We start from the raw sequence: 57,671 nt of genomic DNA, 5'->3' as shown, positions 1-57,671 counted from the left end.
TGCCCGATCCAGTTGGCCCGCATACCAAAACAAAACCACTGTTAAGCCTCAATGTTCTTCTTATAATCTCTTCTTCCTCAAAGGAGATACCCAGGTCTTTGAGATTAACCGGAACGTTGTCCGGATTGAGGATTCTAACAGATATTTTTTCATTTTCAATTGTATTTACAATCGAGACTCTCATATCAATTTCCTGATTTAAAAGAGTATATTTAAATCTTGCATCTTTTGGTGAACGTATCCTTGAAATTTCAATATTGGAACTGACCTTTATTATTCTTATGAGACTTTCTCCCAGATCTTTATCAAGTATTGTTAAGGTCTTTAGTTTGCCCCTTATTCTAAGTCTTATTATAAAATATTCATTTTCGTATAGTATATGTATATCACTTGCACTTAATAAATTTGATTTTTTAATTATATAATCATACAATCCCTCAATGTCACGCAGCTTTTTGAATGAATTTATCTGGGCTCCTACTTGGGGGTTATCAAGTTCTATAGAATAATATGTATTTATGAGTCTTTCAATTTCATTATCGCTTAAATATACATATCCTTTATCAACAAAACCAAGTTCGTTAAAAATTTCATTAATGCGGGTAAAAATATCCATAGCAACACCTTCTGATATTGCTATGGATATTTTCCCTCTATTTATTGAGATTGGTATACACCTGTATTCACGTGCTTTTTTTTCACACAAGATTTTGCTTATCCCATATTCAAAATTAATACTCATAAGGTCACCTTCTTCACTCTATACTTGATATTTTGAGTAAATCTATAAGCCCTGGTCTGGTTTCGTCCTCTTTGAGATATACGTAGAGTTTCTCAGTCGCTCTTGATGTCGCTGTATAAATAATATTTATCATTTTTTTTGCATTAATTTTATTTTCAATGTTAAAGCTATTATAGAGTACGTCTATATGACAGAAAAATACTATCTTATACTCCAGATTTGTTACATTATATATGTTCGAAAGTGTAATCCCAGTTCCCTTGTATATATTATTTGTTTCATCGTCTGCGAAACTAAATATGATTTCATGTTCTTCAAGGTAGGTCTTTACCATGTGTTTACTGTAAACATGCTTATTGCCTTTTAGTACCTTTTGGTTAAATGGATATACGATGCACATATCTGAGTAGCTGTATCCTTGTCCGACAAGTTTTCTGATATTGTCGACTATGCTCTCCATCATCTCTGATGTTGCCTTATATTCAATTACTTCAGCTTCTCCTACTGTCTTGGTCTCAATCTGGAACGGAATGAAATAATCTTTTGCATCTCCAATTTCTAATAGATTGAATTTTTCCATATTGTTTTGAAAAGCGGTATTAAAGTTTCCAATTTGAATTGAGTTTCTGTAATTGTTTCCAAAAGTTATTATGTTCTCAAAAGGATATTCTTCTGCAGAAATAATTTTTTCTTCAAGATGAGACATCTGCTTGGCTTTGTCATATGACGCATACAGGAAATTTCTTGTACTATAACTGATGTTTCTTAAAAATTCAAGGTCTTTTAATTGAAAATTTTCCGCTTCATCAATAAAAACTCCTTTGAAATATTTTTTATCTTTGTATATCTGCGCTACTTTTATGAATATCTTTTCAAATTCTTTGTTAAAGCTCTGTTTACTCTTATTATTAAGTCTCAGATTATATTTTCTGCCCAGAAGCAGGATAAACTGGTGATAATTTATAACTCTTATATTTTTCAAATCTGGGTGCAGGGTCCTTATCTGAGACCCTATATCGTTTGAAAGTTGCTTGTCAAAGGTGATGTATATGAAGCTGTCTTTAGGGTAAAGTCTTGCAATTTTTATAATTTTTGCAACCATAGCTTTGGTTTTACCTGTACCTGAAGATCCAATCATCATTGTTGACCCATATCTGAAACTGTTTATATTTTCAATTTGTGAATCATCCATGGAAGTAGCGGTAAGTTCCAGATTTTTGTATTTTATCGTTTTTTGAACAAGAGGATTATCCATCAGCTTATTTGGATTACCTTTGACCACAAAATACTCTTTTGCAAGGTTGTACAGTATTTCATCTGTATCAAAATCTTTGTTTAAAGACAAATAATTATTTAAATGTCCGTCTGAGTTTATAAGTTCCTCAAATTTGGCATTATCTATTATAAAATCCCTGTCCATATTTTTTTCTCTTAGATTTACATATGGCATTACAAAGTTGTAACTCACAGCTGATCCAGGCATTAAATTTTCAATTTTTTTCTTGACTTCATGATATTCTTCTTCCATTACCTCAAGTATTTCTTCATCCAGAATAGAAAAGGTATCTTCTGTAGTATCCATGAATTTGAACAAACCTGCCATAGTATCTTGTACATAAAGAAGATCAAAATAAATACCACTAAATGGCACTATTTTAGTAAAGCCCTTTCCATTAAGCGATTTTTCCATATGTTTATAGAATTCTCTCTCAGATGACTTTTTCCTGATTGATTCAACATTTGAGTTCACTTTTGTAGAAAAAATTTTCATATTATTCTCCTTTATCACATGTAAGCGGCAATATGACTTTAACTGTCGTTCCTCTTCCCAGTTTGCTCTGAATGCTTATTTCTCCTCCTGCTGATTTTACAAGGTGTTTTACAATTGAAAGGCCAAGTCCGGTTCCTTTTTCTTTTCTGGTCCTGGATTTATCTGCTCTATAGAATCTTTCAAAAACTCTGGGAAGATCTTCTTCTGAGATGCCTCTCCCGCAATCTATGACACTTACTCTTATATTATCCTCACAAGGCTCAAGTTTTATTTTCACTTTCTGGCCTTCGTATGAATAGTTTATACTGTTATCTATTATATTTATAAATATCCTTGTAAGGCAATATTTGCTTGAGTTTATGAATATATTATTATTTTTTGTAATAAGTTCTAATTTTATATTTTTTAGTTTGGCTATGTTTTCAAGATTGAAGATTATATCTTCTATCAGCTTTACCAGATTTATTCTCTCGATTTCTATTTCACGATTTTGTTCAATAAATGAAAGAGTTAGTATATCTTCTATCAGCTCATTTAGCCTGTTTGTTTCTGCTTCAATTATATCAAGAAATTTTTGCTGAGTTTCTCTTGGTATATCTTCATTTGATTTCAAGGTTTCTACGAATCCGCTTATTGAAGTCAGAGGGGTTTTTAACTCATGTGTCACATTGCTTACAAAATCACGCCTTAAATTTTCCGTATCTATTATTTTGGTGAGATCACTTATATTAATAAGTTTACCAATTATGGTTTCCCCTGATAAACCCATTATATTTTCCATATTAAATTCATAATGTTTTTTTGAATCAGCATATCTTATTGGTTCTTTATAATTATACATCAGTGATTTTATTATTCCTAATATTTCAGTATTTTTTAAGTAACTGACAAGTTTTTTCCCTTGAGGGTTCCCTGATATGGAACATATTTTTATTGCTCTTTCGTTTATGAAGATTACATTTTCCTGGGTGTCTAAAGCAATTAGTCCATTGGGCACAGTTGATAGTACAGCTTCAATATTTGATGTATTTTCATTGTTTTTTAATATTTCTACTTGCAACATTTTTACAAGTTCTACCATAACCTCACCTATAAGTGAATATTTTCCACTTTCAGGTTTTTCCAACCTTATGTTGAAATTACTATTTTTTATTTTTTTTGCAATATTCATGAGCTGTTTAATATATTTGTCTGTGTAATTTATATACCTGACAAGAAGGACAATAACTATAAGAGCAGTTATATAAATATAGTAATCCATGATATCTCCCGATTTTTAAAATTAATTATAATTTAATTTTTATTGAATTTATAACCAATCCCTCTCACAGTTTCGATTATGCCTTGATTCTCATCACCGATTTTTTTGCGAATATTCCTTATATGGACATCCAAGGTTCTGCTTTCTCCAAAAAAGTCATATCCCCACACTTTATCAAGAATATCATCTCTTGTAAGAACCATATCTGCATTCTCTGCAAGATATTTTATAAGTTCATATTCTTTCAATGTTAATTCCAGTTTTTTTTGATTTTTCAGAATTTGATAATTGGAAAAATCTATTGTCAGATTATTTATTTCAATTATTTCTTTTTTTCCCATCCCTGATGTCGAATTTGAAACAGATCTTTTGAGAACTGCCTTGATTCTGTATACCAGTTCTTTTACTATAAAAGGTTTGGTAACATAATCATCTGCTCCGCTTTCAAATCCTATGAATTTATCTGAGTCCTGTGACTTTGCAGTCATCATTATTATTGGTATATGTTTTAATTTTTCATCCGACCTTACTAGCTGAATTATAGTTATTCCATCTATTCCTGGAAGCATGATGTCAAGAAGCACCAGATCAGGGTTCCATGTTTTGATTTTTGAAATACCAGTTTTACCGTCATATGCACACTGAGTCTGATATCCATTTAATTCTAAATTGAATTTTATCAGTTCTACAATGTTTTCTTCATCATCGATTATAAGTATTTTCTCGTTCATATTTTCCCTATTTTTCTGACATTATCTGTTTGAGTTCATTCATAAAACTTTCAAGGTCTTTGAATTCTCTGTAAACTGAAGCAAATCTTACATAACTGACTTCGTCAAGATTTTTAAGATATTTCATAACAAGTTCACCTATCTCAATACTGGTAATTTCTCTCTTCATAGAGTTTAAAATATCTTTTTCTATTGAATCTACTACATTTTCCATCTGAGAAAGAGATATTTCTCTTTTTTCACATGATCTCAATATCCCTTTTAATATTTTTTCTCTATCAAAATATTCTCTAGTTTTATCTTTTTTTATTACCATTATATTTATTCGTTCTATACGCTCATATGTGGTAAATCTTTTTTTGCAATTTTCACACTCACGTCTTCGTCTTATACTATTTCCCTCTTCAGCGAGCCTTGAGTCGACTACTTTTGATGACATTTCTCCACAATACTGACACTTCATAATTATCTATTCCCTTCTATTTACAAAAAAAGAGAATATATATTCTCTTTTATTTTTTCTTCTCTAACCATTTTGGAATAACGAAAAACGGTTCATTTTCTTCATCCACATTTTCTTCTATTACATGAATTTTTTCCTGGCTGTTTTTTTCAATTTTTTCGATTTTTTCTATCTTTTCTTCTTTTTTTACAACAGGAGTTTTTGCTGGTGCTTCTTCTGAAAAACCAGTTGCAATAACAGTTATGCTCAAAATGTCCCCAAGGTCGTCGTTGAGTGATGTTCCTATTATAACTTCAGATTCTTCGCTGTTAACACTTTCGTTAACAAATCTTGAAACTTCATTAAATTCGCTGATGGTAAACGATTCTCTTGATGCTGATATATTTATAAGTACGGCAGATGCTCCTTCTACGGTAGTTTCCAAAAGAGGACTCATTATCGCTTCTTCTGCTGCCACCAAAGCTCTATTTTCTCCCTGCGCATTTCCTATTCCCATATGTGCTATGCCTTTATTTGACATAGTTGTTCTTACGTCAGCAAAGTCCACGTTTATCATACCTGGAACTTTTATTATATCTGTTATTCCTTTTACTCCTTGTTTAAGAACCTGGTTTGCCATTTCAAATGCATCATCAAGTCTGGTATTCTTGTCTGTTATTTCAAGAATCTTCTCATTTGGTATTATAATAAGTGTGTCCACATACTTTTGCATTTCTGCTATTCCCGCTTCAGCTTTTTTTGCTTTCATTTTACCTTCATAAAAAAATGGTTTTGTTACAATTCCTACAGTGAGTATATTCATAGATTTCGCTATTCTTGACACTATAGGCGCTGCTCCAGTACCCGTTCCACCGCCCATTCCGGCAGTAATAAATATCATATCGCTTCCCTCTATGCATTTTTTTATGTCTTCTTCACTTTCTTCTGCAGACTTTGCGCCTACCTCTGGGTTGGCCCCTGCACCAAGTCCTCTGGTCGTCTTTTCCCCAAGTTGTATCTTTATAGGTGCCTCTGACTGTCTAAGTGCCTGAGCGTCAGTATTCATCACTATGTACTCAACCCCTGCAATTCCGGCTTGAATCATTCTATTTACTGCGTTTCCCCCGCCGCCCCCTACTCCTATTACTTTTATTACTTCTCTGCTGAGCAGACTGTCATTCATATCTATATCGAACATTGATCCTTACCTCCGCCACTTTCTACTAGACTTTTTCTTATTTCTCGGTATACAATACGTTTACTTTATCACGCATTGTATAATTATAGTTACAGTTTATCCAATAACATGCACTGATGTCAAGTAATTTCACAATTTTATTTCAGTAATGTTTAATAATTATTACTGAAATAAAATTTAAAAAATCTATTTAAAAATATGTCTTCTTATAATTGCAAGATTATCAAAAAGTCTTCCACCAAAAACAATTATTGGTGCATAATAAAATGGCACCCCAAGTTTGTCTCCTATATAAGAAATCATGGCGGCAAGTATTGCGTTGGTAAAGAAACCACTTATAAAAAGAGTATTGTCGTATTTATTTTCCATACTTGCTCTTATTGCCCCACATACAGAGTCAAATGCGGCAAGCAAAGCTATCGATATATAAAGAGAATAACTAGATGGATATGTGAATGGTACATATCCGCCTACTATAACTCCCAGACTTAAACCCAAAATAGCCCAAATCATTCAGTATCCTCCACAAATTTTTCAAGATAATTATATTGTTTGATTGTCCCATACCTTTTAATTAATACTTCTTCAGAAGTACTGACTTTTATCTTTATTCCATATATGCTGTTGAGCATGTAGCTGTAAGAATCGATGGATTTTATTGCAGCCTCAAGATTAACAGTATCTCCTATAGCTTTTATAACAAAGGGTTGGCCATAAGTCTTTCCATTTATTGTAACTGTTGGCCCGCTGCATTTTATTTCTGAAAAGCTCATGTATCTCTGTCCGTTTATGGATATAGCCTCGGCCCCCGAAATTTTTATATCATTTATTATTCTTAATAAATCTTGGTCATGGACAAGAAAATCATTTGGATTTTCACCCGGCTTAACTATCTTATCACTGTCTCTTATCTCTATTATTACACCACTTCCAAGAAGATCATTTTCCGCATTGACCCCTTTGTAGTATGATATCTTCGATTCCATTACAGAAGTCAAGTCTGGCGAGTCTGTTATTTCACTATAATCTTCAAGTTCACTTGTCTTTCTGCTTAGATATTCTTCAAGTTTGCTTATTTCTGCATTTTCAATTTTCAGTTGCATCTCCATTTCATTTACACCTTCTACATTAATAAGTGAGGTTTTATCTGAGAGATTTTTAATCTGCATTGAAAGCGCTATACCAAATACAAATGTAACCAAAAGTAAAATGTTTATTCGCTTGCTTATTTCAGGTTTCATTTTTCTCCTAATCTTCTACCACTTCTGCAAATTTGTATACTATCTCTTTTACATACATGGGAAGTACAACTGTTTTCTTTTTTTCTATTCTGCTGTTTATACCAAAATTGTGTTTCAATTCCCATAATATACCATATCTTATATTAAGTGACGCCTCAAGAGTATCCGGATTACCGATTGCTCTGAAAACAAATGGCGACTTTATGGGATTGGAATTTACATGAAGAGTTCCTTCTTCATATCTGAAGTCTGTAGCCGTAACAATCCTTTCGTCATTTATAGCAATCCCTTCTGCTCCTGCTGCATTGAGCTTGTTGACTATAGATAGTATAAGATCATAGTTATTGATGAGTACATCATAATTTTCTATATCCTGGAGTAGGAGTTCGAGCTCAATCCCTTCTCCCTGCGCTTTCTTATAACCAATTTGAAGTTCATATTTTTCCATTTCACTTTTAAGGGTCTCTTGAAGCGTATCACTTTCAAGCTCTGAGTTGTTTATTTCGGATATCTTTGATTCTACTTCTTTTATTTCTTTTTCCAATTTTTCCTTACGTTCTTTAATTCCTGTAAGCTCAAGCTGAAGGTGGGCAGCCTTATCATATATGCTTTGTCCATTATTCATTGTTTCTACAAGTTTGAACTGCATCACAAGAGTTACCCCTATTATAAAACTGAAAAAAAAGAATAATATTTTAGCCATTTTGTTCTTCAAAATTGGTTTCATTTTGTTCTCCTGTATACTGGATATCCTTCATATCTCATATCAATGTAGCCACTGTATATTTTCTTTTCATGAAGATCTATAAGTATCTGATTTAATATAAGCATTTTGTTATTTAGATTTTCACCCTCACCTAAGAGTACATTTACTCCCTGGGGAGTTATCATGACTATTTCAGATTCTTTGCTTATTTCTATCTGAGATATATTATTCAAGAGTTTTGCACTTCTTACATTTGTTATTATATTGTGTATAAGATTGAATGTATCTTCGTTTTCAATATCAAGTTTATCCCCAAGTCTGACCTGTGTAACTTCAATTCCACTTATGAGGGGTTTTACTATTTTTGACAGCTCCTGTGTAGATTCAAGTACCGCTGCGTTTTCGTCTATTACCAGAAAACCTCCTGAAAATTTCACAGTTGCTACAGCCTGCCTCTTTTTTATATTAAATATCAAAGTGGATGGAAACTTGCTCTTGATTTCTATAGATTCTATATATGGATCACTTGTATAGATTTCTTTGATCTTTTTTTTATCCGTCAAAAATGTATTTTCCTCAAGAAGTACATTAAGTTTTGATTCAATTTCTTCTGTAGTTATTTTAGAATTCCCAAGAATTATTATACTGTTCACGTGAAAATAAGGTGATGTAAAGTAAATTCCAAGTAACAGAAGTATTCCAGAAACTACTGAAATCAATATTATTTTTTTATTCATTAAAAATCTCCTGCAATGATCATTGTACTATAAGTTGCGAAAGTTCTTTTACTATGGCTTCGCAAGGATCAATAGAGTTAAGTTCTCTGCTGTTTTTTTCCATAAATATACGTTTCTCGGAATTCTCTATTATATCCATTATTTTTTCAAATAGATTATCTTCATCAAGTTCTTTTTCCAAAATATATTCGCCAGCTTCTTTTGATTTTATATATTTTGCATTGTATTCCTGATGATTTTCCGATGTATAAGCTTTTGGGATTACTATAGAGGCTCTACCTACTGCATTTATTTCTGCAAGTGTTGTAGCTCCGGCGCTCACTACACATAAATCACTTGCTGAAAGATAGTCTGGCATGTTGTCAATATATTCAAATACCCTGAAATTACAGCTAAATTCTTTATCCTTTAGGATTTTCATAACAGCCTCATAATAATATTTACCCGTAGAGAAGGCAAATTCAACATTTCTTTCTATAAGTTTTGGAATTATTTTAATGAACGCATTATTTATAGCTCCAAATCCTCCCGATCCTCCAGTAACCAAAATAAATGCAGTCTCATTTGAAAGGCCAAGTTTTTTTCTGGCTTCAGACTTGTCAAGAGGATTTCTGATGTCTTTCCTGACTGGATTCCCCACAATTAGGGGTTCATGCTTGCACTTCATCCTGTCTTTTGCTGCTTCAAAACCCAAAAACACCTTGTCCACTTTTTTTGCAAGTATTTTATTTGTAATTCCCGGGAACGCATTTTGTTCATGAATCGCCGTAACAGCTTTGGTTTTTGATGCAGCCATCACTACAGGACCACAAACATACCCTCCGGTTCCTATTACTATATCTGGTTTAAATTCGCCAATTATATATGCTGCTTCTTTTACAGCCTTTGCTGCAAGTATTGCACGCTTTATATTTTCAATACTTATTTTTCTTTGAAAGCCTTTAACTTTAAGCCCTTTAAAATCATACCCATACTGCGATGCAAGTCTTGACTCGAGCCCACCTTCAACGCCCACATAAAGAATTTCTGAATCTGGGTAGTCTTCTTTAAACCTGTCTGCTATAGCAATGGCTGGATAAATATGGCCTCCGGTTCCTCCTCCTGTCACGATTATTCTCATATATTCCTTCTCCTGCTCTCAATTTTATGATATTTTTTCTTTATTACTTTATCTTTGTCCTTTTGTATATATCTTCTGTCATACTTGGATATATTAAGTATGATTCCCATGGCAAAAAGATTTAAAACCAGTGATGTTCCACCATAACTAATCAGTGGCAGTGGTATCCCAGTACTTGGAAGAAGAGACACTGCAACAAACATATTTACAAGCGACTGAAGCGCCATCTGTATAGTTATTCCAGAAACTATAAATGTAGCATATCTGTCCGGTGCATTTGCTGCAATCATAAAACATCTAGATATTAGCGCTACAAACAAAAATATAATTGAAAGTGATCCTATAAATCCAAGTTCTTCACTTATAATTGCAAAAATATAGTCATTTTGAGGCTCTGGCAGATAGAGGAGTTTCTGCCTGCTTGCTCCAAGCCCAACTCCCTTTATACCTCCTGAAGCAATCGCGTACAGGGATTGAAGCACTTGATACCCTGCTCCTTGAGGATCATAAAAGGGGTCTAACAGAGTCTTTACCCTTAGTATCCTGAATGGCTCTATTGCTATAAGGCCTGCAATTCCAAGTATTCCTATGCCAAAAAGAAAAAATATCCAAGTTTTTCTTATACCGCCTATGTAGTAGAGGTAAAAGGTTATACAAAAAAGTATGAATGCGGTCGATAAATCCGGCTGCATTGCAACCATTGCAATAAAAAACCCTGGGGCAAGCCAGAATTTTCCAGCGTCACCAAGCCTCCTGCAGTCAATATCTTTTTTAGTCAGCGCTTCTGACATAAGAAATATACATGTATATTTCGCAAGCTCTGATGGCATAAATGTTGTAAATCCAAGATTGATCCACCTTAATCCTCCGTTAAGATCCAGACCCATAGGTGTCAGAAGTAACAAAAAAGTTATGAATGTTATCCATGCAAGAAGTCTTGTGAGCGTTCCCCTGTATATTCTATAGGGGATTTTCATTCCTAAAAACATCAATGCCATTCCAATTATTGCAAATATTATTTCTTTATATATTATCTTGTTGGGATTTTCATATCTAAAGCCTGAGTTTACATAACTTGCACTGTAGACCATTATTATTCCGATGACAGTTATTGTAACTGTAAGTATCAGGACCATATAGTCTATTTTTCCCTCACCACGATTTCTGCCTTTATTTTCCACTTATACATGACCTCTTACATTATTTTTAAAATCTTCGCCACGTTCCTCGAAGTTGTTATACATTCCCCATGATGCACATGCCGGAGAAAGAAGTACTGTGTCTCCAGGTTTTGCTATTTTTTTTGCTGTTTCAACGGCTTCCTTCATATTTTGCGCAAATGTAAATTCATTGTATCCATTTTCAATACATGCATCTGCAAGTTTTTGTCTTGTTTGTCCCATAAATATTGCATGCTTTACTCTTGCACTGAACATCTTTACAAAATCTACAAACTCAGCTTTTTTGTCATAACCTCCCGCAATGAGTATCACATCGTGATCATACGCTTCTAGCGCCTTTATAGAAGAATCTACATTGGTCCCTTTTGAATCATTTATATATTCAATACCACCTGTGTTTTCAACTAATTCAAGCCTGTGTTCTACACCTTTAAATTCTCTCAGGACTTTTTTCATTACTTCAATATCTACATCGTTTGCAATGCCCAAGCCGATTGCTGACATGACATTCTCCAGATTATGGTTTCCTTTAAGGAAGACTTCATCTCTTTTTATTATTTCTTTTATGTCTGAATTCTTGGCATATTTTATAATTCCATTTTCTATATATATTCCATTTTTCAATTTGCTTTCTTTACTGAAAAAAATCAATCTCGATTTTAGTTTTTCCGCCATTTTTCTGACTGAAGGATCGTCATAATTTATAATCGAATAATCATCATTTTTCTGATTTTCAAATATCCTGGATTTTACGGCTGCATAATTTTCTACTGTAAGGTGTCTGTCCAGGTGATCAGGCGTAACGTTTATTACTACAGCTGCTTTACTGTTGAATTTTTTTATCGTCTCAAGCTGAAAACTTGATAATTCTGCCACAAAAATAGTATCTTCTGTAGATGTTTCTACTTCAGATATAACTGGATTTCCAATGTTTCCAACAACTCTTGTATCAAATCCGGCTGCTTTAAATATTTCTCCTGTCAGAGCCGTTGTCGTTGTTTTGCCATTCGTTCCGCTTATACTGACGAATCTTCCTTTTGCAAAATTGTATGCAAATTCGACTTCACCTGCAATTTCTATGTTTCTATCTGTAAATTTTTTCATAAATTCAAGATTCATGGATATCCCTGGAGAAACTATAACAAGATCACAGATTTCATCACCGTTTGGGTTTTGGCCAAGCTTGAAATTTATATTAGCTGAAAATTTTTCAGACAGCGATTTGTCTGTAGTATTGTTGCTGTCATAAGCCGTAGTTTGTACATGTTTTTTATCTAAAAACTCAAGGAGTTTAACTCCACTCTTGCCCAGTCCGATAACTATTACTTTCTTATCTTTTAACTGCATCATCTAAATCCCTCCAATATAGACTGAAAGTATTCCAATCAGACCCATTATAACCGTAATAACAATAAATCCCTTTACAACTTTAGTCTCATGCCATCCGCATAGCTCAAAATGATGGTGTAAAGGAGCCATCTTGAATATCCTTTTTTTTGTTTTTTTATAATAACCCACCTGCAGTATAACAGATAAGCTTTCCATGAAATATACAATGCAAATAAGGGGCACCAGCAGTTCCAGGTTAAGTATTACTGCAGCTGCAGCCACTGCTCCTCCAAGTGCCATGGATCCTGTATCTCCCATGAATACTTTTGCAGGATATCTGTTCACTCTCAAAAATCCAATACAAGCTCCCGCAACTGAGCACATAAAATATATCACGGCTTTATTTCCTGTCATTGCTGCAATGACTGCAAAGCATAATGAAACTACAACTGTTACAGTACTTGCAAGTCCATCAAGCCCATCTGTTAAATTAACACTGTTCACTATTGCGATTATAACAAACATTAGAAATGGCACATACATTATGCCTAAGTCTAATGTCAGGTTAGTAAAGGGAACTAAAATACTGGTTCCAAGAGGCGAAATCTTAAGCTGAAAAACAGCTAGTATTGCCGCAAATACAACCTGCATAGATATTTTTTGCCTGGCTTTAAGTCCAAGGGACCTTTTTTTCACGACTTTTATATAGTCATCTACAAACCCCACAAATCCAAAAAGAATCATAAATAAGAGTGAAATGACTATCTCTGTTGTAAATTCACGTCTTAGTGAAATTACAATCAGCGATGTAATTATTATCGAAATAATAAATATAAAACCACCCATAGTAGGCGTTCCGTTTTTTTGAAGATGTGACTGTGGTCCATCATCTCTCACAGTCTGTCCAAATTTAAGCTTTCTGAGCACAGGAAGCAGTCTCGGCCCCGCAAAATAAGCGATTGCCCACGATGTCATCAATACAATTATCTCCATTATTTTGTTAGCAGATCGATTCTGCAACCTCCTCCAGTTTCATTCCTCTTGACCCTTTTATGAGTATCACATCTCCTGGTCTCAATATTGAATTTATTTTTGATAAAGCTTCTTGGTTATTTTTAAAAAAGTATATATTGTTTTTTTGGAAATCCTTCTCAAGAGCTCCTTTTTCAATGTGTTTCGCATCTTTTCCTATGCATATTATCACATCAAATATCTCCGATGCCTGGGCTCCAGCATCCATATGGGCATGCTTTGACATTTCACCTAATTCGAGCATATCAGCCAATATAGCAACTTTTCTCTCTCCTTGCATTTGACCAAATGTTTCTATGGAAGCCTTTACCGAGTCAGGGTTTGCATTGTAATAGTCTTCTACTATTGTCTTGCCTGCTATTTTCTTGATTTCCATTCTGTACTTGGAGGGCTGGTATTTACTGATTCCTTGAGCTGATTTTATCATATCAAGTCCCATGAGTTTGCATAGGCCCATCACACTAAGCGAATTATAAATATTATGAACACCCACTGTAGGAATCTCATATTCTATTTGTTCTCCTAGTATTTCTGCTTTTATAAGCATCTTATTGTTGCTCGATTCATATGAAACAAGCCTTATATCATTATGGTCTTCAATTCCAAATGTGAAAACAGAGGGAATAAGAGACTTTTTATCTATAGTCTTTAGCATATCATTGTCGCCATTTATCAGTAGAAAATCATTTTCATCCATATAATTTGCAATTTCCATCTTTGCTTTAAGTATGTTTTCTCTAGAGCCCGCACTTTGTATGTGAGCCACTCCAACATTTGTAATTATTGCAAAATCAGGTTTTACAATTTCTGCCAGGTAATCTATTTCACCAAGAACATACATTCCCATCTCAAGTATAGCACATTCATGAGAACTATCCAGATTGTATACTGTCATAGGCAGTCCTATTTCAGAATTAAGGTTTCCTATGTTTCTAAGTGTATTGAGGCTCTGTGATATAGCAAAGTACAGCATGTCTTTTGTAGTTGTCTTCCCGCTGCTTCCCGTGACAGACACAAATGGAATATCAAACATTTTTCGGTATCCCATTGCTATTTTTTTTAATGCAAGGCGAGTATCTTCAACTAATATGTCTTTTTCTGTTGATTTTTTTTCGACTATTACAGCCAATGCCCCGTTTTTCAAGGCAGTTTCTGCAAACTGGTGGCCATCTAGCCTTTCTCCTACTATGGCTGCATATATATCATTTGCTTCTATTTCTCTACTGTCATGGCTTATCTTATTTACTTTTATATTTTTATCAATATCAAAGTTGGTTTTACCACCTGTCATCTCTAATATATGGCCCACGGTCATATTTTGCATTGTTTTGCCTCCAATTTATTCATTAGTCTCTTCAGTCTCTGCTTCTGTGTCTTTCATGTCAAGGCTGACCACGGTCCCCTGGCTTAGTTTTGTTCCTGCTGCAGGAGCCTGAGAATGAACTTTCCCTGTACCCGAGTAGGATGGGTTTAATCCCAATCCTGCGAGTATCTTACCCGATTCTTCCATAGTTTTACCTTTTAAGTCCGGCATTTTAATTTCAGAATTCTTCTGCTGTACATATAGTATTACATCCGAACCCTTTGCCAGTTTTTCGCCCGGTTTTGGGAAACAGTCAATAACTATTGTATCCGGACTCACTTCTTCTTTAATTGACAATCTGTATTTTAATCCCGATTTTGAAAGTTTTTCTTTCGCCTGCGAAATTTTCATATTTCTTATCTCAGGAATTACAACTTTTGGAGAAACATTTGAGGTGTTTGTGTTATCTGGATTAACTCCAAGATATCTCAGTGAATAACTCATAATATCTCTTACTACTGGGGCTGCTACAACGCCCCCATAATACGAGCCTTTTCTTGGTTCATCAATTATTGTGAGCACTACAAGCTGAGGGTCTTCAACTGGAGCCACTGCAACATATGACCCTATATATGCGCCTGATTGGTAGCCTCCCTTTGAAGCTTTTTGAGCGGTACCGCTCTTTCCGGCAAGCCTGTAACCTTCTATTTCAGCATTTTCTCCCCCTGATTTTACAACAGATTCCATAAGCTCCATTACTTTTGATGCCGTCGCGGGGGATACAGCTGCTTTTATTTCTTCTTTTTCATGTCTGTGTATTATGTTACCTTTGTAGTCCCATATCTCTTTTATAAGAGTTGGTTTAAGGAGTTTTCCCTCATTTGCTATTGCTGCTACGGAATTTATCATCTGAAGCGGAGTCACCGATATACTTTGTCCAAATGACATGGTTGCCAGTTCAACCTCTCCAGTTTTATTTAGAGGGTATATTATGCCTTCAGCTTCTCCTGGAATTTCTATACCCGATTTACTTCCATAGCCAAATGCTTCAATATAATTTCTGAAGGTTTGTGCACCCAGCCTGTTTGCTACCTGAACGAATACTGTATTTACAGATTCTTCTACTGCTTTTCGAAATGTCAGACTTCCATATGGCCTTGATGTCCAGTTTTTTATAATCCGGTCTTTTACCTTTACATATCCCTTGTCATAAAATACTTCTTCTGAAAAGACTTTGCCTTCTTCAAGCCCCGCAGCAGATGTTATAAGTTTAAATGGCGATCCTGGTTCGTATATGTCATTTACAGCCGGATTTCGCCACATTTTGCTTATTATAGCAGACCTTGAGTCTACATCGACTGCCTTCTCAAGTTGTTTGGCATAGGTTTCAAATTTAGCCTCTCTTGGCATATTTGGATCATAGTCTGGTTTTGATGACATGGCCAGGATTTCTCCATTTTTAGGATTCATCACAATAGAAGTTACACAAACTGCATTGCTGTCTATATAGGCTTGGTTTGTAACTTTTTCTACATGATGCTGAAGCACTTCATCTATTGTAAGTACAAGCGTATTACCATTTTTTGTTTCATTGTACCTTATTTCCGAATTTGGAACTTCACGATTTTCTGCATCTTTTATGACAATTCTCCTGCCTGGTATTCCCTTTAGTTCCGTATTCATATACGACTCTATACCGGCTATACCTTCATTATCATAAGAAACATGGCCTATTACAAATGATGCAAACTGTCCATAAGGATACTTACGCTGTGAATTTTCTTCAAATTTCAGTCCCGTTGCTTGTGTTGACTTGATTTCTTCTATAAGTTCTAATGGTATATTCTTTCTCAGTATGAAACGTTTTGTATCGTCATTGTACTTTTCTTTAAATTCTTCTACAGTCACATCCTCAAGAATTTTAGAAAGTGCGTCTGCTGTTTTTTGAACATCTTTTACATATATTTTTTCCACAAGTATGTCATAAGTAACTATACTCACCGCAAGCTCTTTGCCATTTCGATCAAGTATACTTCCTCTCAGCGGCTGAATTATTTCGTCTTTCTGCTGCTGAACTATGGCTCTGTCTGTATATTTTTCCGGATTAACTATCTGAATGTATCCAAGCCTCATAATTAAAATCGAAATCAGGAAATAGTATACTCCCATACTGAAGCTCAGTCGCCTTGATATTAATCCTTTGTATTTGCTGTTACTTCTCATTTTAGCCTCTTTTGTTAACTAATCTTTATATAAACAGTTTGTTCTTTGGATGGATATACCATATTCAGTCTGTACTTTGCATAATTTTCTATGGTTTCACTTTTGAAAGTACTTTCTCTTTCAGCCTCAAGTTCATTTTTATAGTTCATTTCTTTTTCAATTTCTTTTTTTATTTCGTTAACATTATATTGCATCTGCGCTATCTTTGAGTTATTATACAGTATTCCCATGGAAATACCAATATAAAACACAACAAAGCAGGCAATCAGGAGCGGTTTTGTGTTGCTTTTGATTGCTTGCCTTCTTTGTTCGCTTTTTTCTTTTTTCTCAAACTGCTTGATTTTTTTCAAATCTTTTTTGTTTTGTGCAGCTATTATTTTCTTCTCTGCTGACAATTTTTTTTCATATTCTAATCTTCTTTTGTTTTTCTTTTTTGGTCTGTCTTTGACAAGTGCTTCCGCCCTTGATTTTGTTTTTGGCCTGGATTTTCCTGCTGGTCTGGATTTTCCTGCTGGTCTGGATTTTCCCCCGCCTTCACTTTTGTAATCTTTGTACGACTGATAGTTATTCATAATATTTCCCCTATAATCTTATTGCACATCTCAGTTTCGCACTTCTCGCTCTTGGATTTTCTTCAAGTTCTTCTTTAGATGATATCACAGGTTTTTTTGTAAGAAGCTTTAGTTTTGGAACAGTCTTACATATACATACAGGAAACCCCGGCGGACATGTACAACCATTACTGAGATTTTTAAATACAGTTTTTACTATTCTGTCTTCAAGTGAATGGAATGTAATTATTGCAATTATCCCACCTGGGTTCATTTTTTCTGTTGCTTCATTTATTACTTTTTCTATAACATCAAGTTCTCTGTTTACAGCTATTCTTATTGCCTGAAAGGTCCTTTTGGCAGGATGCAGATTCTCATCTCTTGCTTTTTTGGGAACCGCTGACCTTATTATATCTACAAGTTCCAAAGTTGTTTCTACAGGTTTTTCCTGCCTTTTTTCAACTATAAATTTTGCTATCCTTGCATGCCAGTTTTCTTCACCGTAATTTCTAATTATATCCGAAATCTCAGACTCTGAATAAAGGTTTATTATATCCCAAGCACTTTCTTTAATACTCTTGTCCATCCTCATATCAAGAGGAGCATCGTGCATATATGAAAATCCTCGTTCTGGTGTATCCAGCTGATAAGATGATACTCCCAGGTCAAGCAACAGCCCGTCTATATTTCCTATATTGTATTCTTCGAGTTTTTCTCCAAGATTTTCAAAGTTGGAATGTATCAAAACGACTTTATCCATATATGGCGCAAGTTTTATTTTTGCATTTTCTATAGCATCTATATCTTGATCAAATGCTACCAATTTGCCTTTATCTAATTGTTTTACAATTTCAATCGAATGCCCAGCCCCTCCGAGTGTACCATCAACATAAATACCGTCCGGTTTTATATTAAGGCTTTCCAGACATTCATCTAGAAGGACTGATTTGTGTACAAATTCCATTTTATTATCTCCTACTTCTTCAAGTCTTTTATAATATCTGATTACTCAGTATAAGCGGCACTAATTCCTTTATTTTTTCTATATTTCATAATTGATGCTCCAAGCAATATAAGAAGTACACTTATGACTTGAGCAGTTCTAAGCGGGCCTACCATAAGTGAATCCGTCCTCATACCCTCTATGAAAAATCTTCCAAGAGAGTAAAGAATTAGATACATCGCTGCCATCTGTCCATCATATTTCTTGTTCTTGTATATTTTCTTGAGTACAAAAAATATCATAACATTCCAGATTGATTCATAAAAAAATGTAGGGTGTACCTTAACTCCATCTACCATTATTCCCCATGGCAGATCTGTTGGTCCCCCATGAGCTTCCTGATTGATGTAATTTCCCCATCTTCCTATAGCCTGACCAAGTATAAGATAAGGTGAAATAACGTCTGCAACCTTGAATATATTGAACTTTTTTTTAATTGATACAATATATCCTCCTAAAAAACCACCTATGAGTCCTCCGTGTATTGCAAGCCCTCCCTGCCTTATATTGAATATGTTTATTATATTATCTCTATATATTTCAAAATTAAAAATCACATAATAGGCTCTTGCCCCTATTATTGCCAGCGGAAGAGCAACAAGCATAAGATCCAGTAAGTGGTCACCTACAAAACCTTGTTTTTCTCCATCTTTTATGCTGAATAATACTCCTATTATCATAGCAGATGTTATTATAACTGCATACCACTGTATGTCTATTCCAAATATTGTAAATGCTGTTGGATTCATATCTACCTCTTATTCATTCTCTTTTGGCTTTATTGTCGAGATTACACTCATTTCTTCAACAAAATGTTCTCTCAGTCTTTTATTGACATCTTCTAAAGTTATTGTTTCAAGAGAACTCAGGATATCAAAATAATTTATCCCTTCAAAGAAAGCTCCGATGAAGGAATTTGCTATACCTTCTATGGAATCAAAGTATCTTATGAAACTTCCTATTTTGGTCTTTTTTATCCTCTTGAAATCAGCTTCATCCAGACCATCTTTTTTTAGTCTTTCAAGTTCTGACTTTATAGCTTCTATTGTTTTGTCTATATGACGTGTCTCTCCTGAAATAATAGTATAACCATAATCTTTGTGCGATGAATAGTCATATGAAAGCGGTTCGTAAGTGAGCTGCTCCATATAAAGGTACTCATCCAGATTGCTGCCTTTTTTAAATATACAATCTAAAATTATATCAGTAGTCTGGCTTTTATGAAGTAACTCTTTACCTTGTATTTCACCCTTCATAAAGTCTTTATATCCAAGTGAAAACATGGGTATGGAAACTTCCATTATTTGTGATATTTCTTTTTTATTTATATTATTTGGCTCCTTAGGATTTATTCTCTCTATCTCGCCCTCAAAGCTGTTATCGTCTTTTACGTGTTCCTTAACCGTCTTGATTGTATCTTCCCACTCCAGGTCGCCTATGACAAAAAGCGCCATGTTTGAAGGTGAATAAAAGGAATTGTAACATGTATAGAGTTCATCCCTGCTTATCTTGTAGATACTTTCAACAGTTCCTGCAATGTCTATATTGTTGTGATGATTGACATACATAGCCCTTAGTGTATTAAAAAAAAGCTGCCAGTCCACATTATCTTCATACATTTTTATTTCCTGAGCTATTATTCCTTTTTCTTTCTCTACATTTTCATCTGTAAAGTAAGGGGTCTGAACATAATCCAAAAGATGTGTCAATGATTCATAAAAATTATCAGTTGCAGAGAACATATATCCTGTCATATTGAAATTTGTGAACGCATTTGCATTAGCTCCAAACTCCGAAAATTTTGAAAATGCATCTACCCCATCTGGCTGTTCAAACATCTTATGCTCTAGAAAATGAGCTATGCCTTCATTGAGTTTTATGTGAGATCCATCAAAGGGAGATATAAACTCAAGATCGTTTGAACCGTAATTGCTTGCCAGTATGGCATATTTTTTTGTAAAGCCTTTTTTAGGAATAAAAAACACATTTAAATTATTATCCAGCTTCTCGTGATATAAAGATTCGTTTAAATTATCATTTTTAATTATTTTCATGTCTACTCCCCTTTTTTTGTAAGAAAGTAAATAGTGTCAAGTTTAATATTAGATGATACTTTTTTAATGTCCTCTATTGAAACTTTTTCGATTTTATCTAAAAATTCTTCAACACTTTCATTTCTTCCCTGGTTATTTAAATTGTAATAATAGTCAGAAAGTGACCATATACTGTCTTTTAATGACTGAAAGTTGTTTCTTACGAATTTCTTAGCAAAGTCCAATTCATTATCAGAAATAATACCCTCAGCCATATCATCTACTTCTTTTTTTATAAGTTCTACCGTCTTTTCAAAATTTTCAGTGTCTATCCCGGCCGTTATAAACATTATTCCTTTGAGCTTTTCAAGAAAAGAATTGATCGAGTAACAAAGAGAATGTTTTTCTCGGATATTCATAAATAGTTTCGAGTGAGCTCCACTTCCAAGTATCATTGAATATAGGAACATCGGTATATATTCATCGCTTCTTACATCAACGTTAGTCCTGTAGCCCATAACTATTTTCCCCTGCGAAACATCCATAGCTTCTGTAATATGGTTAACTTCATCTATTTCATGATGTATGTTTTCTCTTGCAATAGTGATAATTTCCCTATTTCTGAAACTAAACTTGTCTTTTATGACTTTTTCTATTTCTAAAACTACATCTTCGTCCACATCTCCTGTTATGGCAACGTCTATTTCTGATTCTGACAAGATCTTCTTATAGTGTTGATAAAGTGACTGGGGTGTTATTTTATCAAGATCTTCTATTTTTCCATCTTCATTTATACTGTAAGGTTCTCCCTTACACATTTCTTCTATGCATCTTTCATGAGCATATGCTCCTTTGTTGTTGATTCTTGAAAGCAGGGATTCTTTGAGTACAGATTTTTCTATGTCTACATGTTTGCTCACAAATCCGCCGTCTTCTATGAGTGGATTTAAAATTACATCCATCATAACCGAAAATGCTTCTGCTGAAACCTTTTCACTAAGATATTTATCATTTGCAAGCACAAGTTTAAAGTTAAGAATCTGCTTTTCTCCAAGTTTTCCAACTCCAACCCCAAGAACACTGCCATAAAGCTCCTGCAATTTTTTGGATATATGTGCCTGAGTAGGGTAGTTCTTGCTTCCCATCTTTAATATTGAGGGTATAAGCGAATTTAGTGTGGCTTCATGTTCATTTAAAGGTCTTTTTATATATAATGATATCAGACTGGTCTTAAACTGCTTGCTCTTTATATTAAGCAAGTTAATATTTCCTGCTATTGGCCTGTTTTGTATTGCTTTCAATTTCAAGATCTCCTCTCTAATCAACATATGTTATTTCTATATTTTCCAGTTGTTTTCTAAAATTGCTTTTAAATTCACTTAGATATTCTTTTCTTAATTTTTGTTGCTCTTCTTTTTCTCCCACAGTAAGACCTTGTGTCTTTGATTTTTGGGAAAGTTGATTTATTCTATCTATTAGTTTCTTATCCATTTTCATTCTCCTGAAGTGTTTTTTATAAAAACGTGTACCTTTATATTTTATCATAAAAAAATAGTCTAGTGTATGGTTTCACTAAACTATTTTATGGATTTATGCTATTTTTTATTAACATAGAAGTTATCTCTATCCTTCCTGTGACTGCGAATCTTCATATAAATCACAAGCATCTGATGTACAAGTTTCATTTACACAGTTTATGCAAGTTATAACTCCGCAAAACATCATTGTTTCTTTATTTTTGCTTATTGCCTGAGTTGAGTTTTTGTTAGTTTCCATTAAAATCCTCCTTATTAATGCAATGTTTTTTATAAACATTTCATTTTCTTTGCTTTTGATAGTGTTCCTGTATATAAAATACCATATTCTGCAAGAATCGTCAATGCAAAATTCATTTTTTTATTTTTATTTTTATTTTTTTTAAAAAAAAAGCAAAAAAAACACCCAAGATGCCGTCTAGTCCAGAAAATTCACCCCCGAGCTTCCTCAGGTGGGTTTCTTGATCTTTATTTCTGATATCCTCGCAAGGAGGCCCGTCATCCATAAAAATACTATCAGAATCCCTTATAATATATGTCGGTTGAATTTAATAAAACTATAACGCACATCCCAGGTGCCTTTATATAATTATACTACAATATCGTTAATTGTTAAAGGCTTTTTTTAAATTGCCTTAGTTTTCTTCCAATTATATAGAACTTTGCCTCTCTATTATCTTGTGAGGGAGAGTTATGTTCTTTTCTTTCATTTCAAATCCTTCTACCTTTTTTATGAGTATTCGTATGGATATTGCACCTATATCATAGAGGGGTTGCTCAACCGTTGTAAGTGTAGGCCTTATTATGTTAGCTATTCTTGTGTTGTCGTATCCAACAACAGAAACTGTTTTGGGAACATCAATGTTATTGTCACAAAGTGCGTTTATTACCCCCGCCGCCATGTCATCGTTGGTTGCAAAAAAAGCATCGGGAAGCTCTTGTCCTGATTTTATATAATCCATAATGAATTCATATGCTGATATTGTATCTGCTTTTATATACTTCAGTTTGTTTTCTTCAAAGACTCTGCCAGATTCTTTGAATGCTCTTCTTACCCCGTCAATTATAAGGGAATTTATGGTTTGCGAAGTATGGTCAGGACTCATGAATATTATATCTTCGTTTTTTTTGCTTATAAGATAGTTTCCTACATCATAGCCTGCCCTTTCGTGGTCGATCCCTACAGAAAACACATCAAAATCCTTTGCATTTTTACTTACATAAACTGAAGGTATATTACTTTTTGTTATTATATCCACTGCTTCTTGTTTGAGATTCCAACTCACAAAAAGTATTCCTGCAACTTGCTTGTTTATGAGCAGGTTTATATATTTAATTTCATCTTTTAGTTCACCATAGGAGTTACATAAAAGAATATCATAATCATACATCTTTCCAATCTCTTCTATGCCATTCAAGATTTCTCCTATTTTGTAATTTGAGATATCTGGAACTATAACCCCTATAAAATTACTTTTTTTCAGTACCAGGCTTCTGGCTATAGGATTTGGAACATAATTTGTAGCCTCTATTATTTCTGTTACTCTTACTCTTATGTCATTTGAAACCGGCTTTGAGTTATTTATTACCCTTGATACTGTAGAAATTGAAACTCCAGCCATTTTGGCTACATCTTTTATTGTAACTGACATATTATTCACTCCCCGAATTATAATTATAATTTGAATACTTATCTATCTTTGCTTTTACTCTATAAATACTTCTACCCATTTTTACAAACTTACTTTCATACTCTGTACTTATTAATCTTTCATCTTTATGGTCCATATCCTGATTATGCAGATCTATATTAATTTCTTCTATCAGAAAGCCCATCATGCTGATTTCACATACAGAAAACTCAAACAAGGATCTGTTATCAGTCTTAAATTCAATATATGAATCCTCTTTCAGGATACTTTGATACCTCTTGAGCATATTGTGATGTGTAAGCCTTCTGTTAGCATTTCTTTTTTTAGGCCATGGGTCCGAAAAATTTAAATATATCCTGGATATTTCTGATTCTTCAAAATAATCTTCTATAAAATTTGCATTGGCTCCTATCAGTTTTACGTTTTCAAGTTCAAGATCTTGTATTTTTTTTGAAGTTCCAAGAAGTAATGGTTCGATTTTTTCAACTCCTACGTAGTTTATATGAGGATTTTTTAATGCATGTTCTATTAAAAAATTACCCTTTCCCATACCTATTTCGATGTATATGGGATTGTCATTTCCAAAGCAGATTTTCCAAAATCCTTTTTGATTTTCTGGGGCTTCAATAACAACGTCTCCATAACACTCAGCAATTTTATCTTTGTAATTTTTGGGTTTTCTGTATCTCATTTATAGCTCCTGTAATTTTATTTTAAAAAAATATTGATTTAATCTTCTTATTGTATTATACTTCTTACGAGGTCATCGTGTTATATTTTATACAATAGGAGGAATTTATGATATTAAAAACGATAAAGAAAATCATAAGCGAGCAGTTAGGAATAGACGAAAAAATTATAAGCCTGACTTCTAACCTGACCACTGATTTAGACGCAGATTCACTTGACGCTGTAGAAATAATTATGGCTATCGAAGACGAGTATTCAATCGAAATACCTGATGAAAGAATCGAGGATCTACTTACTATCCGCGATCTTGTTGAGTACATCGAATCAGCAACTCAGGCCTAGCTTTGACATTAGCTCCGTGATATCATCATGGAGCTTTGTTTTTACCCTTATTTCCTTATCTAGTCTTGGGGAATAAAACCCAAGCTCAATGCAATGAAGTGCCTGTCTGTTTATAAACGCCGTGTTTCCTCCATATAAGTCATCTCCATATAGCGGATGTCCAAGCGCTGACATATGAACTCTTATCTGATGAGTTCTCCCTGTTTCAAGCTCAAGTTCAATAAGAGAAGCTTTTTCATTTCGACTAATCGTTTTGTAGTGGGTGACAGAGTTTTGTCCTTTTTCATCTACAATTCTTCTTATACCATCTTCAGATTTCATTATTGGAAGATTTATGGTCCCGTTTTCATTCGTTGCCCCTTCAACTACCGCAATATATTTTTTATACATATCCCACATAGATGTATCTTTTGTAAGCACGCTGTGGGCATAAGCATTTTTAGCAACTATAAGAATTCCACTTGTATCTCTGTCCAGACGATTTACAAATCTGATTTTTGATTTTATTCCATTTTCTTCAAAATAATTCTTGATACCATTGAGCATAGTATTTTCCTGATAATTTCTCGTAGGATGTACAACCATGCCAAAGGGTTTTTCAACAACAATCAAGTCCCAGTCCTCGTACAAAACCTCTATTTCCATCTTCTGTGACTGATAATCATTGCTTTCCTCTGGAAGCTTTACTTTTATTGTGTCCCCCTTATAGACTTCAGTATGCATTGGAACATATTTTCCATTTAGAGTAACTGTTTTTGCTTTTTTAAGATTGCATAGCATCCTGACTGATATATTCATATTATCAAGCATTTCTGCTTTTAAGGTGTTGTTTTCTTCACAACACCATATTAATTCATTATATTTTTGTAATTCTTTTTTCCACATAAGTTTCTCCATTAATTGTTTTAAGTTTTATATCCCTTTACATCTACTTATAATATCACTAAATTACATGCATTTCAATTTATTTAATTGACTGTTTTCAGCCTCTTTTTGGATTTATTTTATATCTTTAATGTGATATAATTACTTTGGAAAGGCGGAATTCATTATGATCAGAAAAATTGTTGTCACTTCAAATCCTACCGAGAAATCTCAGGAGGTATTTTATGAAATTTCAAACAAGTTAGAAGTACACGGATTTTCTGTGTATAATACTTTTGTCCCCGACGCTGAACTTATTATAATAATAGGTGGCGACGGCTGGTTTATAAAAACTATCCATGACTTTGAGTACCCGGATATACCAATCGTTGGAATAAATACCGGTCATCTTGGATTTTTGCAAGATATCAATCCCAAAGATATAGACTTACTTATAGAAAATTATCTTCAAAACAATTATTCTATAAGAGAAATTGCCCCTGTTACAGTAGATATATATATGAATGAAGTCAAAAAAAACATACTTGCAATAAATGAAGTGGTCATAAGGGGAACAAAAAGCCGGATGATACATCTCAAGCTGAAAATAAACAGTTCATTTATAGAATGTTTCAGTGGTGACGGGCTGATTGTTTCTTCTCCAACAGGATCTACTGCATACAATTACTCTGCTGGAGGCTCTATAATAGACCCTTCTCTTGAAAGTTTGCAAATAACCCCACTTTCTCCCACTAACACCAACGCATACAGATCTTTCACATCAAGCATAATTACAGCCCCTGACTCACGCATTGAAATTGATCCTGAGTACAGATTCGAAAGTTCTCTACTTATAATAAATGATGGGATCGAGAATAAATATAATCATATTTCAAAGGTAATAATAACTACTTGCGATAAGAAAATCAAAATTTTGAGATTACATACTTATGATTTTTGGGCTAAGGTTACCGATAGATTTTTATAGGAGGAATTTATGAAACTTGGAATAATAAGCGACACTCATGGAAGTCTTTATTTTTTTAAAAAAGCTATGGATATACTGAAAGACTGTGATCGTATAATTCATGCAGGCGATGTTTTGTACCATGGTCCAAGAAACGAAATTCCCGGGGGTTATGACCCAAAGGGCCTTTCTGAAAGTATTAATCAACTGGAAAATTTTTATATAGCAAAGGGTAACTGCGACAGCCCTGTTGATGAAATGGTAATAAAACATCCATTTCAGGACCCTTGTTTAATTCTTGAATTTAATAATAAAAAAATATTTGTCAGTCACGGATACACTGAGAGCAAACTCGCAATGATATACAGAGCAAAAGAATCTGGTGCTGATATACTGATATATGGTCATACTCATATAAAAGAACTTACAGCAGGTGATGATATAGTAGTATTAAATCCTGGTAGTACTTCTATACCAAAAGACGGCATCAGGTCATGCGCAATTATTGATGAGGACTCCATAGAGCTTTGGGATATTGAAAACAAAATTATGATTGATAATATGAAATTATAAAAAAATCACAGGCATGAGCATGTCTAATTGCTCATCTGCCTGTGATTTATATGTACGCGGTTTTTTCCATTTTTTTTCGCTATATACATAGCCTGATCCGCTTTAATAACCCCGCTTTCAAAATCCTGAGTATCTTCATCAAACTGAAAAATCCCAAAACTTGCTGTGATTCTGAGAATTTTACCATCATCTAGTATTATCCTGCTTTTTTCAAGTTTTAATCTTATTCTTTCAGCAATTTTTGAGGCAACATCCCAACTTGTATCAGAGAGGATGATCATAAACTCTTCGCCACCATGTCTTCCTGCATAATCAACATTTCTTATATTTGCACATATGACCTCACTTATTTTTACGATAACCAAGTCCCCTGCCATATGTCCATATTTATCATTTATATTTTTGAACCCATCAGCATCTATAATTATGACCGAAATGTTTCTGCCTTCTTTTTTAAATCTTCTAAATTCTGTATTACCAATAGACAGTAATTCCTTGCGATTTAACATTCCTGTAAGATAATCATGTGTTGCATGATAATTTTTTTCATTGTAGTATTTTGAATTTTCAAGAGAAATAGAAATATATTCTGATATCAGTTTCATCTTGAGAAAATCAGAATCATCGTATGCATTTGTATCATCTGATTGTATACCAAACAATCCCAGAATTTGGTCATGTAAAATAAGGGGCATGTATATAAGAGATCCTGGTTTTTGTTCCCCCACTCCCCGGTATAAACCGATCTCCGATTTACCTGCCTCAGATATAATGTCATTTATCATAATGCCTTTTTTGCTTTTAACGCAAGAATCTGCTATATGCCTCTCAATATCCGAAAAGAGGGTCCCATCTTCAATTAAGAGATTTTCAAATATAGTGATTTTGCTACTGTCTATTTTCAAAATTTCCTTCAATTTTGGTGTAAGATCACTGATCATATCTTCGAAATCAAAGTTTGCAGTTATAGACCTGCATATGTCTGATATATTGTCCATATCTGCAAACATTTTTCTGTAATAATTCTCACTTCCTATACTTTCTATGTCGATTGCGTTAATATATTCACAATGTTGGGCATTGAATATAGCATCTATATGTGACGCCATTTTCTCACAATGATAAAGAGCTTTTTCGTAGTCCCCGTCTTCTTCATATATTTTTGAAAGATGCCTGCTTTGTTCAGATAATCTTTTATGTTCTTCAATATTCATATTATCACTTACTCCTGTTAATCATTCATTACTAGAACCATATTCTTCCCATTTTGTTTCGCTCTGTAAAGTGCAGTGTCCGCTCGGGCTATAGATTTTGGAAGATTAAAACTATAAGATTCTGAAATGTCTATTCCTATGCTTACCGTTGCACTAAGTATGTATTGCTTAATCTCAATTACAGTATCTTGAATGATTTTTCTGAAATGTTCAGCGAGTTTGACTACCTCATCATGTGTTTTTCCCGGTATGATTATCATGAATTCTTCTCCGCCATACCTGCCAGAGTATCCCTCCTCATCAAATATGTTTTTTAAAAGTTCTCCTATTTTTTTAAGAACTTCGTCTCCTGTATGATGACCATAGTTGTCATTAATGGATTTGAAATTATCCACATCAAGCATCATTATTGAAATAGACTTATCTGTTTTCTTTAAAGTTTTAGAAATACCGTAGCCTATGGAATGTATCTCTCGCCTGTTATACACCCCTGTAAGTGGATCATGCGTAGAATAATGCCTGGCTGATTTGTAAAGTTTTGAATTTTCAACAGCTATCGATATGTAACTTGTAAGAAGTCTTATGTTGCTCAGATCTTTGTAGCTGTAAGTATTTTCCTGGTAATGCTGCACTGTTACTACTCCAGTTACTTTTCCTGCAAACACCATAGGGCAGTATATAAGTGATTTGGGTAGTATGTCAAACTGAGATGGGATACTTATAAAATCAACTGTAATGTATCGGTTATACTCTATATGAGAGTTTTTTATGAGAAGATCGCAGTTTCTTGTTATACAGTGTTCTGCAAACGAAATTTTCTCACCTATTTTTACCTTGGCTCCAGGAATTTTTTTCCCTTTTTCTATAAATAAGTCATATTCAAGGGACTCTTCTTCTTCATTATACAGACAAATGCCAACCACATCAATTTTCATAAGTTTTGAAATTTCTTTATACAATATCCAATGAATTTTTTCCATGTCTAGTTCAGAAGTTATGTTTTTACCAGTTTCTGATAACATATTAATACTTTCATAAAGCTCTTTGTATGATCTTGCAGCTATCTGACTGTTTTTTTCGCTGGCTCTGTATATGGCTTTGCTAGTCTGAGAATTGAGTATGTCACTTAGGATCTGGTTCCTCATTTTAGAGCAGTCATAAGCTTTTTTGTAGTCCTTTTTAAGTGCATAAAGTTTTGTCAGGTATGCTAATGTCTTTGAAAGCACAAAGCGTTTTTCACTGTTCCTTCCAAAAGATTCGGCTTCTACAAGTTTTTGCTCCGCAGCTTGAAGTTTGCCTTGTTGCAGATAATGATTTCCCCAATTTTTTAAGATTTCATCTTTTCCATGATTTTTGTATTTAATTGAATATTTATATGCAATTTCATAAAACTCCTCAGCTCTTTTATCTTGCTTTAACTTGCTCAATATTTGGGCTTTGGTGAGATAAAGCATGCATTTCAACCCATTGATTTCGTTTTCATTAGCTATAGATATGGTCTTATCAATAAGATTAAGAGCTTCGTCCTCAAGAGACAATGCAAGCTTTATTCTTGCCTTGTGGTTGTTTCTAAGAATTACTGTCTCAGGATTGTAATGTAGTTTTGACATAAAAAATTTTTCTATAAGGCGCTCAGCTTCTTGGTACATTTCATAGTCAATAAATATAGATGCCATATTAATGCTTATAGAAAACATTTTATCTCCAAAATCATTTTCTTCCGCTATTTCCATCCCTCTTATTCCCCAATCGAATGCATTTTCGAATTGACCATAATGATTATATACCATCATTATTCCATTGCAGCAATATACTTGTCCTTCTAGTATGTTTTCTTTTACGAAGAGTTCCTGAGCTTTAATAAAACTATTATATGCAGTCATGGAATTTCCTCTGTCCAAATAAAACCAGCCTGCAAGAGCATTACCCCATGCCAAAGCTACAGTATATCCATTTAACTCCGATATACTTATTATCTGCTGTATAACATACCAAGTCTCCTCAGGATCTTTTCTGTTGTTGGCCTCCAGCATTTCGTACACATATTTTATATACGATTCATCACGCGCCAGTTTCCTGAGATGATAATATATATCTTCGTAATTCTTAAGACTCACATCACCCAGCCCCAATCCAGTCACCTCTTTTTCTTTACATTATCTATAAATAAGTAAAATAAGTACTGTCATCAGTATATTGAATATAAGATAAAAATATTTTGATTTTTTAAATTCTTTTGCATAATCGACTCGGAATTCATCGTTAAGCATTTTCTTGAGTTCTTTCAGTTTTACAACCGAAGAAACACCAGTAAATTTTACCATTATAACATTTTTTGCAAAAAGATTCATGCTGAGCTCAATTTTCGCTTTTGAACCATCTATATATATTACAGGGATTCTGTAATATGTATCTACACCTTTTTTTCTAAATACTTCTTTTACAACTTTATAAAAAGCTTCCCAAGACATATTTATCATAAAAAAATTATTATTTCTAAGGACTGAAACAAGTATTATATATCCTATTATTGCATAATATATTAAATCTAATATTGAAAAGCCATATTTTGCATTAAATGCAAACGAAGCTTTTATGGGCCTCATTATAAAGGCTCCTATAAACACAGATGTCGTAATAAATATGTTTTCATAGTAATTTTTCTTTACTATACATGAATATATTACATATATAAGGTTGACGGCTATGAGCACAGCTACTATAGTGGTAATATTATTACTCAATTAAACACCCCTCCACAGACTTTATTTCACAAGATTCATCTGACTTTCCTGCCGAATATACAATTTCTTCCTTCACGCAAGATACAGCAACAATTACAATCAATGCTCCTATAATCTGTATAAAAGAAAGCTTTTCTTTAAGAATAACAAAACTAAACACAAATGTAAACACTGGGATTAGATTTAAAAACACAGAAGTTATATTTATGCCTAGAATTTCCTGTGAATACAGATATAAGTAAGTGCATAATGCTGAACATATAAGAGTCAGGAACATAAAATGTAAAAATACATTCATGTCCAGCTTATCAAGATGCATATAATCAAGTCTGAGAAATGGGACAAATCCTAATACTCCGAAGAAACTCTGATACATAGTTATGGTCATATGATTATACTTTTCAAAAAGTGGTTTTACTGTGAATTGAAAGATTGACCACGACACAGCTGCCATTATCATAAATGTATATCCACCTATATTAAGGGAAAAACTTGCCCCGCCTATTATAAGGTATATTCCAAATATAGAAACCAGGATACTCAAAGCATTTCTTAGGGTAATTTTACTTTTATAAATAAATCTATTAAATACCAGAGAAAAAATAGGTATCATCCCTATAAGTATGGATGCTTCATTAGAGCTTATTCTAAGCACTGCATTATTTTCGCATGCAAAATATATGGTAACTCCTGCAATTCCAGAAACGGCCATTCTTAATATATCCTTATTGTCGATTTTTTCGACCATATTCATCAGTTTAAGGACAAAAAATATAATAAGCGACGTCAGTATATATCTGTAAAATGCAAGATACAGCGGTCCGAAGACCGCCATGCATATCTTTATACTTACAAAAGAAGCGCCCCAAAACATGGCCGTACTGGTAATTCCTATATAAGCTTTTACCTTATCACTCATCACTTTTCCTCCGCAGTCTTGAATAATTTTTTTGAAATTTTTTCTTGCAAATCATCAAGTATATAATACATAACAGGGACTACAACAAGTGTAAGGACAGTAGAAAATGTAAGTCCGCCTATTACAACTGCAGAAAGAGAAGATTGCATTTCAGCGCCCTGCGCTTTGCTGAAAAACAAAGGTATAAGCCCGATTATTGTAGTCAGGGCTGTCATCAGGATTGGTTTAAGCCTTGTAAGTCCAGATTGGATTACCGCCTCTCTTTTATCCATTCCACGTGACCTAAGTGTGTTTATATAATCCACAAGAACTATACTGTTGTTTACCACGATTCCTACAAGTACTATGACTCCTATGAACGTAATTATACTTATAGGTTTATTCGTAAGGAATATAAGTATAATCGATCCCGAGAGAGCAAAGGGTATGGAGAACATTATAATAAAGGGATACAATAATGATTCAAACTGCATTGCCATTACAATATATACCAGCAATACTGACAGCATAAGCATAATTGCCAGTGATGCAAATGAATCCATCATCATATCATACTGACCTCCGAATGAAAAATGGTAGCCTTCAGGAAATTCATAATTCTCTATTGCTTTTTCCACATCTTCATTTACTGTTTTTATATCTCTGTCGTATACTTCAGAAGTAATGCTAATGGATCTTTCTTTGTTCTCTCTGTTTATAACACTTGGTCCTTTTTCCATATAGATTTCTGCCAGTGATCCAAGTGGTACATACGATCCATTCATGAGCTGTATAGATATATTTTTAATGTCTTCAGAATTTTTATAGTAACCTTCTTTTGTTTTTACCCTTACATCTATTTCCTGACCATCACGACTAAGTTCTGTTGCAACAGTCCCATCTATAGAACTCCTCACAATCGAAGCTATCTGCGATGAAGTCATTCCGTAAGAATTTGCTTTCGCTTTGTCCACCACAACCTGAAGCTCTGGCGATCCATCAGATATGCTGCTCTTAATTCCACGTATGCCTTCCACTTTGGTCATTATTTTTTCTATATCAATAGATATTTTCTTAAGCATTTCCATGTCATCCCCATAAATATTAAGCGAGACTCCCGCCTCTCCCGATGCTCCCATTCCCATTGATTGAGTCTGAGTTACATTTATCTCACATCCTGGTATGTCTTTCACAAAAACTCTTATTTCTTCCGCAACTTCTGGAGTGCTGTTTTTTCTATCTTCTTTGTTATTAAGAACTGCTGTTATAGTTGCAGCGCTTGCCGAACTTACTCCCATATTCGATGAAGAACCCACGACAGCTGAAATCTTATCTACATCCTGATTCCCCATAAGATATTTTTCTACTTTTCTTACTATTTTATCGGTTTCTTCAAGCTGAGTTCCCTTGGGCATCTCGATTGCAACATCTATCTTTCCCTCATCTGACTGAGGCATGAATTCCGCACCCATAAAAGGTAAAAGTGCAAGGGATCCCAAAAATATGGCAACAGCAATTGCCAGAGTCTTTTTTCTGTTGTCTACAGCATATTCTATTGTCTGAGCATAAAACTCTGTAAGTTCGGACAATCCTCTGTCAAACCCAGAAAGTGACTTTTTAATAATATTGGATTTGTATTTTACAGACCCATCTGGGTTTTCAAGTCCAAGAGCCTCTTTTTTACTGTCTATTCCAAGCATTATATAGCAAAGCAGAGGTATTACCGTAAGCGAAACTATCAGAGAAGTTGCCAAAGAAAAACTCACCGTCATTGCAAGTTCTTTAAATATCTTTGCAGCAAATCCACTCAAAAATATTATGGGAAGAAAAACAACTACACTTGTAGCCGTAGATGCCACCACTGCCGAACTTATTTCTGAGGTTCCCTTTGTAACAGAATCAAATCTATCATAACCAAGTGTATGGTATCTGTATATGTTCTCAAGCACTACTATCGCATTATCAACAAGCATACCTATTCCAAGAGCAAGTCCTCCCAGTGAGACCATATTAAGTGTTATGCCTGAAAAATATATAAGTATAAGAGTTGCTATTACAGATATAGGTATTGCGGATCCAATTGAAACTGCCATTTTGAAGTTTTTGAGGAACAACCATAGTATGGCTATTGCAAGAAATCCCCCGAAAATTGAATTTGAAAATACAGTTTGCAGAACCATTTCAATAAATTGTGCCTGATCAAAAAGTATAACCATTTCGACTCTATCTTCCGAATCAGAAATATTTTTAATTTCTTTTTTTATATTATTTATTACCTGTACAGTGTTTGCTGTACTTTGTTTTTGAACAGATATCATTACCGACTCTTCACCATTAAGTCTTGAGAGTGCCGTTTTTTCTTTTGTGGTGTCATTTATCTGAGCAATATCTGACAGTTTTATCTGTCCTCCAGACGCTAATGAAAGCGGAATATTTCTTATATCTTCTACAGACGTAAATTTTGATACAGTCCTGATAGTTATATCTTTCCCGCCATAGGCTGTTTTTCCACCTGGTATATTATTGTTTTCTGCCTGCAGTATACCAATTATCTGATTCTGATTTATGCCGTATCCCAGAAGTTTTTCTGGCATCAGCTCCACTTGAATTTCTCTTTCTTCTTTGCCCTCTACCGATACAGATGCAACTCCGGCAACTCTCTCAATATTTTGCTTTATGTTGTCGTCTACAAAATTGCCCAGTTTTTCTGAAGGCATCTTTGAAGAAGCGCTTATATATAGGATTGGAGCCATCGATGGGTCGAATTTAAGTACCATCGGGTCAGAGACTCCTTCTGGAAGGAAGCCTTTGACCATGTCTATTTTCTCTCTCATCTGAAGAGTTGCAAAATCCATATCTGTTCCATCTTCAAATTCAATCATTATTACTGAACTTCCATCTTGTGATTGAGATGTTATGTTTTTAAGATTACTTACAGAACCAATAGCATCCTCAAGCGGTTTTGTTACCATGTTTTCAACTTCATAAGGACCCGATCCGTTATACTGAGTTATTACAGCCGCATAGGTAAGCCCAAAATTCGGAAGAAGATCAAGTGGTAGTTTTGAAAGTGATACTGCTCCAAAGAGAATAATTATAACTATAGACATAAATACAGTTACTGGTCTTTTAATAGAGAATTTTGTTAAATTCATTGTGATCTCCTTCTATTGAGTTATTACCCTAACTGAATCTCCGTCGTCAAGATAATCCTGTCCTTTAAAAATAACTACTTCTCCACTTTCAAGACCCGATGATACAACCAGGACCTGACCATTATCATCCCCTGTAATTACTTGTTTCTTCTGGACTGTGTTGTCATTTTTCAAAACAAATACATACTTGTTGTCACCATCGTTTATAACAGTATCTATTGGCAGTATTATTGCTCCCTTTATAGATTTATCAAATATCTTTACGTTTGCATACATTCCCGGTTTTATTATTCCAGAAGTGTTTTCTATTGAAATTTTAACTTGATAAAGTCCGTTTGCCGGATCGACAGATGCTCCAATTCCTTGAATTTTACCATTGAACTCTTTGTCTGGTATTACATCAAATTTCACCTTACATATAGAATTTGTATTTATTCTTGCTATGTTTTCTTCAGTTACTCCCAGGTCCAGAATTATTGTCTTGTAATCAACCACTGTCATTGATATCCCCTGTGTTCCACCCGTAATTTTCCCCAGTTCCACCTTGCTTACCCCGATTTCTCCATCTATATCTGCCCTTACAATCATGTCGTCATACTGTTTTTTTGCACTTTCATAACCTGCTTCTGCCTGTTCAAGCTGAGACTGAGCAATGCTTGTATTTACAGGTTTTATTTCTTCAACATAAAGATCGTAACTTTTCTTTGCCGTCTCATACTGAGTTTTTAAAAGTGCAAGACCATTTTCAATCTGCTCAAAGTCTTTTTTACTCACTCCACCGCTTTCATAGAGTACTTTTATCCTGTCATAATTTACTCTCGCATCTTCATAATTTATTCTTGCTGTTTCCGTAGCGGCTTTTAGTTGCTGACTCTGCTGCTCTGCCAATGCACCTCCTGCATTTTTATAATTATTTGCCGCTATTTCATAACCTGCTCCAGCTTGCTTCAGCTGGGAATCTATATCTTCTGTATTCATTATAAAAAGAATATCTCCTTTTTTTACCAGCTGCCCAGGTTTTACATTTATTTTTTCCACTGTCGCTGATAGCTTAGGTAATATGATAGATTCTTTTTCCGGTTTTGAGGTTCCATATATTTCTATATATTTTTCAAACTCAGCTTCTGTTGCCGTCATTACAGATACCGGAACAGAAGTGTCAGTTTCCTCATCCTTGCTATTTAAAAAATTCATTCCCAGCCTGACTGCAAAAGCTAAAATAATTACAGCTATAATAAGCATCATAGCCTTTTTATTCTTTGCACTCATCTGTATTTTATTTTCTTGGATATTTGTTTTTTTCATTATTAATCCTCTTCTTCTGTAGTTGCAGCAGGAATTATTATGGTAATAACTGTTCCTATACCTAATTGTGAATCTATTAGCATAGTAGAATCGTGAAGTTTTAATATCTCATCTACAAGTGCCAACCCTATTCCACTTCCTGGGGAATTTACATTTTCTTTGAAAAATTTTTCTTTTACTCGCTCAAGATTTTTTTCTGAAATCCCAATCCCATTATCCTCAATGATTATTTTGACACTGTCATCGAATCCCTCAACGCTAAGGGCTATCCTCCCGCTTTCTCCTATAAATTTAAGTGAATTTGTGAGAAGATTGATAAATACCTGTCTAAGCCGGTTAGCATCACCGTTTACCATAGTATCTTGACCAATGAGTGTACATGTGAAATCTATACCTTTAGTTCTTGGTAGAAACTGTCTGTAAACACTGTTAACCAGTCTTTTGGGAGATATTATCTGTTTGTTTACTTTCATTGTTCTGGACTCAAGGCGTGAGAAATCAAGAAGCTCTTCAACTATATCTTTGAGTCTTTCAGCTTCACTGCATATTATTTTAAGCCCAATTTCGGCATCAGAGTCTGGTTCAACACTTCCCAAAAGCAGGGTCTCCCCCCAACCTTTTATTGATGTAAGCGGGGTTCTAAGCTCATGAGAAATAGAAGATATGAAATCTTTTTTCACATTTTCTGTCTTAGTTATTTCTTCTGCCATATAATTTAAAGTATCTGCAAGTTCTCCTATTTCATCTTCGTAATATTTTTCTGCCCTTATCTCAAAATCTCCATCTGCCATTTCTCTTGCTATAGCCGTCAGCTTGTGTATTGGATTTACGACAGATTTAGCAATAAGGACAGCCATAACTACAAGAAATGCAAGGATCACTGCAGATACTGAAAGACTTGCAATTATATATTTTTGAATAACAGCGTCAATTTTTTCAAGAGATATTGTATATCTTACTGCCCCATCTATCATTCCATATTTCATCAGGGGTCTGGATATAGACATCATTTTTTCCCCTGTTTCACTATCAGAATCAATGTATGGTTCAAGCTTGTTGTTAAATGCCGCTTTGACATCAGAGGTCTCAATTTCTCTTAGGTCTGAAAAACCATAGGAATCCATGATAACGTATCCATTTTTATCTAACACTTGAACCAGGAATTTCTTATCCGATTCTCCCAGAAAATTTTCAAATAAAAATCTCGCTTTGCCCTGTACATTTGAATAGCTCGCGTAATTATTTATAAACTCTGAGGTTACAATTACCCTGTCTTTTAGTATCTGTTCAACTCCCCCATAATAGTAATTTGATACAAATACTATGAATGACATTTCTATCATAGCTATAGTGAGTGCTACAATTGCACCAAAACTTAAAACTATCCTGTTTCTTATAGAGTTTTTAAAACTCATATCACTTATCAGTTTTTTTATTCTTGACTTGCTAATTTTCATCCTCTTCCCACCTGTATCCAAATCCCCATACAGTCTTCAGGTATAGAGGATTAGCCGGATCTTCTTCAATTTTCTTACGTATTCTTCTCATATTAACATCCACTACTTTGAGGTCTCCAAAGTAGTTTTTACCCCATATCTCATTTAGTATATGGTCTCTTGAAAGTGATTTTCCTTTATTTTTCATAAAAAGTTCAAGAATTTCAAATTCTTTTGGAGTCAGCTCAATCTCTTCTTTACCTTTGAAATACTTCCTGTCCTCTATATCTATTTTAAATATACCGCTCTTTATATATTTTTCATTCTCATCAGAATTTGCCAGCGAAAGCCTTCTTATGAGCGAACGCACTCTGGCTATAAGTTCTGCAGGACTGAAAGGCTTGCTTATATAGTCATCTGCTCCATATTCGAGCCCCATTACCTTATCTTGTTCATGAGTTCTTGCAGTTAGCATTATAATACCAATCTCATCACTTTTTTCTCTAAGATATTTGAGAACTTCAAAGCCGTCTATGCCAGGAAGCATGACGTCCAGGAGTACCAGCCTTATGTCTTCATTTTCCTCAAATATACGTATTGCTTCTTCGCCACTTTCTGCTTCAAATACCTCAAAAAAATCATTTTTAAAACCAAGTGCACCTTCTCTTTTAAAATTTAGCGTGATAAAACTTCTTATTGCATATTCATCTTCTACAATCAGTATTTTCATATCTATCCCCTCTATATATAATCTACTCTAAATTTTTTAATTATTAAAAATTGGCTGGTTTTATAACTGTGGTCAGATTCCTGGCATCATATTTCATCCTGTCATATAAATTTCTTTGTATATGATCCATGTTCTCAGGTTCTTGCATAATTTTTGCAATTACAGCCATGTTTTCCATCTCAGTTATTAACTGATATTCTCCAAGCAATGAATCCAGCTGACTTTTTTCAACTTTTTTAACTACCATAAAAAGTATTGCTTTTTTTGCCTGCTGTGGCGAAAAATAAACAGATATCTGATTCTCACCAGAGATTTTCTCTATGAAGTAATTATTCTTAAAACTCAAAGGGAAGGTTATATTTATATTCATATCTATATCTTCATATACCTGAGATGTTAGCTCCAATTCAAGTTTTTCAGTTATTTTATAATAATTTTTAACAAAGTTATTTGCAGAAGAATTTTCTCTGTCATACCGGTCTATAACCTGCATCTTTGCAACTTCTATTATTCCATCATCATCAATATCAACGCTCTTTATCGGAGTAGTCTGTATTATATCTTTGATATGGCTGTCTTTTATAAGGCTGTACAGTTCCTTATCTTCATATATAACCACATCCGTCTGTCCATAGGTCTGATTTACATACATATCTACAAAAAATGCTTTCGTTCTTCCATTGACTTTTCCAAAGCTGATGCTGTAGACTTCGTTTTCTTTTGGATAGGATATTTCACTTATTTTTACTGGATTATTTCCATATACGTTAAATACTGATACTCTATTGTTATATTGCGTATCAGCAAAATCAGATATGACTATGTCCTGAATTCCATCGTCATCGGCATCAAGTATGTCAAGCGCCAGATATCGCTCTTTAAATATGGACTTGAGCGTATTTTGATCCTGAACATATATATTTACTTCTTTGTATGGATTTGTAATGCCATAATATCCTATAATGATTTCATCTTTTCCATCATTGTTGATGTCTATTATCTTATAGTCTGCCACTTCAAAGACATCAAGCTTTATATCAGTTTTTTTAATCCATGCATCTTTTTCTCTGTCCAGTACAATGAGGCCTATTTTTCTGGTGTTTTTATCGCGGTAAAGTGCAACAGCTTCTTTTTCTCCATCTCCATCTATATCCTTGTTGATAAGCGAACTTTCCTGTTTAAGCCCTTTTACGTAAGGCAACACTATCAAATCGGCATTTTGTGGAAGATAATTCAGAAGTGCATCATTAAGTTTTTTCTTCTCAACATTAAGTTCAGGAGGCTGTATGAGTTCTTCTGGCGTTTTTAACACTCCACAGCCTGTAATACCCAGTGTTAATACCAGCATAATCGTAAGCAAAGTAAAGATTTTTTTCATAACTTTTCCTTTTCTGATTCCTATATGCAAAAAGACTAGAACTTAATCCTAATCTTTTTTTATTTTATGCAATTTTATTATCTCTTTGTTTTCTTTTTTCTTCTTGAATCAGGCTTTGTAAAAGACTTGGATTTTCCAAAAGACTTAGATTTTGTAAAAGAATTCGTCTTTTTGAATTTTCTTTCTCTAACCTGTTCAACTCTCATATTTCTTATATCATCAAAGTTCAGTTTTGCTCTTTCATAGTCACTTCGGTCATAGACTTTTGGTATATTTAATTTTATTATTTTTTCGATTTTTGACAGGTATTTTTCATCATTCTCATCCACAAGAGTTACAGCAACCCCATCTTCACTTTGTCTTCCCGTTCTTCCTACTCTATGGATATAATACTCCGTATCTCTTGGGGTATCATAATTAAATACATGGGTTACACCTTCAATATCCATACCTCTTGCCGCTATATCTGTAGCAATGAGATATGGAAGCTTAAGGCTTCTGAATTTCTTTAATATTTGTTCTCTCTTATTCTGGCTTAATTCACCATGAAGAACTTCCACGTCCGTTATGCCTTTTTCAAGCATGGCATGGTAAAGCTCTTTTGCTCTTTGCTTTGATTTTGTAAATATTATAGCCATGAAGGGATTATATATATCAAGAGCCATTATAAGACTGTCTAATCTTCTGTCTTCTGTAGTCTTTATTACAAGTTGTTTTATCTGGTCCAGCACTACTATTTCAGGGTCTATTTCGATAGTAATTGGGTTTCTCATTATCTTTCTTGCAAGATGCTGGATATTTTCCGGCATAGTAGCCGAGAACATCATAATCTGAATATTTTCTGGAATTTTAGAACTTAAGAGTTCAAGGTCTTCCATAAATCCATATGCAAGCATCTGATCCGCTTCATCTATTATCATATGTTTAAGAAACTTGAAATTTATAGTTCCTCTTCTCAGGTGATCCAGTATGCGTCCTGGAGTTCCTACTACTATCTGCACCTTATTTCTAAGTCTTGATATCTGAGATTCAATATTATGTCCTCCAAAAACTGAAACAACACCTATGTCAAAAGGTTCAGAGAGGATTTTGCAAACTTCTGTTATCTGGTCTGCAAGTTCTCTGGTAGGCACTATTACAAGAACCTGAGTATGCTTGTTTTCCTTATCTATAAGGTTGAAAACTGGAAGTAAGAACGCAAGCGTCTTTCCCGTACCAGTCTGCGCCTTTCCAATTACATCTCTTCTTCCTAAAATATGGGGTATGGCTTCTTCTTGGATTTTTGTAGGAGTAGTAATATAATTTTTTTCTAATACTTCTACATATTTATCATCAATCTTAAAATCTTTGAACTTCATTAAAACACGTCCTTTATCTAATCATATATAATTCGCACACTAATCTACCATATATTATATCATATATATGGCAAATTCATCAAAAAAAAATTTATTCTGATTAAAGCATGAGTTATAAAAAATTCATTAGAATAAAGTTGATATTCTTTAATTATTATTTTTAATATGTATTATTCATTAATTCATATTTCCTATAAAATTTACTCATTATGAATTTTTCACTGTTTACTTTTTCACAAGATTGAATTTTCTGAATAATGAGCAATTTCCATTGTATTAGAAGTTATGTCATGATATAATCAATTTAAATAAATTCTTATTTCGAGTTTATAAATATTTTTTTAAAGGAGGAATTATTATATGGAAGCATTACATGGTGCAATTTTATGGTTAAACGGCATAGTATGGGGTCCCCCAATGCTGGTTCTCTTATTTGGAACACACTTGTATCTGACATTCAGATTAAAGTTTATCCAAAAATATGTTTTTAAGGCAATCAAATTATCTGTAACAAAAGACGACTCAGGAGCCGGTGACATAAGTCAGTTTGGTGCACTTGCAACAGCGCTTGCTGCAACAATAGGTACTGGTAACATCGTTGGAGTTGCAACTGCAGTTTCAATAGGAGGCCCTGGTGCAGTTCTTTGGACCTGGCTTACTGGTTTTTTCGGTATAGCTACAAAATACTCAGAAGGTCTTCTTGCTGTTAAATACAGAGTTAAGACTTCTGACGGAACTATGCTTGGTGGACCTATGTATGCCCTTGAAAGAGGACTAAACATGAAGTGGCTGGGCGTATTGTTTGCGGTATTCACAGTTATAGCATCTTTTGGTATAGGAAATATGACTCAGGCAAACTCTATAACTTCTATGCTTGATGCATCTTTTGGATTCAACCCAGTTATTACAGGAGTTATTGTAACAATCGCTTCCGCAGTAGTTATCCTCGGCGGAGTACAGGCAATAGCCAAGGTTTGTGAGGCACTAGTTCCTTTTATGGCACTTTTCTACATTGTTGGATGCGCCATAATTCTTGTAATAAATGCTTCATTCATACCTCAGGCTTTTGCAACAATCTTTGCTGCTGCCTTTACACCTCAGGCTGCCGCTGGAGGATTTGCCGGTTCTACAATCATGCTGGCTATGAGATATGGTATAGCCAGAGGACTATTCTCAAACGAGGCAGGTCTTGGATCAGCTCCTATAGCTGCTGCTGCTGCTCAGACTAAAAACCCTGTAAGACAAGCTCTTGTTTCTATGACAGGTGTTTTCTGGGATACAATAGTTGTTTGTCTTATGACCGGTCTGGTTTTAGTTACAAGTATACTTAAAAACCCTGATGTAATGAGTGGCCTTACAGGCGCTGCACTTACATCTGCTGCATTTGGACAGATTAAGGGTGTTGGTCCATTCATACTTTCAATCGGTCTTGTTACTTTTGCATTCTCTACAATACTCGGCTGGTCGTATTATGGCGAAAAAGCATTCGAATATCTGTTTGGTAAGAAACCTGCCAAATACTACAGATTCGTATATGTTGCAGTAGTAATGGTGGGTTCTGTAAGTGCAAACGCATTTGTATGGGATCTTTCAGATACATTTAACGCAATGATGGCAATACCTAACCTTGTTGGTTTAATATTGTTAGCTCCAGTAATCGTTGCTGAAACAAAGAAATATCTATGGGATAACAATCTTGATGAGGTTGATACAACCCCAATTCCGCAAATAGGAACAAAAGACGCAATGTAATAATTTACAATAAAACGGAAGATGGCATAATGCCATCTTCTATTTTATTAAATCAAACTATACTCTTGTTTGTACATATGATATAATTATCAAGTGAAATTTGTAAAATAATTAAAATCAAGAAATTTATAAGGAGTTCATAATGAAGGTACATTTTATTGGTGTTGGTGGAATAAGTATGAGCGGACTTGCTGTCATATGTCTTAACCTGGGATACTCAGTCAGTGGATCAGACAGCATTTCAAGCCATATGACTGAAAAACTGGAAAAAATGGGTGCAAAAATTTATATAGGACAATCTGCATCAAACATAGATCCTTCTTATGATCTTGTTGTTTACACTGCAGCTATAGGCTCTAAAAATGAAGAACTTGTAGAGTCTAGAAATATGAATATCCACACCATAGACAGGGCCGAGTTTCTTGGTTCTCTTATGAAAAAATATAAAAATTCAATAGCAGTTTCTGGAACTCATGGAAAGACATCAACTACATCTATGGTTTCAACTATATACAACTATTGCGAAAAAGACCCCACTATACTTGTAGGAGGCAATCTCCCAGGCATAAGTGGGAATGTAAAAATAGGAAATAGCAATTATTTTATAACTGAGGCATGTGAATACGTAGACAGCTTTCTTTCCTTTTATCCTAAATATGAAATTATATTAAATATAGAAGCTGATCATCTGGACTACTTTAAGGACATAGACCATATAATAGCGTCTTTTGAAAAATTTGCATCAAACACTAAGCCCGAGGGGAAAATCATTGCCAATGGAGATGATCTTTCTGTAAGAAAAGCACTCCAAGGATTCAATAACGTTATGTATTTCGGCATAAATCCTGATAATGATTTTATTATTTCAGAAATCGACCTTCATAATGACTTCAGTTCATTCTGTATTAATTCCGAAAAGTCGACTCTTGGGAGATTTAAGATTCAGACCCACGGAATTCACAACATTATGAACTCTGCCGCAGCTATTTTGTGTGCTTATATGGATAATCTGGATCTTGAACAGATCAGAGAAGGAATATATTCTTATACAGGTGTAGGCAGAAGATTTGAATACAAGGGAGAGAAAAACGGCATAAAGGTGTATGATGATTATGCCCATCACCCGTCTGAAATAAAAGCTACACTTTCTGCTGCAAAACCACTTTTAAAAAAAAGACTTTTCGCAATATTTCAGCCTCATACCTATTCAAGGACTCATCTGCTTCTAGAAGAATTTGCAAATAGTTTTTCAGAGTGTGATTATATAATAATATCAGATATATATGCATCAAGAGAGCACGATACAGGTCTTGTTCATTCAAGTGATCTTGTTGAAAAAATAAAGATGCACAGAGACAATGTATATTATATTGGAAATTTTGACGATATTTCAAAATTCTTACTTGCAAATTTGAATTGCGATGACATAGTGCTTACTATGGGTGCAGGAAATATTAATAATCTGGCAGATAAACTAATAAGTCTGTTATAAACAAAAAAAGCGACTAGTCGCTTTTTTTGTTTATCTTACAGAAATTTTTTAACAGCCTTGCCATTTAAATAATCACAGTATATCCCCTGATAAAGTCCATTTTCTGTCATATATTTCTCTATCTCTTCTTTTATTTTCCACCATGACATTGCATAATTGCAAAACAAAGTTTCTTCTTCCGGAGCCCTGCCAACAAGTCTTTGTATTATAATATCCTTATCAAGGTATGACAAAAACAAAGCCGTTCTTTTTATATAATCCTCAACTGTCCCAATAACTATCTCTCCACTTGTATACTGCCTTGCCATTTCCGTGTCTTTTACAATGTATAGAGAGTGTATTTTTACCGAATTTATACCAAGGGCGCTGATTATCTTTGCTGTCTCTATTACATCATCCATGTCGTCATATGGAAGATCCAGTATCACGTGTGCTACTATTTCAAAATCATATTTTCTTATCCGATTTACCGCATCGATAAATTCGGCAAGACTATGGCCTCTGTTTATTTTTTTCAAGGTTCTGTAGTTTACAGTCTGAAGTCCAAGCTCTACAGAAATGTCCTTCTGATAAGTCTCTTGTATCCTGGAAAGATATTCCAGATGTCTGTCGTTTATGGCATCAGGGCGGGTAGATACTGATATTCCCACAACGTCGTCTCTGAGCGATTTTATTATCATGTTTTCAAAAGCTTCAAATGGCATATATGTGTTTGTATAATTCTGAAAATATGCAATAAATTTTTTCGAGTTATATTTTTTACCTATATACTCAATGTTTTTTTCCAATTGATCCTCTACTGACAATTCGTTAGATAAACTTTCAAACCCAGCTCCGACATCACCGCAAAAAGTGCATCCTTCAAAACCTACTTCTCCATCTCTGTTAGGACAAGAAACTGGTATGTTAAGCGGAATTTTGTATACCCTCTCCTTATATTTCTTTTGAAGATATTCAGAATAATTTCTATATAGCATTTAAAGTCTCCTATTCAAATTCATAAGCTAAAACTGTGGCTCCATAAATTGCAGCTGTCTCAGTCCTTAGAATGCGATCTCCAAGACTGACTGTTTTCGCGCCCGATTCAGAAAGTAAAAAACATTCACTTTCTTCCAGGCCTCCTTCAGGTCCAATTATTATCCCTGCCGAAATTATTTTTTCTCCCGAATTATTTATTTTTCTGATATAATCCTTAATCATGAGATTTTCTTCAGATTCATAAAAAAGTATATTTATCTGGTTTGTTTTCATATCCTCGATAATTTCATCAATGCCCATTGTATTTTCTATGACAGGGACCATAATACGCTTTGACTGTTTCGAAGCTTCTTGCGCAATTTTTTGCCACCTTGAAATTTTTTTATCTTCTTTTTCAGATATGTTACTTACACACCTTTTTAGCTGACAGGGTACTATGCGGGCTACTCCAAGTTCCGTTGATTTTTGTATTATAAGTTCCATTTTCTGCCCTTTGGGGATTCCCTGATAAATTGTTATTCTGCAGTCAAGTTCACGTTTTTTTATCATTTCGTCTACTATATCAAGTATTATTTCATCTTTTTTTATTTCCCTTATCTGGGCAATAAATTCTTTTTTGTTACTGGCTATCAATTCTACTTTATCGCCCGATCTTAGTCTCATGACTTTAGTGATATGTTTTATTTCATCTGTATCTGTAATGTATGCCCTGTTTTCAATACAGCTGTCTGCAAAAAATCTATCCACAATATGCCTCCCATGATTACTTCTGCTTTTGTGCTGTTATTGCACACCATTCGCCCTTTGTTTCAACTTCAATTATTTTGAAGTTTTTATCCAAAAGCCCCTCTTCAACGGCTTCTCTCTTTTCTAAAATTATGCCTGACGAAATAAACAGGCCGTCATCTTTTATAAATTCTCTCACGTCTTCAAGGAGTATCAAAATAATATCAGCCATTATATTTGCAACTACAATATCGGCTTTATCTTTTATCACATCTGTCAAATTGCCCTGCACTATATCAATTCTTTCTTCCAGATGATTAAGGATAATGTTCTCCTTTGCCACTCTTACTGCCACGGGGTCTAAATCTACTCCAGTTGCTTTTTGGGCGCCCAGGAGGACTGCTGCCATAGCTAGTATCCCACTTCCACATCCTATATCTATTATTTGGTCTCCATTTTTCAGGTTTTTTTCTATCTGATTTATACACATGCTTGTAGTCTCATGGGTGCCTGTTCCAAAAGCCATTCCAGGATCAATCTCTATTATAATTTCTCCTTCTTTTTTTTCGTATTCTTCCCATTCTGGTTTTACAACTATCTTGTCAGTCACATGTACTGGCTTAAAATACTGCTTCCAGGCCGATTCCCAATCTTCCTGATTTAAATTGCTAAGCTCTACAGTACCAGATCCAATAGACAGGCCATACTCTGTAAGGTTCTTTATTTTTTCTCTTATAGTTATTATTTTCTCTGGAAGATTTATATCTTCTTCTGAAAAATATGCCATTATCTTGGTTTCTTCATTGTTTTTTTCAAGAAGCTTTTCATCTATATAGTCCCAGTACAATTCATCTTCTTTTAATTTTTCTATGTCTATAGGTTCATCTATGGCAACTCCCTGAGCTCCCAGCACATACAATATATCTGTTACCGCTTCTACCGCCTGTGCATCCACTTTTATCAATACTTCTGTCCAATTCATAATATACACCTTTTCCCTAATATTTATATATTTATATTATACCATATCCTTTATAATATAAAAAACAATAATTCCCAGCAAACAGGTGCTCGAAATTACTGCTTTTATATTATAAAACTTATTTCAGGAATATTTTATATATAATTATATTCAGTTTTATTTGTAGGATTTACCAAGTTTTATAGATAGTTTATCAAGCATATCCGATGTCATCTTTGCAATATCATACTCTGGCTTCCATCCCCACTCTGCTCTTGCTGAACTATCATCAAGTGAATTTGGCCATGAATCCGCAATTTTTTGTCTTACTGGATCTACTGCATAATCTAGTTTAAAGTCAGGAATATGCTTTGTAATTTCAGCCGCAAGGTCTTCTGGTGCAAAACTCATAGCCCCTACATTAAATGCGTTCCTATGAATAAGTTTTGAAGAATCCGCTTCCATAAGATCCAAAATAGATTTTATGGCATCTGGCATATACATCATATCCATACTTGTCCCTTCCGCTATATAAGAAGTATATTTTCTGTTCTTGATTGCTTCATAATATATATGCACTGCATAATCTGTAGTTCCTCCACCTGGAAGTGCCTTGTATGATATAAGTCCTGGAAATCTTACCCCTCTTGTATCAACACCATATCTCTGGTTGTAATAATCACATAGGAGCTCTCCTGCAACCTTTGTTACCCCGTACATAGTAGTAGGTCTTTGAATTGTGTCCTGAGGCGTCATATCTTTAGGTGTAGATGGTCCAAATGCTGCAATTGAACTCGGTGTAAATACACCAGCCCCAGTCTCTCTGGCAACTTCAAGGACATTGAACAGCCCATTCATATTTATATTGTATGCAAGTTGAGGCTTTGCTTCACCAACAGCAGAAAGTATTGCAGCAAGGTGCACAATCTGGTTTATACCGTGTTTTCTACATACTTCTCCAAGTTTTTTTGCATCTAATACGTCAACTGACTCATATACTCCTGTTTCTTTTATAAAGTCAGGACAATCCGCTTCAATTGAGCTTGCAACTACATTTTCATTACCATAAACACCTCTTAGCGTCATTATCAGTTCAGTGCCTATCTGTCCAAGTCCGCCTGTTACGAGTATTTTTTTCATATTATCTTCTCCTTAATAATTTTATTTATTGTTATCAAATTTCAATATATAGAAAATCAAAGCTGCAGTTCCGCATACGACATAGCAGTCTGCAACGTTAAAAACAAATTTCCACAAACCCCTGAAGTCTATCATGTCTGTAACAAATCCATACATAGATCTGTCAATCAGATTCCCAAGAGCACCTGCAATTATGAATGTCACTGCAATATTTAAAAATCCTGAAAAGTCATTACTGCTTTGCTTTCTTGCATAATACATAAGGAGAACAATGGCAAAAATCGTCACCACAAGAAAGAGCGTGGTTTTTCCAGAAAGTATACCAAAAGCCGCTCCACGATTCTCTACATATGAAAGATGGAAAAAACCAGGTATCACAGGAATACTTCCTCTAAATGCCAGTACGTTCCTTGACCACATTTTTGTAAGCTGATCAAGTATTAGAAGCAGAAAAGTTATTAATATATAAGTCATATATATCCATTTCTCCTGACTATATTCTTTTTTTAGGTATAAAACCGATTTTTTTGTATACTTTACTTAGCATTTTTGAAGCAACTTCTTCAGCTTTTTGTGCTCCCTGAGAATATATTTCTTCAAGATAAGCCTTGTCGTTCATATATTCATTAGCTTTTTCTCTTACTGGTCTTAAACCTTGTGCAATAATTTCTGCTGCATCACTTTTAAATTCGCCATAGCCTTTTCCCTGATATCTGAGCGCAAGATCCTGAGGTGATACCTTTTCAAATTTAGAGCATATATCAAGAAGATTTTTTATTCCTGGTTGCTCATCTGAATAGTTCACAATACCCACTGAATCTGTGACAGCTCTTTTTACTTTTTTTATGATTACATCATTACTGTCCATAAGGCTGATGTATCCATTTTCATTCTCATCTGACTTGCTCATTTTTTTGCTTGGATCCTGAAGACTCATTACTCTTGCTCCAACTTTTGGAGTGTAAACTTCAGGGATTTTAAAAGTATCTGAATATCTGTTATTAAACCTCTGCGCAAGGTCTCTGGAAAGCTCAAGGTGCTGTTTTTGATCCTCTCCTACTGGCACAAGGTCAGTCGAATAAAGAAGTATATCAGATGCCATGAGCACAGGGTAGGTGAACAGTGCCGAGTTTAAATTCTCTCCACCTTTAGCCGACTTGTCCTTATACTGGGTCATCCTTCCAAGTTCTCCCATATAAGTCATGCTCTGTAGCACCCATGAAAGCTCAACATGCTGTGGCACATGGGACTGTATAAAAATAGTGCTCTTGTTTGGGTCAATCCCCGAGGCAATATACTGAGAAAGAAGAAGAAGTGTATTTTCTCTTAGATCCTTTGGAATCTGGGGAACTGTAATAGCATGCATATCAACTATGCAATAATAATTCTGATATTCATCTTGAAGCTCAACCCAGTTAGAAAGCGCCCCAAGATAGTTTCCGAGTGTTATTTTTCCTGAAGGTTGGATACCACTGAATATAATTTTTTTATCTGACATTTAATCCTCCTATTTGTTTACTTAATTCTATACTTTTTGATTATATTTGACAAGTATTTATTTATTTTTTCATTAGCCTCAGCAGGGTCAATTTCATCATGAATAACCCTGTAAAGGAAGCTCTCATATACATATATCATTATATCATTAAGTTCTATACCTTCTTCTTTGGTAAAAAAACCCTCGTCTATGCACTTTTTAATCGATATGCTGCCTCTTGAGAATAAATCAGTTTCTCTTACCATGGTCGCTATGTCTTCATCCATCTCCGAGGTGTCAATAGGAAACAATTCATAATAATCACGAATATATTCATCTATTGAATTCGATACCTTTGCAAAAAAAATAGAGTAAAAATTTTGTGGATGAAGAAATGAATTCTTGTAAAAACATTCTGCCACAATAATGTATCTTTGAATTGGGTCCCTTACATCCTTGAGGCGTTTAGGTAGCTGATCCACATATTCCTGAAAATAATCCATGGACGCAAACAAAAGAAGGTGGTCTAAATTCTCAAAATAATTATAAAGCGTAGCACTGTTATAACCTGCTATATCTGCTACCTTTCTAATTGTTACAGCTTTGAGCCCTTCATCTTCCTGGATTTGTTTTACAGCATCTATAAAATATTTAATAATCCTTTTTTTTTGTATATATTTTTTGTCACTCATTTTCGATTCTGCATTATTTATATCTATTTCCATTTAAATATATCCTCCGACTGAAATTTTTATTTCATCTTAATTATAACACTAAATGCCCACATTTCAACATTATACTTATGTTAAAAAACAAAAAATGCCAGTAAAACCAGCATTTTTTGTTTTTTAACTTATATTCATTTTATCATGAGTGCATCCAGGGCCACTATATGATTTCCTTTTATTGCGACAGGATTTATATCTATTTCTGATATTTCGCTACCAAGAGTTTTCACTATCTTGCAGAATCTCATGATTATTTCAATAAGCAGATCCATATCCGCTTTCTCACTGCCTCTAAATCCCGTAAAAAGTTTATAAGTCTTAAGTGTTTTCAGTTTCTCTCTTATTTCTTTTTCAGATGCTTCTGGAAGTATAACTATTCTATCTTTAAGAAGCTCTGTATATATGCCCCCTGCCCCAACAATTACCATTGGCCCAAAGGTCTCATCATTTTTCATACCCAGAATTATTTCATTGTCGAAAGATATCATAGGTGCAACTATACATTTTTCCCCAAGTCTTTCAGACATGTCAGCATATGCATCTTCAAGCTCTTCAAAATTCGCAATTCTAAGCTTTACTCCTCCAACATCTGCCTTATGCAGTATGCCTTCTTCCGCTGTTTTTAAAACAAGAGGATATTGATAAAGTCCTTTTTTAGCTTCCAAGTCATCTGCAGAATTTATTTCTACTGCTTTGACCACAGGAAACCCGAGATTTTCTAAAACTGTCATCGCGTCAGTTTCTTTAAGAACACTCTTGTTTTTTATAAGTTCTGAAATCTCATCATTTATTTTCAGCTTATCAATTTTACTTGATTCATATTCAAAATCTCTGAATCCAAGATAATTCTTTACTGCTTTAAGCGCTGACTTAGTTCCAGTAAGTACTGGAGCTGGAATTTGATTGATTTTTTCGGTAAGCTCTTTTCTTCTTACTCCTCCCAGATTCGTAAGAAAAACTACTGGTTTACCAACCTCATTGCTGCCTTGCTCAAGTGCCTGTACACACCCTTCAGACAGGTAGTATCCATCCCGCAGATCCTGAGATATAAGTCCTATAGCTGCATTTTCATCACGGAGCATGCAAGACATAGAGTCACCAAATATTTTTTCAAAATCTATTCCAGTTCCCCATGGATCAAGTGGATTGCTTGCGTGTTGCCCAAACTCTTGAATATTTTCAAGTTTTTCCATTGTGTCTTCAGAAAGCTCTGCATATTCAATTCCCACATATTCAGCATCATCAGCCAGAAGATTCCGTTCTCCTCCAGAATCTGCTATAGCTACCAGCCCTCCCTTTTTTGGAATCTCAGGGAAGAAGCTGAAAATTGCCAGTGTGTTTGCCATCTCCTCCAAACTGTCCACTCTTATTACCCCATAATGATCAAGCACTGCCTGAATAGCATCGTCATCCCCCGCAAGTCCTCCAGTATGAGATTTTGCAAACTCTGCTCCTAGTTCTGATTTCCCAACTTTCATGAGAACAACTGGTGTTTTTTTGTCTTTTGCAAGCTTCAGCGCTTCGACAAATCTCTCCGGTTTTCTCGATGACTCCATATATACCGCCATTACCTTTGTTGTCTTCTGTTCAAGTGCATAAATCATGTAATCTTCAAGACTCGTTATATGGCCTGTGCCAGTTGCTACAGCAAGATTGAATTTTAACTGTGGCTCGTTGTGACATATGGTGCTAAAAACAGATCCGGACTGTGATATCATAGAAATATTCCCTTTTACCCCTTCATCTGGAGCCTCAAATCCGCATATTCTAAGATCCAGATCATTGTTATAATATCCCATCGCATTGTGTCCTAATACCGGTATGCCTGCATCGAGGCATTTTTCAATTATTCTATCTTCAAATCCTTCATCGCCTTGAACTACACAGTTTGCAAATATGGTAAGTGATTTCACTTTATTTTTAACTGCAATGTCTATCTGTTCAGGAAGCCTTTTTGCTGCTACACAAAATACAGCAAGATCTACATTTCCTCCTATAGATTCCAGGTCTGGGTAGCATTTAATGCCGCAAACCTCATCATATTTAGGATTTACAGGATAAATATTTCCACTGTAAGATCCTCTTTTTATCATCTGCACCATATCATGTCCCAGTGATCCCGGTTTATTTGAAGCCCCAATGAGCGCTACGCTTTTTGGAGCCATTAATGATTCTAAATTCATATGCCCTCCTTAAAATGTTTATATAAGTTTTACATGACTCCCATAAAGTTGTTATATGGAATAGCCCAGAATACTATGAGTATAACCATCATTAGTGCCCCAGAAGCTATAAGTACTTTTGCATAAAGCTTATCTCTCTTGAAGAGTTCTGCTGATTTTTCTTCTTCTGGAACAGTAAGCATCATATTTATAAATATTTTCTCTTCTTTACCTATGGTCCCTTTTTTATTACCTATCATAATAGATATATATCCAAACAGCAGTGCAAGGAAGAAAGGATCCAGTATGTTGTTAAGAGGAAGACCCATGAATTCTTTGGCCATTTTTCCAACGAAGAACACTACAAAACCTGTAACCATCCCATAAAAAGCTCCTGTTTCTGTAAGTTTTTTACTCCATACACTCATAAATGCAACAAGTCCCCAAGATGCTGCTATTATAGTACTTGCAAACCATGATATAACCCTTATTGAAGGTGGCATTATATATGCTATGCCAAGAGCAATAACTCCAACTATAAGCATTGTCAGTCTGCTCATTCTAAGTTTAGCCTTATCATCTTTAAAATTGAAATCGTAAATATCATTTGTAAGACTGAAACCAACAACAGAAAGGAAAGTAGATGCTGACGATAGGCCCGCAGCCATTACTCCTGTAAGAACAAGAACTCCCACAAATTTTGGCATTACATTGAAACATGACCATATTATAACTTGCTCACTCGGACTTATCGCTGGATTGATGAGTTTGATTGCTACCGCGATAAAATATAAGAAGGTCAGAAATACTGTAGTACATATACACGCAACAACTCCTGCCCTGAAGGTTACGTGCTCATTTTTTGCCATGAGGTTACGGCTGGCCTGCCAGGGACTTACAGAAACAGTTATAAGCCACACAATTCCCATAGTTATCGCATATATCATTGAATCAAGAGCGCTCTCTCCTTGTCCCAGAATTCCATGGTATGATAGCATGTCATGAGAAATAGCCGGATCCGAAATTACATTTGGTATAACACTGGAAACTCCGCCTGCCGCTTGAAATATAAAAGGGCCTGCAACAATAGTAGCCGATATAAAAATCATAAACATAAGAGTATCTGTCAAGATAACTCCTGATGATCCTGAATACATTGTGAATGATGTAAAACATATAAATGAAATCACCAGACATATCCCAAAAGAAAGTCCAGTAAGCTGCTGCATTAACAGTGCTGTTCCTTGGGTAACTGCCAGCAGATATGCCGTAAGAGATATAACTGTAGTTATACCTGCAAATGACTGTATTCTCCTTGAATTAAATCTTTTCCCATAGAATTCAGGCATTGTTACAACCTGTGATCTTCTCAGATATCTTCCAAAGAACATAGGTCCAATTATATATCCCGAACCACAAAGGACATTCAGCATAACGAGTTTGGTGATATTTCCGTCATATACCCAGCCTGTATCACCCATAAAACCATTAGTGCTCAGCATTGATGCGAATAGAGTTCCTGCTATAAGTATTGTCGTTGCATTTCTTCCACTTACGTAATAATCATCTATGTCTTTTACGCTTTTTCCTGCGTAATTACCTATAATTATGTAGACTATAATACTTATAATAACTCCTATTAAATATATATTCATATTATACCTCCTATAATCCCATTAATTTTCATTTGCAGAAGCCTCTGCTGTGAGCTCTTCTTGTCTGTATTTCTTCTCTTCCTTGCTAAGACTCCAATGCATAAATACTCCAACAAGCATCATCCATCCGCCTATAAATATAGATACTACTATCTCACCCATGAAATACCTTCCTTTCTATTTTTCACTGGCATACAGAGATTTCCGAAAAATTCCAGATACTGTACGCCAGTGTAACAATTATCAAGATATGGTAAATACTATTTCAACTTTTATTATAGGCCCAGTTTTTCAGTCTGAATAGCAAGATCTTCCTTAATTATCTTGCCTGCTCCATGATCAAATTCAGAAAGAGCTTTCATTATAGAAACCAGGCAGTTATCTCTAAGCTGCTCCCACTCACGAAGATTCTTTCCAGCTCCTTGCTCCGCTGTCTGATCAACCATCTTGTCGATTAGCTCATCTGTAAGCTCGGGTGCTTCTACATGAGCCCAGGGTAATTTGAGTGCAGGACCAAATTGCTCCATAAAATGTCTCATCCCATTTTTTCCGCCTGCCAGATAATATGTCATATTAGTTCCCATTATTGCCCATCTTAGTCCAGCCCCATAGATTATGGCATCATCAATTTCCTGAGTTGTTGCAACATCATCGTTAACAAGGTGAAGAATCTCTCTCCATAATGCTTCAAGAAGTCTGTCTGCAACAAATCCATCTATTTCTTTTCTAACCATAAGAGGCTTCATTCCTATAGATCTATAAAAATCTGCAGCTGTATCACAAGCCCCTTTGTCTGTTTTTTCTCCTCCAAGTACTTCTACAAGTGGAAGCAGATAGACAGGATTGAATGGATGCGCTACAACAAATCTTTCTGGATGTTTTAGTTCTGACTGAAGTCTGCTAGGAAGAAGACCCGAAGTACTTGTTCCTATAATAGCATTAGCCTTAGCATATTTATCTATTTCATTTAAAGTAGGTATTTTTATTGTTTCTACTTCTGGCACACTTTCCTGAATATAATCTGCATTTTCAACTGCTTCTTTTATAGATTTTACAAATGTAAGTTTACCTTTTTTGGCATCAGGTACGTCAACTATTTTTTCCATTGCCTGCTCTGAATTTTCTACAACTTCTCTAAGAAGAGCTTCTGCATCAGCTCCTGGATCATATGCACATACATCCACACCTCTATGAAGGCATCTTGCTGCCCATCCTGCACCTATAACCCCTGTTCCAATTATAGCAACTGTTTTTATTTCATTTTTCCCAAGATACATTATTTGCTCCTTCCATTTAATGAATATTTTAACAAATTAGACTGCAATTAGCCTTAAAGCCACCCGAATTATTTTTTAAGCTTAAGTTTTATTCTTGCTTCCTCCGGATTTAGTATTCTAGCGCCCATTCTTTCAACAATTTCTCTGGCATTTAAAACAAGTTCTTCATTCGTTGCAAAATGACCTTTTCCAAGATATATATTATCTTCAAGCCCAACTCTTACATTTCCACCCAGAAGAACCGACTGAGCTGCCCAAGGCATCTGCATCTTTCCTATAGAAAACGACCCCCAGTTTGCCCCTTTTGGAAGAGCATTTACCATTGCTACCATATTATCTGTAGTTGCTTCCGCACCATATGGTATGCCCATACACAGCTGGAACATTGGATCTGGATCAATCAGTCCTTCTTTCATAAGCTGTTTTGCCTGCCATATGTGCCCTAGCTCAAAAACCTCTATTTCTGGCTTCACTCCAGCTGCCTGGATTCTTCTTGCTGTCTCTCTTAGCATATCCATAGTAGCTATGTATGCGCTTGTTGCATAGTTCATGGACCCACAATCAAGAGTTGAAATATCTGGCTTTATAAGCTCTATGTGCCTTACTCTTTCTGCAGGGCTTATCATATCTGAACCTGGTCCGCCCATATTTGGATTTTCTTCATCAGGTACGAAATCAGCACCCATACCCGCGGTAATGTTAAGTATCATGTCTACTCCACTCTCTCTTATGAGCTTTGCAACCTCTTGGTATAGTTTTACATCTCTACTGAAACCTCTTGTTTCTGGGTTTCTGACGTGAACGTGAGCCACAGACGCTCCTGCTTTAGCCGCAGCTACTGCAGATGCTGCAATTTCTTCTGGTGTTACCGGCACGTTAGGACTCTTGTTAGCTGAGTCCCCAGACCCTGTAATCGCACATGTTATTATTACTTCATTGTTCATGGTATACCTCCTGAGTTTTAAATTGAAATAGTTTACTTATATTTTAACTTTGAAAACTGTCTGCTGATCTACATCTGATGTAAGTGCATCAAGGGCCACGCTTACTCTGTGGTATCTGAGTTTCCACTGTTCTTCTTTTGATGTGTTAGGGTTTCCAAGTGGATACGGTATAGATATTGTTGGCACTATCTTGTTTACTCCTACAGTTTCTGACACGGGAACTATGTTACACATGTGAACTACAGGCATACCTGCTTTTTCTATTTCTTTTACCATCGTTGCTCCGCAACGTGTGCAGGTCCCTCATGTAGAAACCATTATTACTCCGTCTACATTATCTTCTTCAAGCTGCTCCAGAATTTCTATCGCCATCCTTGATGCTTCTGCCTGAGTAGTCCCTGTTCCTACTGTAGTGTAGAAATATGGATGAAGTGAACCAAATTTACCCTCTTTTTCAAGCACTCTGAGTGCGTCTACAGGTGCTATTACATTTGGATCTGCATCTGCTGCTGCAGGGTCAAATCCTGCATGTATGGTCTTGTATTTGCCACTCTCGAGCCTTTCTATTCCTTCTATTGAATATCTTCCCCATCTTGTAGCTGAGGCTGACTGTATTCTATCAGGGTTGTCTACTGGTACTATTCCTCCTGTGTTAAGAAGTGCTATTCTCGCTTTTGAAAGATCTTTTATGGGCGGCGCCACTGGAACAAGTTCTTTTTCTGGTATAATAAGTTCTGTCTGATAATCTTCGTTGTTAAGCTTCTTAATGAGCATCTCTACTCCTCTTTTTGCTGCTATCTTGCCGTCTTGTCTCCAAACCTGGTGCCTGATCCCTCTTTCAAAATAACCTTCTTCTGATGCTGGAAACAGGTCTGCTCCAGAAAGCAGCTTGTTTGCATATGCTGCCATTACTTTTGCATCGCTTCTCAGCTTC

At 34.8% G+C, this 57,671-nt stretch carries 54 protein-coding genes and 1 other RNA gene (1 of these 55 running past the window's edge); 5 read left to right on the top strand and 50 right to left on the bottom strand.

Features of this window, described 5'->3' with window-relative positions; translation table 11 throughout:
• The 26 genes from G558_RS12335 to trmB all read right to left on the bottom strand — a co-directional run.
• Positions 1-742 carry the 5' portion of a GspE/PulE family protein gene (locus G558_RS12335; protein ID WP_051188452.1) on the bottom strand. Its footprint begins 674 nt before the window's first position, so the window shows 742 of its 1,416 coding nt (coding positions 1-742); its start codon is at positions 740-742; the stop codon falls past the left edge of the window.
• Between the two features lie 13 nt (positions 743-755).
• A complete protein-coding gene (locus G558_RS0104010; RefSeq protein WP_028829020.1) occupies positions 756-2,513 on the bottom strand; it encodes a UvrD-helicase domain-containing protein in 1,758 nt (585 codons plus the stop codon).
• A 1-nt stretch (position 2,514) separates the two neighbouring features.
• The gene (locus G558_RS12330) at positions 2,515-3,774 is read right to left on the bottom strand and encodes a sensor histidine kinase (protein WP_028829019.1); all 1,260 of its coding nucleotides are present in this window, start codon (positions 3,772-3,774) and stop codon (positions 2,515-2,517) included.
• A 32-nt stretch (positions 3,775-3,806) separates the two neighbouring features.
• A complete protein-coding gene (locus G558_RS0104000) occupies positions 3,807-4,505 on the bottom strand; it encodes a response regulator transcription factor (RefSeq protein WP_028829018.1) in 699 nt (232 codons plus the stop codon).
• Between the two features lie 7 nt (positions 4,506-4,512).
• Positions 4,513-4,968, bottom strand: coding sequence for a transcriptional regulator NrdR (gene nrdR, locus G558_RS0103995; RefSeq protein ID WP_028829017.1), 456 nt, complete (start codon positions 4,966-4,968; stop codon positions 4,513-4,515).
• A 49-nt stretch (positions 4,969-5,017) separates the two neighbouring features.
• Positions 5,018-6,145, bottom strand: a complete 1,128-nt coding sequence (gene ftsZ, locus G558_RS0103990; protein WP_051188451.1) for a cell division protein FtsZ — start codon at positions 6,143-6,145, stop codon at positions 5,018-5,020.
• 186 nt (positions 6,146-6,331) lie between these two features.
• Complete coding sequence (locus G558_RS0103985) at positions 6,332-6,658, bottom strand: small basic family protein (protein ID WP_028829015.1); 327 nt, start codon at positions 6,656-6,658, stop codon at positions 6,332-6,334.
• Positions 6,655-7,386 (bottom strand): DUF881 domain-containing protein, encoded by a 732-nt coding sequence (locus G558_RS12325; protein WP_051188450.1) that lies wholly within the window; start codon positions 7,384-7,386, stop codon positions 6,655-6,657. The genes G558_RS0103985 and G558_RS12325 overlap by 4 nt, the downstream gene beginning before the upstream one ends.
• Positions 7,387-7,393: 7 nt before the next feature.
• Positions 7,394-8,113, bottom strand: coding sequence for a DUF881 domain-containing protein (locus G558_RS0103975; protein ID WP_028829014.1), 720 nt, complete (start codon positions 8,111-8,113; stop codon positions 7,394-7,396).
• Positions 8,110-8,829, bottom strand: a complete 720-nt coding sequence (locus tag G558_RS0103970; RefSeq protein WP_028829013.1) for a cell division protein FtsQ/DivIB — start codon at positions 8,827-8,829, stop codon at positions 8,110-8,112. Before G558_RS0103970 ends, G558_RS0103975 begins: the two co-directional genes overlap by 4 nt.
• Positions 8,830-8,848: 19 nt before the next feature.
• Positions 8,849-9,949: an undecaprenyldiphospho-muramoylpentapeptide beta-N-acetylglucosaminyltransferase gene (gene murG, locus G558_RS0103965; RefSeq protein ID WP_028829012.1), complete on the bottom strand. Its 1,101-nt coding sequence runs from the start codon at positions 9,947-9,949 to the stop codon at positions 8,849-8,851.
• A complete protein-coding gene (locus G558_RS12320) occupies positions 9,946-11,130 on the bottom strand; it encodes an FtsW/RodA/SpoVE family cell cycle protein (RefSeq protein ID WP_051188449.1) in 1,185 nt (394 codons plus the stop codon). The genes murG and G558_RS12320 overlap by 4 nt, the downstream gene beginning before the upstream one ends.
• Positions 11,131-12,480 (bottom strand): UDP-N-acetylmuramoyl-L-alanine--D-glutamate ligase, encoded by a 1,350-nt coding sequence (gene murD / locus G558_RS0103955; protein WP_051188448.1) that lies wholly within the window; start codon positions 12,478-12,480, stop codon positions 11,131-11,133.
• Positions 12,481-13,452, bottom strand: a complete 972-nt coding sequence (mraY, locus tag G558_RS0103950; RefSeq protein WP_051188447.1) for a phospho-N-acetylmuramoyl-pentapeptide-transferase — start codon at positions 13,450-13,452, stop codon at positions 12,481-12,483.
• Positions 13,453-13,459: 7 nt separating this feature from the next.
• Positions 13,460-14,815 carry a UDP-N-acetylmuramoyl-tripeptide--D-alanyl-D-alanine ligase gene (locus tag G558_RS0103945; RefSeq protein WP_028829009.1) on the bottom strand — a complete coding sequence of 452 codons (1,356 nt, stop codon included), beginning with the start codon at positions 14,813-14,815 and terminating at the stop codon, positions 13,460-13,462.
• Positions 14,816-14,830: 15 nt separating this feature from the next.
• Positions 14,831-17,017: a PASTA domain-containing penicillin-binding protein gene (locus G558_RS12315; protein ID WP_051188446.1), complete on the bottom strand. Its 2,187-nt coding sequence runs from the start codon at positions 17,015-17,017 to the stop codon at positions 14,831-14,833.
• A gap of 14 nt (positions 17,018-17,031) precedes the next feature.
• On the bottom strand, positions 17,032-17,589 hold the full coding sequence (locus G558_RS0103935; protein WP_028829008.1) for an FtsB/FtsL family cell division protein: 558 nt from the start codon (positions 17,587-17,589) through the stop codon (positions 17,032-17,034).
• Between the two features lie 10 nt (positions 17,590-17,599).
• Entirely contained in the window at positions 17,600-18,532 is a 933-nt protein-coding gene (rsmH, locus tag G558_RS0103930; protein WP_028829007.1) for a 16S rRNA (cytosine(1402)-N(4))-methyltransferase RsmH, read from the bottom strand.
• 41 nt (positions 18,533-18,573) lie between these two features.
• Positions 18,574-19,320 (bottom strand): prolipoprotein diacylglyceryl transferase, encoded by a 747-nt coding sequence (gene lgt, locus G558_RS0103925; protein ID WP_028829006.1) that lies wholly within the window; start codon positions 19,318-19,320, stop codon positions 18,574-18,576.
• A gap of 9 nt (positions 19,321-19,329) precedes the next feature.
• Complete coding sequence (gene yfmH, locus G558_RS0103920; protein ID WP_028829005.1) at positions 19,330-20,625, bottom strand: EF-P 5-aminopentanol modification-associated protein YfmH; 1,296 nt, start codon at positions 20,623-20,625, stop codon at positions 19,330-19,332.
• A 2-nt stretch (positions 20,626-20,627) separates the two neighbouring features.
• Positions 20,628-21,905: an EF-P 5-aminopentanol modification-associated protein YfmF gene (yfmF, locus tag G558_RS0103915; RefSeq protein ID WP_051188445.1), complete on the bottom strand. Its 1,278-nt coding sequence runs from the start codon at positions 21,903-21,905 to the stop codon at positions 20,628-20,630.
• Between the two features lie 16 nt (positions 21,906-21,921).
• Positions 21,922-22,095, bottom strand: a complete 174-nt coding sequence (locus G558_RS0103910) for a DUF896 domain-containing protein (protein WP_071604447.1) — start codon at positions 22,093-22,095, stop codon at positions 21,922-21,924.
• 132 nt (positions 22,096-22,227) lie between these two features.
• Positions 22,228-22,380, bottom strand: a complete 153-nt coding sequence (locus tag G558_RS13930; RefSeq protein WP_156888501.1) for a hypothetical protein — start codon at positions 22,378-22,380, stop codon at positions 22,228-22,230.
• Between the two features lie 158 nt (positions 22,381-22,538).
• Positions 22,539-22,720, bottom strand: a non-coding RNA gene (gene ssrS, locus G558_RS13610) — 6S RNA.
• 69 nt (positions 22,721-22,789) lie between these two features.
• Positions 22,790-23,791, bottom strand: coding sequence for a LacI family DNA-binding transcriptional regulator (locus G558_RS0103895; protein WP_036931561.1), 1,002 nt, complete (start codon positions 23,789-23,791; stop codon positions 22,790-22,792).
• Between the two features lies 1 nt (position 23,792).
• Complete coding sequence (gene trmB, locus G558_RS0103890) at positions 23,793-24,482, bottom strand: tRNA (guanosine(46)-N7)-methyltransferase TrmB (protein ID WP_028829001.1); 690 nt, start codon at positions 24,480-24,482, stop codon at positions 23,793-23,795.
• A 107-nt stretch (positions 24,483-24,589) separates the two neighbouring features.
• Here trmB and acpP point away from each other — a divergent pair, with 107 nt between their 5' ends.
• Positions 24,590-24,823, top strand: a complete 234-nt coding sequence (gene acpP, locus G558_RS0103885; RefSeq protein ID WP_028829000.1) for an acyl carrier protein — start codon at positions 24,590-24,592, stop codon at positions 24,821-24,823.
• On the opposite strand, the gene G558_RS0103880 is transcribed toward acpP, so the two are convergent.
• Complete coding sequence (locus tag G558_RS0103880) at positions 24,806-25,708, bottom strand: RluA family pseudouridine synthase (protein ID WP_028828999.1); 903 nt, start codon at positions 25,706-25,708, stop codon at positions 24,806-24,808. The two genes, acpP and G558_RS0103880, sit on opposite strands and share 18 nt — an antisense overlap.
• Positions 25,709-25,874: 166 nt before the next feature.
• On the opposite strand from G558_RS0103880, the gene G558_RS0103875 reads away from it, so the two are divergent.
• Complete coding sequence (locus tag G558_RS0103875) at positions 25,875-26,675, top strand: NAD(+)/NADH kinase (RefSeq protein ID WP_028828998.1); 801 nt, start codon at positions 25,875-25,877, stop codon at positions 26,673-26,675.
• 9 nt (positions 26,676-26,684) lie between these two features.
• Positions 26,685-27,227, top strand: coding sequence for a phosphodiesterase (gene yfcE / locus G558_RS0103870; RefSeq protein ID WP_028828997.1), 543 nt, complete (start codon positions 26,685-26,687; stop codon positions 27,225-27,227).
• A gap of 23 nt (positions 27,228-27,250) precedes the next feature.
• On the opposite strand, the gene G558_RS0103865 is transcribed toward yfcE, so the two are convergent.
• The 10 genes from G558_RS0103865 to G558_RS12305 form a co-directional block, all read right to left on the bottom strand.
• The gene (locus G558_RS0103865) at positions 27,251-28,441 is read right to left on the bottom strand and encodes a sensor domain-containing diguanylate cyclase (protein WP_028828996.1); all 1,191 of its coding nucleotides are present in this window, start codon (positions 28,439-28,441) and stop codon (positions 27,251-27,253) included.
• A gap of 17 nt (positions 28,442-28,458) precedes the next feature.
• Entirely contained in the window at positions 28,459-30,573 is a 2,115-nt protein-coding gene (locus G558_RS0103860; RefSeq protein ID WP_028828995.1) for a GGDEF domain-containing protein, read from the bottom strand.
• Positions 30,574-30,597: 24 nt separating this feature from the next.
• Positions 30,598-31,185 (bottom strand): hypothetical protein, encoded by a 588-nt coding sequence (locus tag G558_RS0103855; protein WP_028828994.1) that lies wholly within the window; start codon positions 31,183-31,185, stop codon positions 30,598-30,600.
• On the bottom strand, positions 31,178-32,104 hold the full coding sequence (locus G558_RS12310) for a DMT family transporter (protein WP_051188444.1): 927 nt from the start codon (positions 32,102-32,104) through the stop codon (positions 31,178-31,180). Before G558_RS12310 ends, G558_RS0103855 begins: the two co-directional genes overlap by 8 nt.
• A complete protein-coding gene (locus G558_RS0103845; RefSeq protein ID WP_028828993.1) occupies positions 32,104-35,238 on the bottom strand; it encodes an efflux RND transporter permease subunit in 3,135 nt (1,044 codons plus the stop codon). Before G558_RS0103845 ends, G558_RS12310 begins: the two co-directional genes overlap by 1 nt.
• 12 nt (positions 35,239-35,250) lie before the next feature.
• Positions 35,251-36,543 (bottom strand): efflux RND transporter periplasmic adaptor subunit, encoded by a 1,293-nt coding sequence (locus G558_RS0103840; RefSeq protein WP_028828992.1) that lies wholly within the window; start codon positions 36,541-36,543, stop codon positions 35,251-35,253.
• A gap of 2 nt (positions 36,544-36,545) precedes the next feature.
• On the bottom strand, positions 36,546-38,000 hold the full coding sequence (locus tag G558_RS0103835; protein ID WP_028828991.1) for a sensor histidine kinase: 1,455 nt from the start codon (positions 37,998-38,000) through the stop codon (positions 36,546-36,548).
• Positions 37,990-38,709: a response regulator transcription factor gene (locus G558_RS0103830; protein WP_028828990.1), complete on the bottom strand. Its 720-nt coding sequence runs from the start codon at positions 38,707-38,709 to the stop codon at positions 37,990-37,992. Before G558_RS0103830 ends, G558_RS0103835 begins: the two co-directional genes overlap by 11 nt.
• Positions 38,710-38,752: 43 nt before the next feature.
• The gene (locus tag G558_RS0103825; protein ID WP_028828989.1) at positions 38,753-40,087 is read right to left on the bottom strand and encodes a hypothetical protein; all 1,335 of its coding nucleotides are present in this window, start codon (positions 40,085-40,087) and stop codon (positions 38,753-38,755) included.
• A 77-nt stretch (positions 40,088-40,164) separates the two neighbouring features.
• Entirely contained in the window at positions 40,165-41,445 is a 1,281-nt protein-coding gene (locus tag G558_RS12305; protein ID WP_051188443.1) for a DEAD/DEAH box helicase, read from the bottom strand.
• 360 nt (positions 41,446-41,805) lie between these two features.
• On the opposite strand from G558_RS12305, the gene G558_RS0103815 reads away from it, so the two are divergent.
• Entirely contained in the window at positions 41,806-43,197 is a 1,392-nt protein-coding gene (locus G558_RS0103815; protein WP_028828988.1) for an alanine/glycine:cation symporter family protein, read from the top strand.
• A gap of 142 nt (positions 43,198-43,339) precedes the next feature.
• The gene (gene murC / locus G558_RS0103810; RefSeq protein ID WP_028828987.1) at positions 43,340-44,689 is read left to right on the top strand and encodes a UDP-N-acetylmuramate--L-alanine ligase; all 1,350 of its coding nucleotides are present in this window, start codon (positions 43,340-43,342) and stop codon (positions 44,687-44,689) included.
• Between the two features lie 35 nt (positions 44,690-44,724).
• On the opposite strand, the gene G558_RS0103805 is transcribed toward murC, so the two are convergent.
• The 13 genes from G558_RS0103805 to G558_RS13810 form a co-directional block, all read right to left on the bottom strand.
• Positions 44,725-45,666, bottom strand: coding sequence for a TIGR01212 family radical SAM protein (locus tag G558_RS0103805; RefSeq protein WP_028828986.1), 942 nt, complete (start codon positions 45,664-45,666; stop codon positions 44,725-44,727).
• Positions 45,667-45,676: 10 nt separating this feature from the next.
• Complete coding sequence (locus tag G558_RS0103800; protein ID WP_028828985.1) at positions 45,677-46,414, bottom strand: RsmE family RNA methyltransferase; 738 nt, start codon at positions 46,412-46,414, stop codon at positions 45,677-45,679.
• Between the two features lie 16 nt (positions 46,415-46,430).
• On the bottom strand, positions 46,431-47,375 hold the full coding sequence (gene prmA / locus G558_RS0103795; RefSeq protein WP_036931559.1) for a 50S ribosomal protein L11 methyltransferase: 945 nt from the start codon (positions 47,373-47,375) through the stop codon (positions 46,431-46,433).
• Between the two features lie 156 nt (positions 47,376-47,531).
• Positions 47,532-48,494, bottom strand: coding sequence for an L-threonine 3-dehydrogenase (locus tag G558_RS0103790; protein ID WP_028828983.1), 963 nt, complete (start codon positions 48,492-48,494; stop codon positions 47,532-47,534).
• A gap of 21 nt (positions 48,495-48,515) precedes the next feature.
• Positions 48,516-48,968 (bottom strand): signal peptidase II, encoded by a 453-nt coding sequence (gene lspA, locus G558_RS0103785; protein WP_028828982.1) that lies wholly within the window; start codon positions 48,966-48,968, stop codon positions 48,516-48,518.
• 19 nt (positions 48,969-48,987) lie between these two features.
• The gene (gene trpS / locus G558_RS0103780; RefSeq protein ID WP_028828981.1) at positions 48,988-49,992 is read right to left on the bottom strand and encodes a tryptophan--tRNA ligase; all 1,005 of its coding nucleotides are present in this window, start codon (positions 49,990-49,992) and stop codon (positions 48,988-48,990) included.
• A 17-nt stretch (positions 49,993-50,009) separates the two neighbouring features.
• Positions 50,010-50,696 (bottom strand): TetR/AcrR family transcriptional regulator, encoded by a 687-nt coding sequence (locus G558_RS0103775; RefSeq protein WP_028828980.1) that lies wholly within the window; start codon positions 50,694-50,696, stop codon positions 50,010-50,012.
• Positions 50,697-50,830: 134 nt separating this feature from the next.
• Complete coding sequence (locus tag G558_RS0103770) at positions 50,831-52,882, bottom strand: acetate--CoA ligase family protein (protein WP_028828979.1); 2,052 nt, start codon at positions 52,880-52,882, stop codon at positions 50,831-50,833.
• 29 nt (positions 52,883-52,911) lie between these two features.
• The gene (locus tag G558_RS0103765) at positions 52,912-54,516 is read right to left on the bottom strand and encodes a sodium:solute symporter family protein (RefSeq protein WP_028828978.1); all 1,605 of its coding nucleotides are present in this window, start codon (positions 54,514-54,516) and stop codon (positions 52,912-52,914) included.
• 21 nt (positions 54,517-54,537) lie between these two features.
• Positions 54,538-54,678, bottom strand: coding sequence for a hypothetical protein (locus tag G558_RS13925; RefSeq protein ID WP_156888500.1), 141 nt, complete (start codon positions 54,676-54,678; stop codon positions 54,538-54,540).
• Between the two features lie 113 nt (positions 54,679-54,791).
• A complete protein-coding gene (locus tag G558_RS12300) occupies positions 54,792-55,793 on the bottom strand; it encodes an L-carnitine dehydrogenase (RefSeq protein ID WP_036931557.1) in 1,002 nt (333 codons plus the stop codon).
• 68 nt (positions 55,794-55,861) lie between these two features.
• Complete coding sequence (locus G558_RS0103750) at positions 55,862-56,737, bottom strand: BKACE family enzyme (RefSeq protein WP_028828977.1); 876 nt, start codon at positions 56,735-56,737, stop codon at positions 55,862-55,864.
• A 36-nt stretch (positions 56,738-56,773) separates the two neighbouring features.
• Positions 56,774-57,671: glycine/betaine/sarcosine/D-proline family reductase selenoprotein B (locus tag G558_RS13810; protein WP_156888499.1), on the bottom strand; the 898-nt coding region annotated here is incomplete at its 5' end.

The sequence above is a fragment of the Proteocatella sphenisci DSM 23131 genome, from assembly GCF_000423525.1.
GTDB classification, from domain to species: domain Bacteria; phylum Bacillota; class Clostridia; order Peptostreptococcales; family Filifactoraceae; genus Proteocatella; species Proteocatella sphenisci.
Note: the sequence above shows the minus strand (reverse complement) of the source record. Positions and strands in the feature narration are given on the sequence as shown.

What these genes read in the sequence shown, in the direction of transcription:
- ftsZ (WP_051188451.1), bottom strand. Translation starts at nt 6,145, where the DNA reads ATGTTCGATATAGATATGAATGACAGTCTGCTCAGCAGAGAAGTAATA.
- lspA (WP_028828982.1), bottom strand. Translation starts at nt 48,968, where the DNA reads ATGACTTATATATTAATAACTTTTCTGCTTCTAATACTTGATCAGCTT.
- G558_RS12325 (WP_051188450.1), bottom strand. Translation starts at nt 7,386, where the DNA reads ATGAAACCTGAAATAAGCAAGCGAATAAACATTTTACTTTTGGTTACA.
- G558_RS0103805 (WP_028828986.1), bottom strand. Translation starts at nt 45,666, where the DNA reads ATGCTATATAGAAATTATTCTGAATATCTTCAAAAGAAATATAAGGAG.
- murG (WP_028829012.1), bottom strand. Translation starts at nt 9,949, where the DNA reads ATGAGAATAATCGTGACAGGAGGAGGAACCGGAGGCCATATTTATCCA.
- G558_RS0103825 (WP_028828989.1), bottom strand. Translation starts at nt 40,087, where the DNA reads ATGAAAAAAATCTTTACTTTGCTTACGATTATGCTGGTATTAACACTG.
- G558_RS0104000 (WP_028829018.1), bottom strand. Translation starts at nt 4,505, where the DNA reads ATGAACGAGAAAATACTTATAATCGATGATGAAGAAAACATTGTAGAA.
- G558_RS12305 (WP_051188443.1), bottom strand. Translation starts at nt 41,445, where the DNA reads ATGAAGTTCAAAGATTTTAAGATTGATGATAAATATGTAGAAGTATTA.
- G558_RS13925 (WP_156888500.1), bottom strand. Translation starts at nt 54,678, where the DNA reads ATGGGTGAGATAGTAGTATCTATATTTATAGGCGGATGGATGATGCTT.
- murD (WP_051188448.1), bottom strand. Translation starts at nt 12,480, where the DNA reads ATGATGCAGTTAAAAGATAAGAAAGTAATAGTTATCGGACTGGGCAAG.
- G558_RS0103970 (WP_028829013.1), bottom strand. Translation starts at nt 8,829, where the DNA reads ATGAATAAAAAAATAATATTGATTTCAGTAGTTTCTGGAATACTTCTG.
- acpP (WP_028829000.1), top strand. Translation starts at nt 24,590, where the DNA reads ATGATATTAAAAACGATAAAGAAAATCATAAGCGAGCAGTTAGGAATA.
- G558_RS0103775 (WP_028828980.1), bottom strand. Translation starts at nt 50,696, where the DNA reads ATGGAAATAGATATAAATAATGCAGAATCGAAAATGAGTGACAAAAAA.
- G558_RS0103790 (WP_028828983.1), bottom strand. Translation starts at nt 48,494, where the DNA reads ATGAAAAAAATACTCGTAACAGGCGGACTTGGACAGATAGGCACTGAA.
- yfmH (WP_028829005.1), bottom strand. Translation starts at nt 20,625, where the DNA reads ATGAAAATAATTAAAAATGATAATTTAAACGAATCTTTATATCACGAG.
- G558_RS0103840 (WP_028828992.1), bottom strand. Translation starts at nt 36,543, where the DNA reads ATGAAAAAAACAAATATCCAAGAAAATAAAATACAGATGAGTGCAAAG.
- rsmH (WP_028829007.1), bottom strand. Translation starts at nt 18,532, where the DNA reads ATGGAATTTGTACACAAATCAGTCCTTCTAGATGAATGTCTGGAAAGC.
- G558_RS0103975 (WP_028829014.1), bottom strand. Translation starts at nt 8,113, where the DNA reads ATGAAACCAATTTTGAAGAACAAAATGGCTAAAATATTATTCTTTTTT.
- G558_RS0103830 (WP_028828990.1), bottom strand. Translation starts at nt 38,709, where the DNA reads ATGAAAATACTGATTGTAGAAGATGAATATGCAATAAGAAGTTTTATC.
- G558_RS0103880 (WP_028828999.1), bottom strand. Translation starts at nt 25,708, where the DNA reads ATGTGGAAAAAAGAATTACAAAAATATAATGAATTAATATGGTGTTGT.
- G558_RS0103765 (WP_028828978.1), bottom strand. Translation starts at nt 54,516, where the DNA reads ATGAATATATATTTAATAGGAGTTATTATAAGTATTATAGTCTACATA.
- murC (WP_028828987.1), top strand. Translation starts at nt 43,340, where the DNA reads ATGAAGGTACATTTTATTGGTGTTGGTGGAATAAGTATGAGCGGACTT.
- G558_RS0103815 (WP_028828988.1), top strand. Translation starts at nt 41,806, where the DNA reads ATGGAAGCATTACATGGTGCAATTTTATGGTTAAACGGCATAGTATGG.
- lgt (WP_028829006.1), bottom strand. Translation starts at nt 19,320, where the DNA reads ATGAATCCAACAGCATTTACAATATTTGGAATAGACATACAGTGGTAT.
- G558_RS12330 (WP_028829019.1), bottom strand. Translation starts at nt 3,774, where the DNA reads ATGGATTACTATATTTATATAACTGCTCTTATAGTTATTGTCCTTCTT.
- nrdR (WP_028829017.1), bottom strand. Translation starts at nt 4,968, where the DNA reads ATGAAGTGTCAGTATTGTGGAGAAATGTCATCAAAAGTAGTCGACTCA.
- G558_RS12315 (WP_051188446.1), bottom strand. Translation starts at nt 17,017, where the DNA reads ATGAGAAGTAACAGCAAATACAAAGGATTAATATCAAGGCGACTGAGC.
- G558_RS12300 (WP_036931557.1), bottom strand. Translation starts at nt 55,793, where the DNA reads ATGTATCTTGGGAAAAATGAAATAAAAACAGTTGCTATAATTGGAACA.
- G558_RS0103895 (WP_036931561.1), bottom strand. Translation starts at nt 23,791, where the DNA reads ATGTCAGTTACAATAAAAGATGTAGCCAAAATGGCTGGAGTTTCAATT.
- G558_RS0103985 (WP_028829015.1), bottom strand. Translation starts at nt 6,658, where the DNA reads ATGATTTGGGCTATTTTGGGTTTAAGTCTGGGAGTTATAGTAGGCGGA.
- G558_RS0103935 (WP_028829008.1), bottom strand. Translation starts at nt 17,589, where the DNA reads ATGAATAACTATCAGTCGTACAAAGATTACAAAAGTGAAGGCGGGGGA.
- G558_RS0103770 (WP_028828979.1), bottom strand. Translation starts at nt 52,882, where the DNA reads ATGAATTTAGAATCATTAATGGCTCCAAAAAGCGTAGCGCTCATTGGG.
- G558_RS0103845 (WP_028828993.1), bottom strand. Translation starts at nt 35,238, where the DNA reads ATGAATTTAACAAAATTCTCTATTAAAAGACCAGTAACTGTATTTATG.
- mraY (WP_051188447.1), bottom strand. Translation starts at nt 13,452, where the DNA reads ATGGAGATAATTGTATTGATGACATCGTGGGCAATCGCTTATTTTGCG.
- G558_RS13930 (WP_156888501.1), bottom strand. Translation starts at nt 22,380, where the DNA reads ATGGAAACTAACAAAAACTCAACTCAGGCAATAAGCAAAAATAAAGAA.
- yfcE (WP_028828997.1), top strand. Translation starts at nt 26,685, where the DNA reads ATGAAACTTGGAATAATAAGCGACACTCATGGAAGTCTTTATTTTTTT.
- G558_RS0103865 (WP_028828996.1), bottom strand. Translation starts at nt 28,441, where the DNA reads ATGAATATTGAAGAACATAAAAGATTATCTGAACAAAGCAGGCATCTT.
- G558_RS0103750 (WP_028828977.1), bottom strand. Translation starts at nt 56,737, where the DNA reads ATGAACAATGAAGTAATAATAACATGTGCGATTACAGGGTCTGGGGAC.
- prmA (WP_036931559.1), bottom strand. Translation starts at nt 47,375, where the DNA reads ATGAATTGGACAGAAGTATTGATAAAAGTGGATGCACAGGCGGTAGAA.
- G558_RS0103910 (WP_071604447.1), bottom strand. Translation starts at nt 22,095, where the DNA reads ATGGATAAGAAACTAATAGATAGAATAAATCAACTTTCCCAAAAATCA.
- G558_RS12310 (WP_051188444.1), bottom strand. Translation starts at nt 32,104, where the DNA reads ATGAGTGATAAGGTAAAAGCTTATATAGGAATTACCAGTACGGCCATG.
- trpS (WP_028828981.1), bottom strand. Translation starts at nt 49,992, where the DNA reads ATGTCAGATAAAAAAATTATATTCAGTGGTATCCAACCTTCAGGAAAA.
- trmB (WP_028829001.1), bottom strand. Translation starts at nt 24,482, where the DNA reads ATGAGATACAGAAAACCCAAAAATTACAAAGATAAAATTGCTGAGTGT.
- G558_RS0103875 (WP_028828998.1), top strand. Translation starts at nt 25,875, where the DNA reads ATGATCAGAAAAATTGTTGTCACTTCAAATCCTACCGAGAAATCTCAG.
- G558_RS0104010 (WP_028829020.1), bottom strand. Translation starts at nt 2,513, where the DNA reads ATGAAAATTTTTTCTACAAAAGTGAACTCAAATGTTGAATCAATCAGG.
- G558_RS0103835 (WP_028828991.1), bottom strand. Translation starts at nt 38,000, where the DNA reads ATGAAAATTAGCAAGTCAAGAATAAAAAAACTGATAAGTGATATGAGT.
- G558_RS0103945 (WP_028829009.1), bottom strand. Translation starts at nt 14,815, where the DNA reads ATGCAAAATATGACCGTGGGCCATATATTAGAGATGACAGGTGGTAAA.